The organism is Pseudarthrobacter raffinosi (assembly GCF_023913835.1).
Taxonomy (GTDB): Bacteria; Actinomycetota; Actinomycetes; order Actinomycetales; family Micrococcaceae; genus Arthrobacter; species Arthrobacter raffinosi.
In genome coordinates this window covers 1-57,671 of the sequence record NZ_JAMXBG010000023.1, presented here as the reverse complement: position 1 = coordinate 57,671, position 57,671 = coordinate 1, and the positions used below count along the sequence as shown (strand labels likewise).

45 protein-coding genes and 1 pseudogene (1 of these 46 running past the window's edge) are annotated in these 57,671 nt (G+C 63.6%); 29 read left to right on the top strand and 17 right to left on the bottom strand.

Features of this window, described 5'->3' with window-relative positions:
* The 3 genes from NG697_RS18330 to NG697_RS18320 all read right to left on the bottom strand — a co-directional run.
* Positions 1–807, bottom strand: partial view of a 3-hydroxyacyl-CoA dehydrogenase family protein gene (locus NG697_RS18330; RefSeq protein WP_252601906.1) — the 5' portion only. The gene continues 159 nt to the left of window position 1, outside the view; 807 of the gene's 966 nt are visible here — the first part of the coding sequence; the start codon lies at positions 805–807; its stop codon lies beyond the left edge, outside the window.
* A 187-nt stretch (positions 808–994) separates the two neighbouring features.
* On the bottom strand, positions 995–1,972 hold the full coding sequence (locus NG697_RS18325; RefSeq protein ID WP_252601903.1) for an NAD(P)H-quinone oxidoreductase: 978 nt from the start codon (positions 1,970–1,972) through the stop codon (positions 995–997).
* A gap of 81 nt (positions 1,973–2,053) precedes the next feature.
* Entirely contained in the window at positions 2,054–2,809 is a 756-nt protein-coding gene (locus NG697_RS18320) for an SDR family NAD(P)-dependent oxidoreductase (protein ID WP_252601901.1), read from the bottom strand.
* Positions 2,810–3,074: 265 nt separating this feature from the next.
* Between NG697_RS18320 and NG697_RS18315 the strand changes: the two genes are divergently transcribed.
* From NG697_RS18315 to NG697_RS18300, 4 genes are all read left to right on the top strand, one after another.
* Positions 3,075–4,064, top strand: a complete 990-nt coding sequence (locus NG697_RS18315; protein ID WP_252601898.1) for a tripartite tricarboxylate transporter substrate binding protein — start codon at positions 3,075–3,077, stop codon at positions 4,062–4,064.
* A gap of 25 nt (positions 4,065–4,089) precedes the next feature.
* Positions 4,090–4,608 (top strand): tripartite tricarboxylate transporter TctB family protein, encoded by a 519-nt coding sequence (locus NG697_RS18310; RefSeq protein ID WP_252601895.1) that lies wholly within the window; start codon positions 4,090–4,092, stop codon positions 4,606–4,608.
* A gap of 1 nt (position 4,609) precedes the next feature.
* Positions 4,610–6,136: a tripartite tricarboxylate transporter permease gene (locus NG697_RS18305; protein WP_252601892.1), complete on the top strand. Its 1,527-nt coding sequence runs from the start codon at positions 4,610–4,612 to the stop codon at positions 6,134–6,136.
* A 143-nt stretch (positions 6,137–6,279) separates the two neighbouring features.
* Complete coding sequence (locus tag NG697_RS18300; RefSeq protein ID WP_252614890.1) at positions 6,280–7,632, top strand: MmgE/PrpD family protein; 1,353 nt, start codon at positions 6,280–6,282, stop codon at positions 7,630–7,632.
* A gap of 13 nt (positions 7,633–7,645) precedes the next feature.
* On the opposite strand, the gene NG697_RS18295 is transcribed toward NG697_RS18300, so the two are convergent.
* The gene (locus NG697_RS18295) at positions 7,646–8,602 is read right to left on the bottom strand and encodes an NADP-dependent oxidoreductase (protein ID WP_252601886.1); all 957 of its coding nucleotides are present in this window, start codon (positions 8,600–8,602) and stop codon (positions 7,646–7,648) included.
* Positions 8,603–8,743: 141 nt separating this feature from the next.
* Here NG697_RS18295 and NG697_RS18290 point away from each other — a divergent pair, with 141 nt between their 5' ends.
* The 5 genes from NG697_RS18290 (at position 8,744) to NG697_RS18270 (ending at position 14,496) form a co-directional block, all read left to right on the top strand.
* Positions 8,744–9,598 carry an alpha/beta fold hydrolase gene (locus NG697_RS18290; protein WP_252601883.1) on the top strand — a complete coding sequence of 285 codons (855 nt, stop codon included), beginning with the start codon at positions 8,744–8,746 and terminating at the stop codon, positions 9,596–9,598.
* Positions 9,599–9,626: 28 nt separating this feature from the next.
* On the top strand, positions 9,627–11,183 hold the full coding sequence (locus NG697_RS18285) for a flavin-containing monooxygenase (RefSeq protein WP_252601880.1): 1,557 nt from the start codon (positions 9,627–9,629) through the stop codon (positions 11,181–11,183).
* Between the two features lie 2 nt (positions 11,184–11,185).
* A complete protein-coding gene (locus tag NG697_RS18280) occupies positions 11,186–12,274 on the top strand; it encodes an Ldh family oxidoreductase (protein ID WP_252601877.1) in 1,089 nt (362 codons plus the stop codon).
* Positions 12,275–12,322: 48 nt separating this feature from the next.
* A complete protein-coding gene (locus NG697_RS18275) occupies positions 12,323–13,006 on the top strand; it encodes a TetR/AcrR family transcriptional regulator (RefSeq protein WP_252601874.1) in 684 nt (227 codons plus the stop codon).
* A gap of 101 nt (positions 13,007–13,107) precedes the next feature.
* The gene (locus NG697_RS18270; RefSeq protein ID WP_308216203.1) at positions 13,108–14,496 is read left to right on the top strand and encodes an MFS transporter; all 1,389 of its coding nucleotides are present in this window, start codon (positions 13,108–13,110) and stop codon (positions 14,494–14,496) included.
* A 1,266-nt stretch (positions 14,497–15,762) separates the two neighbouring features.
* On the opposite strand, the gene NG697_RS18265 is transcribed toward NG697_RS18270, so the two are convergent.
* On the bottom strand, positions 15,763–16,668 hold the full coding sequence (locus tag NG697_RS18265; RefSeq protein WP_252601871.1) for a LysR family transcriptional regulator: 906 nt from the start codon (positions 16,666–16,668) through the stop codon (positions 15,763–15,765).
* A 137-nt stretch (positions 16,669–16,805) separates the two neighbouring features.
* Between NG697_RS18265 and NG697_RS18260 the strand changes: the two genes are divergently transcribed.
* The 8 genes from NG697_RS18260 (at position 16,806) to NG697_RS18225 (ending at position 28,434) form a co-directional block, all read left to right on the top strand.
* The gene (locus tag NG697_RS18260; RefSeq protein ID WP_252614880.1) at positions 16,806–17,966 is read left to right on the top strand and encodes an iron-containing alcohol dehydrogenase; all 1,161 of its coding nucleotides are present in this window, start codon (positions 16,806–16,808) and stop codon (positions 17,964–17,966) included.
* A gap of 121 nt (positions 17,967–18,087) precedes the next feature.
* Positions 18,088–19,599 (top strand): CoA-acylating methylmalonate-semialdehyde dehydrogenase, encoded by a 1,512-nt coding sequence (locus tag NG697_RS18255; RefSeq protein WP_252601864.1) that lies wholly within the window; start codon positions 18,088–18,090, stop codon positions 19,597–19,599.
* An 819-nt stretch (positions 19,600–20,418) separates the two neighbouring features.
* Positions 20,419–22,314, top strand: a complete 1,896-nt coding sequence (locus NG697_RS18250; RefSeq protein ID WP_252601861.1) for a helix-turn-helix domain-containing protein — start codon at positions 20,419–20,421, stop codon at positions 22,312–22,314.
* A 167-nt stretch (positions 22,315–22,481) separates the two neighbouring features.
* Entirely contained in the window at positions 22,482–23,732 is a 1,251-nt protein-coding gene (locus NG697_RS18245; RefSeq protein WP_252601858.1) for an iron-containing alcohol dehydrogenase, read from the top strand.
* Between the two features lie 19 nt (positions 23,733–23,751).
* Positions 23,752–25,227 carry an NAD-dependent succinate-semialdehyde dehydrogenase gene (locus NG697_RS18240; protein ID WP_252601854.1) on the top strand — a complete coding sequence of 492 codons (1,476 nt, stop codon included), beginning with the start codon at positions 23,752–23,754 and terminating at the stop codon, positions 25,225–25,227.
* Between the two features lie 39 nt (positions 25,228–25,266).
* Positions 25,267–26,640: an MFS transporter gene (locus NG697_RS18235; RefSeq protein ID WP_252601853.1), complete on the top strand. Its 1,374-nt coding sequence runs from the start codon at positions 25,267–25,269 to the stop codon at positions 26,638–26,640.
* Positions 26,641–26,851: 211 nt separating this feature from the next.
* A complete protein-coding gene (locus NG697_RS18230; RefSeq protein ID WP_252614879.1) occupies positions 26,852–27,436 on the top strand; it encodes a hypothetical protein in 585 nt (194 codons plus the stop codon).
* 434 nt (positions 27,437–27,870) lie between these two features.
* Complete coding sequence (locus NG697_RS18225; protein ID WP_252601849.1) at positions 27,871–28,434, top strand: dihydrofolate reductase family protein; 564 nt, start codon at positions 27,871–27,873, stop codon at positions 28,432–28,434.
* Between the two features lie 563 nt (positions 28,435–28,997).
* Here NG697_RS18225 and NG697_RS18220 read toward each other — a convergent pair.
* The 3 genes from NG697_RS18220 to NG697_RS18210 all read right to left on the bottom strand — a co-directional run bounded on the left by NG697_RS18220 (position 28,998) and on the right by NG697_RS18210 (position 31,676).
* Entirely contained in the window at positions 28,998–29,765 is a 768-nt protein-coding gene (locus NG697_RS18220; RefSeq protein ID WP_252614876.1) for a glucosamine-6-phosphate deaminase, read from the bottom strand.
* Positions 29,766–29,845: 80 nt separating this feature from the next.
* A complete protein-coding gene (locus NG697_RS18215) occupies positions 29,846–30,571 on the bottom strand; it encodes a FadR/GntR family transcriptional regulator (protein ID WP_374209949.1) in 726 nt (241 codons plus the stop codon).
* A 157-nt stretch (positions 30,572–30,728) separates the two neighbouring features.
* The gene (locus NG697_RS18210; RefSeq protein ID WP_256473070.1) at positions 30,729–31,676 is read right to left on the bottom strand and encodes an alpha/beta hydrolase; all 948 of its coding nucleotides are present in this window, start codon (positions 31,674–31,676) and stop codon (positions 30,729–30,731) included.
* A gap of 334 nt (positions 31,677–32,010) precedes the next feature.
* Between NG697_RS18210 and NG697_RS18205 the strand changes: the two genes are divergently transcribed.
* The 5 genes from NG697_RS18205 to NG697_RS18185 all read left to right on the top strand — a co-directional run bounded on the left by NG697_RS18205 (position 32,011) and on the right by NG697_RS18185 (position 34,935).
* Positions 32,011–32,742, top strand: coding sequence for a GAF and ANTAR domain-containing protein (locus tag NG697_RS18205; RefSeq protein WP_252601845.1), 732 nt, complete (start codon positions 32,011–32,013; stop codon positions 32,740–32,742).
* Positions 32,739–33,011 carry a hypothetical protein gene (locus NG697_RS18200; RefSeq protein WP_252614871.1) on the top strand — a complete coding sequence of 91 codons (273 nt, stop codon included), beginning with the start codon at positions 32,739–32,741 and terminating at the stop codon, positions 33,009–33,011. The genes NG697_RS18205 and NG697_RS18200 overlap by 4 nt, the downstream gene beginning before the upstream one ends.
* Positions 32,995–33,777: a GAF and ANTAR domain-containing protein gene (locus NG697_RS18195; RefSeq protein WP_252601840.1), complete on the top strand. Its 783-nt coding sequence runs from the start codon at positions 32,995–32,997 to the stop codon at positions 33,775–33,777. The genes NG697_RS18200 and NG697_RS18195 overlap by 17 nt, the downstream gene beginning before the upstream one ends.
* A 140-nt stretch (positions 33,778–33,917) precedes the next feature.
* On the top strand, positions 33,918–34,661 hold the full coding sequence (locus NG697_RS18190; RefSeq protein ID WP_252614870.1) for a GAF and ANTAR domain-containing protein: 744 nt from the start codon (positions 33,918–33,920) through the stop codon (positions 34,659–34,661).
* The gene (locus NG697_RS18185) at positions 34,648–34,935 is read left to right on the top strand and encodes a hypothetical protein (RefSeq protein ID WP_252601835.1); all 288 of its coding nucleotides are present in this window, start codon (positions 34,648–34,650) and stop codon (positions 34,933–34,935) included. Before NG697_RS18190 ends, NG697_RS18185 begins: the two co-directional genes overlap by 14 nt.
* Before the next feature lie 125 nt (positions 34,936–35,060).
* Here the strand turns inward: NG697_RS18185 and NG697_RS18180 are convergent, their stop codons facing one another.
* The 3 genes from NG697_RS18180 to NG697_RS18170 all read right to left on the bottom strand — a co-directional run bounded on the left by NG697_RS18180 (position 35,061) and on the right by NG697_RS18170 (position 38,669).
* Entirely contained in the window at positions 35,061–35,900 is an 840-nt protein-coding gene (locus NG697_RS18180; protein ID WP_252602912.1) for an IclR family transcriptional regulator, read from the bottom strand.
* 115 nt (positions 35,901–36,015) lie between these two features.
* On the bottom strand, positions 36,016–37,272 hold the full coding sequence (locus tag NG697_RS18175) for an aminopeptidase P family protein (protein WP_252602914.1): 1,257 nt from the start codon (positions 37,270–37,272) through the stop codon (positions 36,016–36,018).
* Between the two features lie 86 nt (positions 37,273–37,358).
* A complete protein-coding gene (locus tag NG697_RS18170; protein ID WP_252602918.1) occupies positions 37,359–38,669 on the bottom strand; it encodes an MFS transporter in 1,311 nt (436 codons plus the stop codon).
* A gap of 554 nt (positions 38,670–39,223) precedes the next feature.
* On the opposite strand from NG697_RS18170, the gene NG697_RS18165 reads away from it, so the two are divergent.
* The 4 genes from NG697_RS18165 to NG697_RS18150 all read left to right on the top strand — a co-directional run bounded on the left by NG697_RS18165 (position 39,224) and on the right by NG697_RS18150 (position 44,229).
* Entirely contained in the window at positions 39,224–40,330 is a 1,107-nt protein-coding gene (locus NG697_RS18165) for an S-(hydroxymethyl)mycothiol dehydrogenase (protein ID WP_252614868.1), read from the top strand.
* The gene (locus NG697_RS18160) at positions 40,327–40,944 is read left to right on the top strand and encodes an MBL fold metallo-hydrolase (protein WP_252614867.1); all 618 of its coding nucleotides are present in this window, start codon (positions 40,327–40,329) and stop codon (positions 40,942–40,944) included. The genes NG697_RS18165 and NG697_RS18160 overlap by 4 nt, the downstream gene beginning before the upstream one ends.
* A 46-nt stretch (positions 40,945–40,990) precedes the next feature.
* Positions 40,991–43,312, top strand: coding sequence for an FdhF/YdeP family oxidoreductase (locus NG697_RS18155; RefSeq protein WP_252602926.1), 2,322 nt, complete (start codon positions 40,991–40,993; stop codon positions 43,310–43,312).
* A gap of 92 nt (positions 43,313–43,404) precedes the next feature.
* Positions 43,405–44,229 carry a PhzF family phenazine biosynthesis protein gene (locus NG697_RS18150; RefSeq protein WP_252602928.1) on the top strand — a complete coding sequence of 275 codons (825 nt, stop codon included), beginning with the start codon at positions 43,405–43,407 and terminating at the stop codon, positions 44,227–44,229.
* Here the strand turns inward: NG697_RS18150 and NG697_RS18145 are convergent.
* The 6 genes and pseudogenes from NG697_RS18145 to NG697_RS18120 form a co-directional block, all read right to left on the bottom strand.
* Complete coding sequence (locus tag NG697_RS18145) at positions 44,226–45,947, bottom strand: alkaline phosphatase D family protein (RefSeq protein ID WP_252614866.1); 1,722 nt, start codon at positions 45,945–45,947, stop codon at positions 44,226–44,228. The two genes, NG697_RS18150 and NG697_RS18145, sit on opposite strands and share 4 nt — an antisense overlap.
* Before the next feature lie 297 nt (positions 45,948–46,244).
* Positions 46,245–47,353: pseudogene (locus NG697_RS18140) on the bottom strand (HNH endonuclease signature motif containing protein); the annotation flags it as partial.
* A gap of 107 nt (positions 47,354–47,460) precedes the next feature.
* The gene (locus NG697_RS18135; protein ID WP_252602932.1) at positions 47,461–49,968 is read right to left on the bottom strand and encodes a GcvT family protein; all 2,508 of its coding nucleotides are present in this window, start codon (positions 49,966–49,968) and stop codon (positions 47,461–47,463) included.
* Between the two features lie 36 nt (positions 49,969–50,004).
* Entirely contained in the window at positions 50,005–50,988 is a 984-nt protein-coding gene (gene purU, locus NG697_RS18130) for a formyltetrahydrofolate deformylase (protein ID WP_252609415.1), read from the bottom strand.
* Between the two features lie 9 nt (positions 50,989–50,997).
* Positions 50,998–52,887 carry a BCCT family transporter gene (locus NG697_RS18125; RefSeq protein ID WP_252614865.1) on the bottom strand — a complete coding sequence of 630 codons (1,890 nt, stop codon included), beginning with the start codon at positions 52,885–52,887 and terminating at the stop codon, positions 50,998–51,000.
* 35 nt (positions 52,888–52,922) lie between these two features.
* The gene (locus NG697_RS18120; RefSeq protein ID WP_252614864.1) at positions 52,923–53,273 is read right to left on the bottom strand and encodes a bifunctional 3-phenylpropionate/cinnamic acid dioxygenase ferredoxin subunit; all 351 of its coding nucleotides are present in this window, start codon (positions 53,271–53,273) and stop codon (positions 52,923–52,925) included.
* A 248-nt stretch (positions 53,274–53,521) separates the two neighbouring features.
* Between NG697_RS18120 and NG697_RS18115 the strand changes: the two genes are divergently transcribed.
* The 3 genes from NG697_RS18115 to NG697_RS18105 all read left to right on the top strand — a co-directional run bounded on the left by NG697_RS18115 (position 53,522) and on the right by NG697_RS18105 (position 57,537).
* Positions 53,522–54,751, top strand: coding sequence for an NAD(P)/FAD-dependent oxidoreductase (locus tag NG697_RS18115; RefSeq protein ID WP_252614887.1), 1,230 nt, complete (start codon positions 53,522–53,524; stop codon positions 54,749–54,751).
* An 83-nt stretch (positions 54,752–54,834) separates the two neighbouring features.
* A complete protein-coding gene (locus NG697_RS18110; protein ID WP_252602940.1) occupies positions 54,835–55,971 on the top strand; it encodes an aromatic ring-hydroxylating oxygenase subunit alpha in 1,137 nt (378 codons plus the stop codon).
* A gap of 171 nt (positions 55,972–56,142) precedes the next feature.
* Entirely contained in the window at positions 56,143–57,537 is a 1,395-nt protein-coding gene (locus NG697_RS18105) for an integrase core domain-containing protein (protein ID WP_445260452.1), read from the top strand.
* The last annotated feature ends 134 nt before the right edge of the window (positions 57,538–57,671 follow it).

The following is a 57,671-nucleotide window of genomic DNA, read 5'->3' as shown; positions in this document are numbered from 1 at the left end:
AAGCGCCTCCGGGGCGGAGAAGCGATCGCCGTACGCTCTTTCGAGGGTGCGGTACGCGGATTCGTAAACGTCGAGTCCGGCCATATCGCCGATGGCGAAGGGGCCGAAGAGGGCGAGGCGGAATCCGAATGTGTTGCTCACAACGGTGTCGATCTGTTCGGGTGTGGCGACGCCGTCGTCAACGATCCGGACTGCTTCCTTGTAGAGGGCGAACTGGAGCCGGTTGGCGACGAATCCTGGCGTGTCTGCCACCCGGGTCGGTGTCTTGCCCAGGCTACGAACGAGCTTCTCGGCGAAGTCAACGACATAGGGGGCGGTGTGCGGGCCGGGTATGAGTTCGACCCCCGGGATGAAGGGGGCAGGATTCATCCAGTGGACGCCGAGGAACCGCTCCGGACCGGCCACCGATAGGGCAAGTTCTTCGATGGGGATGGCGGAGGTGTTAGAGGCGATGACCGCTGTGGGCGGTGCGGCGGCCGAGATCCTGCGGAGGATACCGGCCTTCAATGCGGGTTCTTCAGGAACCGCTTCGGCGATGTAGTTCGCCGCGGCCACGGTTTCTTCTATGCTGTCCGCAGCGGCGAGGTTTCCTTCGATGACCTCGGAGGCCCCTTCCGGAAACAACCCGCGGGCCTCGAATCCCCGTGCCTGTTCAACGAGCCTGAAGCGTGCGCGTTCGGCCGTCTCGCCGTCGACGTCGCCCAACGCGACTTTGTAGCCGTGCATCGCCAGAACTTGGGCGATTCCCCCTCCCATGTAGCCCGAGCCGACAACGGCCGCGGTTGTGATGGTGTCGATGCTTGTCATGAAGATCCTCCTTGAAAGATGGTTCGGGGCAGTTCGGATGGACCGGACCGGTTTAGCGGATGATGGTGTAATCTCCGTCGATGGCCAGGGGTGGCCGGTGATCATGAAGGCGGGGCCAATGTTCACCTCGCCCGGCCGGGTCGCGGAGTTTGGGCGCCAGACCTGTTCCCGTGGCCGTTTGGTACCGCTAGACCGTAAGTAGCACTTTGCCGATGTGGGTGCCCGAATCGAAGTACCTGTGCGCGGCGGCCGCCTCAGCGAGGGGAAAGGTCCTGCTTATGGGCACCTCGATCATGCCTGCAGCGACCAGCGGCCAGACGTGCTCGGCCAGCGCCGCCATGATGGCAGTTTTCTCTTCCACCGGCCGCGGTCGCAGCAGCGTGCCGATCACACTGGCGCGCTTGGCCATCAATGACCGGATATCGAATTCGGTTCTCGCTCCGCCTTGCAGCCCAATGATGACCAGTCGGCCGGAAAAGTTTAGGGCGTCGATATTGCGGGACAGGTAGTCCGCGCCAACCACGTCCAGAATGACGTCGGCGCCCCGCCCGGCCGTAGCTGCCTTGATTTCGGCGACAAAGTCCTTTTCCTTGTAGTTGATCAGAATGTCCGCGCCCAGGGCCGCGGCCGCGGCCAGCTTTTCCTGCGATCCTGCCGTAACAGCAACATTGCCTCCGAGGGCCTTCACCAACTGGATGGCAGTCGTTCCTATGCCGCCTGCTCCACCGTGGATCAGAACCGTCTCCCCACGAACAAGCCGCGCCGACATAAAGAGGTTGGAATAGACGGTGGCCATTGTTTCCGGCAGGGCTGCGGCGCTCACGATGTGGAGGCCTGCGGGAGCCTTCAGCACCTGGCCTGCGGGAGCCACGACATGCTCCGCATAGCCGCCACCGGTGAGCAGTGCCACTACCCCATCGCCGACGGAAAACTGTGTAACACCCCTTCCCAGAGCCGAGACGGTGCCGGAGACTTCCAGGCCGAGAACATCGCTGGCACCGTCAGGCAGCTTGTAATTGCCTTCGCGTTGCAACGAATCGGCCCGGTTGAGTCCGGCGGCGGCCACATCGATGAGCACTTCGCCGGGCGCCGGGACGGGAATGGGGACCTCATCAAGACCAAGTACCTCCGGGCCCCCCGGTTTCCTTGCGCGCACTGCCTTCATTGAATCCTCCAGTAAGTTGCTGCTGCCAGGGTTTTACTCGGCAGGGCGTTGTTATTGCCGTTCGAACGTGGGCCGGGGAGATCAGATTCCCGCAATGCCCACCGTCTTGCCGCCGCACACATATAGTGTCTGCCCAGTGACGAAACCGGATCGATCGTCGAGAAAATGCGCCACACTGTTGGCGATGTCTTCGGGCTCCCCCATCCGTTGCACCGGGATGGAGTCGATGATCGCTCGCGTACCGGGCGCGTCCGGCGGATTTGCCGCTTCGAACATCGCAGTCCGGATTGGTCCCGGGCCAATTGCATTGACGGTTACGCCGTGCTGGCCCAGTTCCAATGCCCAGGTTCTGGTTAGCCCCAGCAACGCCGCCTTCGATGAGGCATACGCTGTTCTTCCCTCCTTACCCAATGCCGCACGGGAAGAGATGTTGACTACGCGCCCGAACCCGCGTTCCTTCATAGCGGGCAGGACTGCCTGCAGGCACTGTATGGCGGTGCGCACGTTGAGCGACCACATCAGGTCAAGGTCTTCCATGCTGACTGTTTCGATCGAAGCCACTCTTATCATGCCGACGTTGTTGACGAGTCGGTGGATCGGCCCGTCTGCCAAAGCCAGTTGCAGTGCGGCGGCGGTGGCCTCGCTGTCGGACAAGTCGGCTCTCAGGCCGGCGCCCACACGGTCGATCACGACGGGCTCGTAGCCCTCCTCAAGACAGCGGTCAACAATCGCCGCCCCGATTCCGGACGCTCCGCCAGTGACAAGTACACGTTCTTTCATAATTCCGTCCTGATTTCGATGATGAGCCCAAAACACGGTTCCCTCGGATTTCGACATCCTGAGAGTGTGGTCCGATTTAGAGATCCAGTTAAGCAGAGGGCAGTCGAGATGGCAATGGTGGGGCACCTGAGTCACGGCTTCCGCCACTTTTCGGTTAGGAGAGGAAGTTCGAGGTGACCAATTCGCACACACTACATATGCATGGATGTGACTTGACTTACATCCAATCCTTCCCCTAACCTCAGTGAAACGGAAGTTTTGATAGTGCACTTCTATTAGCTGTCGAGTAAGCAACGAAGCTCACACCACGACTGGAGACCTCATGAATAAGAAAATCGCCCGCACGGCTGGTGTACTTGCCAGCGTTGGAATTATGTCGGTTGCAGTCGTAGGCTGCGGCAACACTCCCGGGGCAGCCCAATCCGGTAGCGGGTATCCGAGCGAGACGGTTCGCTTCATCATTCCCTATGCCGCCGGAGGACCGACCGACGTTACTGCCCGCGCTCTTGCCCCGTGCCTGGGCAAGGAGCTTGGTCAGTCAGTGGTCGCCGAAAACGTGGCGGGCGGTTCGGGGGCGCTGGGAATGCAGAAGCTGATCACCTCGAAAGCCGACGGACACACAGTGGCGATTGTTTCGACGGGAATGACTGTCCTGACACCGCTTGTCAACGATCTTGATTATTCGAAAGACGACGTCACTCCGATCGGTGTCATTTCCCATGTACCCATGAATCTGGTGGTCGGGAAGGACTCTCCCTACAAGGACGCCAAGGCTTTCATCGACGCAGCCAAGGCCAATCCTGGCAAGCTCAACATCGGCGTATCCGGCTCGTCCACCCCCCAGGCAATAGAACTGCAGCGGCTCGAGGACCAGTACGGAGTAGACATCACGGTGGTGCCCTTCGATGGCAGCGCGGGAGCGACAACAGCTCTGTTGGGCGGCCACGCGGACGCGGCATTTATCAACGATGCTCCCGAAGTCTCCGCCCGGATCGAGGACGGTTCATTTAGGGCGCTTGCCGTGTCCTCTGAAAAGCGGCAGAAACACCTGCCGGACACGCCCACCCTCGTCGATCTTGGTTATCAGGACCTGACCCTGGCCGTCACCACGTACGCATTGGCTGGCCCTGCCGGCTTGCCGGAGGAGGCTACCTCCAAACTGGCCGGGAGCCTGGAGACGTGCCTCAAGGACGCGAAAGCGGTCGAGATCATCGGGGAACGCTTCGTCCCTGAGAAGTTCGATGACGCCGAAGCTCTCAAGGGGATCCTCGACGAGGGCGCAACCGTCTACAAGACCATTTTGAAGAAATAAGTCGCGGAAAGGAATGCACAGCATCATGACTTCCACAGCAGGGAGCAAGGCGACCCAGGAGGTCACGGTGTCTGCGAAGCCCGCCCGCTCGCAATGGCCCCGTGTAATTCCCATCATCTTGCTGTTGGTCGGTGTGGCCGCGATGGTTGGTGCATACCAGCTGTCACTGGGGCAGCTGAACAAGCCGGGAGCCGGCTTGTGGCCGTTCATCGTCGGAGTGTTTCTGACGGTAACCGCGGCCGTTCTCTTCTTTGTCCAGGACCCGTCGGAGTGCGAGCAGTGGAACCGCCGCGCCCTGGGAATTGCCGCGGGCTTGGCGAGCCTGGGAGCGTTCATCGTACTTTTCCAGATGATCGGTTTCCTCATCCCGGCGTTTCTGATGCTCACGCTGTGGCTGAAGACCTTTGGCGAGGAACCATGGCGGCTGGCGGTCCCGCTCGCCGTCGCGGGAGCGGTGGTCATGCACTTTCTGTTCGTAGTGGCACTGGGCGTTCCTTTCCCTAGGGACGTCGTCGTTACACTCTTCTCGGCTTTTGGAGTCTGATATGGACGCGTTGAACAACCTCGCCCTGGGGTTCTCGGTGGCATTTGACCCCATGAACCTACTGTATGTATTCATCGGCGTGGCATTGGGTACTGCAATCGGCGTCCTGCCCGGACTCGGGCCGACAGCCACGATCGCGCTGCTTCTGCCCGTGACGCTCACCCTTGACCCCACTGCTGCCGTCATCCTGCTGGCCGGTATCTATTACGGTTCCATGTACGGGGGAACAATAACGTCGGTGCTGCTGAGGTTGCCCGGTGAAGCCGCCTCCGTAGTGACAACCTTTGACGGTTATCAGATGGCCAGGCAAGGCCGTGCCGGACCGGCCCTTGGTATCTCCGCGATCGGCTCCTTCATCGGCGGGACCGTGTCCGTCATCGGCCTGGTTTTGCTTGCTCCCGTGCTGGCTGATGCGGCGCTTGCTTTCGGCCCTCCCGCTTTCGTGGCGCTCATGGTCCTGGGACTCTTCCTCGTAACCTCCTTGGGCACAGGATCCACGATCAAGGCGCTGTGCATGGCCGCGGTGGGGCTCCTGCTTTCAGCCATTGGCCAGGACTTGGTGACGGGCAAGCCTCGTTTCACCTTTGGTCAGACGTCGCTGCTCGACGGACTGGACTTTGTGGCCGTCGCCATGGGGCTGTTCGGTGTCGGTGAGATTCTGTACAACCTGGAGCAAACGGAGAAAGTACAGGCCTTCACCTCCAAAATCAAAAACATCTGGCCGTCCCGCAAGGACCTCAAGGACTCGTCAGGCGCCATTGCACGTGGTTCCGTGCTTGGCTTCTTCATCGGGATCCTCCCGGGCGGCGGCGGGGTACTTTCCTCCCTGGCGTCCTATGCCATGGAGAAACGCCGGGCCAAAGATCCCAGCAGATTCGGACATGGCGCTATCGAAGGCGTCGCCGGGCCCGAAACGGCCAATAATGCCTCCTCGACCTCGGCCTTCATCCCGCTGCTCGTGCTTGGAATCCCCTCAAATGTCGTTCTCGCGTTGCTGTTCGGGGCGTTGCTGGTCCACGGCATTACGCCCGGACCGCAGATGATGACGAACAACCCTGAGGTTTTCTGGGGGGTCATTGCGTCCATGTTCATCGGCAACCTGATGTTGCTTGCGCTGAACATTCCCCTGGTCGGGTTCTTCGTCCAGATGCTCCGGATCCGTGCCGGTATCCTCGTCACGTTTGCCTTGCTGGTTGTCATGGTCGGTGTCTTCTCGATCAGCAATGACGTGTTCGACATGTGGGTGGTGCTCGTGTTCGGCATTATCGGTTGGCTCATGAAAAAGACCGGCTTTGATCCGGGCCCTCTGGTGCTTGCCTTCGTTCTTGGACCGATCCTCGAGAGCTCCGTCCGGCAGTCGCTCCTGCTCTCCGGCGGCAGTTTCACCATCTTCGTGACCGACCCAATATCACTGACAATCTTCATTGCACTGGGCGCTGGAGTGATCCTCGGGTTTGTCGGCAAACGCCGGCGGCGACTGGCGGCACGGTTCGGTGCCAGCAAGCAGGAGAAGGTGGCCGCCGAATAGCGGACTGCATCGGGCCGGACGCCCCTCAGCTAGGATGCCATTTCATCAGGACAGAGAGTTGTGCCGTGACCGCTGAAGATAAATCATCCATCATCGCCGGTCTGGCGGCCCATCTGGACGGCCTGCGCTTCGAGCAACTGCCAGTGGCCGTTGTTGAACAGGCCAAGACCGTTCTCTGCCATAACCTCGTTGTTGCCCTCGGGGCGCGAAACCTCAGCGTTCCCGGGCAAGACCGGGTGGCCTGGCCGGATGGTGCGCCCCGCGCGGCGACAGCGACCCGGCTGACCGATGGCCTGCGCGGTCCGAATGAGGCGAGCGTATACACGAACTCATTGCTCATGGGCGCACGCGCCCAGCACGATGAACACCCCGGCTCAGTAAGTCATTTCGGCAGCTGCGTAATACCGCCGCTGTTGGCCGTGGCGGAGAACCGATCCTTGGACGGCCGCGCGTTCCTGGTGGCCATGATTGGCGGCTATCAGGTGGGCGCAGCCATCGGCCGGAGTTCGGTAAGTGCCACCACACGGCGGGGGTTCCGGCCCACGGGCCTGTATGGACCTTTCGCCGGGGCGGGCGCAGTCGCGAAGGCGTGCGGGGGAGGGCCGACGCAAATCGCCAATGCGCTTGCCATTGCGGCCAGTTCCTCAGCAGGCATCACGCAAATGTGGAAGCGCGGAACTGACGAATGGCGTTATCAGACAGCTGCCGCCGCCAGGAGCGGATTCAACGCCGCAATGCTGGCAGAGGAAGGAGCGGCGGGCGCACCCGATGCATTGGAAGGAACCGCGGGTTTCTACAGGGCGTTTGCGGATGAAGAGCGCACGGACCGGAACGCAATCCTGGGCGGCTTAGGGAAATGGGCGATCAGCGATGTCCTTCTCAAGCCGTACCCTGTGTGCGCGATCAACCAGGCTGCCGTTCAAAGAGTCCTTGAGCTCCGACAAAGCCACCGTTTCACGGCCGGGGACGTCGTCGAAATCGTCGTCTCCTTGGCCGATAGCGACAGGAGCTACCCGGGGGTCGATGCGCCGGGCCGGCCGTCCACACCTACGGCCGCCATGATGAGCATGCAGTTCTCCCTGGGGGTGGCGCTCGTCCACGGAGGCCTCGACGTCAGCCATCTGGCGGATCACGGAAATCCGGCCGTGCTGAAGGCTGCTGCAAAGGTTAAATTTGAGAGTAGGCCTGAACAAGCCCTGGATACGATGCCAGCCCAACCAGCGGATCATCGGGCGGCAGTGCAGATCCGCTTGCTTGACGGCCGCAGCATCAGTTCGGGCCCTGCCCGTGCGGTCGAGTACGACCGGGGTGGTGTTCTTGACCTGGCCCGCGATCTCCTGCCGGCGTCCGGACTTTCGTGGGAGGCCATGGAAGCCTTGACGAATTTTTTATTCACCATGGAGAATCGCGCCGACGCGGCACAGCTTTTGACACTGTGCAATCCTTCCCGGATGCGGGAAGGGGCGGCTGCCCCATTGCAGGGTTCGTTGTCGTAAATGCCCGCAAAGGCTACGGCGTCAGGACGATCTTGCCCGTCGTGCGTCCGGTCTCACCCATTTCGTGGGCGACCCGAGCGTCCGACAAAGGCAGGACGGCCGAGACGTGGGGGCGGAGCTCTCCCGATTCAACCAGCAGGGCCAGCGCCCTCAGCCCTTCGCGGTCGGGTTCGACAACCACCAAGGTGTACTGGACGCCAGCAGCGGAGGCCGCTGCTGCCGTGGGGCCGTGCCTGCGGGGAATCAGGGAAACGAGGATCCCGCCGGGGCGCAGAGCACCGATGGAGTGCTGTCCGGTTCCGGCGCCTATCGTATCAATAACAATGTCTACCTTGTCCAGGCTTTCGGCGACGTCGGTCTCGGTATAGTCCAGCACTTCATCGGCTCCCAGGCCGCGTACGAACTCGTGTTTGGATCGCCGGGCAGTGCCGATGACGTAGGCTCCCAAGGCCTTTGCAATCTGTACCGCCAGATGACCCACGCCGCCGGCAGCCGCGTGGATGAGCACGCGCTGGCCGGCCTGCACGCCGGCGGCATCAACCAGGGACTGCCACGCGGTAAGCCCGGCCAGGGGAAGCGCAGCCGCGTGGACATGATCCAGGCCGGTTGGTTTGTGGGCGAATTGCCGGGCCGGCCCGGCAACGTACTCAGCGTAGGCACCTGCCTGTTGAGGGAATAGAGGCATTCCGAAGACTTCATCACCAGGATGGAAGAGAACTGAACCTTCGGCCACTTCCTCAACAACACCGGAGACATCGAACCCCAGGATTGGCGGGTTCTTCCACAGCTTCCTGCCGCCGGTAGCGCGGCTCTTCCAATCAGTGGGATTCACCCCGATTGCTTTGACCCGCACCAGCACTTCGCCAGGCTGTGGCGAGGGCCTGTCCACTTCGATTTCGCGGAGAACTTCGGGCGGCCCCCAGACAGCGGGGCTAACCGCTCGCATCCGCAGCTGGTTTTCTACGCTCATGAAATAACTCCCTCGGCAGAACCTAAATTGGGTTGTGAGCGGCACCACAACCATGGTACTAATGATAGTACACTTCATTGTGAGTGCTCTATCAAAAGTTTAGATAGTTCCGTTCCGCGACGCGTGGTGAAAGGAAGCAGCGTGAGTTTTTATCCGGGCATAACCGAGGGCACCGTCAGAGCTGACGGCGTCGAGGTCAAGTATTACGACTCCGGCGATAAGCCCGGAGGCGGGGCGCCTATTGTCCTACTCCACGGGACAGGAGGAAGCGCGGAAAACAACTTCGCCGCCCTGCTGCCCATGTTGTCCTTCCGGCACCGCGTGATCGCCCTCGACTTCGTCGACGAAATTCCGGAGGGATCCGGCCCGCTGGCCTTGGACCACTTTGTCGGTCAGACGTCAGCAGTTATCAACAAACTTTCGCCGGGCAGGCCGGTGACCCTGGTGGGCTATTCTCTGGGGGCTGTCGTCGCCGCTGTGGTGGCAGCTGAACAGCCCGAACTGGTCCGGAACCTTGTTCTGGTCGCGGGGTGGATGAAAACGGACGAGCAGCAGAAGCTGCGGAACTCCGTCTGGCAGCAGCTTCACGATTCGGACTCCGGGGCATTGCCCGAGTTCATGCTCCTCACCGCTTTCAGCTCCCGGTTCGTGGCCACGCGCCCGCCGGCCGAGCTCCAAAAGCTCATTGCGGGCATTAAGGCCGGCCCCAGCCGGGCGCGCAAGATGCGCCTCAACAGATCCGTGGACATATCCGCCAAACTGTCAGCCGTCCGGGCACGGACGCTGGTCATCGGATGCTCCGATGATCAGATGGCGCCTATTCGACACAGTCACGCGCTGTTCGGCGCGATTGATGACTCGCGTTTTGTTGAAATTTCCAGTGGGCACGCAGTGGTCCATGAGCGGCCTGCTGAACTTTTCACCCGGATCGACGATTTCGTCCAGGGACATGCTTCCGATGATGCCGGGGCCGTGCTGGCTCCCGTCCACGCTTGAGTCAGAATCACAGAAACGAGGACTACCGATGAAAACGACTGACACCGCAGTATCGGCCGAAGCCGGCCGAAGCCACGAAAATGATCCGTTGAACAGCGTCGATGTGATCATCGTCGGCACCGGTTTCTCCGGTCTTGGCATGGGCATCCAACTGATTCGTGAAAACAACCCGTCATTCGTCATGCTGGAGCGCGCAGAGGACGTCGGCGGGACCTGGCGTGACAACACGTATCCGGGCGCGGCGTGTGACATTCAGTCGCATCTGTATTCGTACTCCTTTCGCCCTAACCCGGACTGGTCGAGGGTCTACGCCACCCAGCCCGAGATTCTTCAGTATCTGCAGGCTGCCGCCCGCGAAGAAGGACTCATCCCGCATATCCGTTTTGGGGCTGAAGTGCTTGACGCCCGCTGGGACGAGACCCAGGAACGCTGGATCGTCTCCACACCGAGGGGAACCTTCGCCGGCAAGTCCTTGGTCACGGCGTCCGGCCACCTCTCGGATCCAAAGTTCCCCGACATCAAGGGAATCGACAGTTTCACAGGCGAGATCTTCCACTCGGCGCAGTGGGACCACAGTGTCGAGCTGGAGGGCAAACGCATCGGAGTGGTTGGTTCGGGCGCGTCCGCGATCCAGATCGTTCCGGAAATCGCGGAAACTGCCACTCACCTGACAGTCTTTCAGCGCTCCGCTCCTTACGTCATACCCCGCTTGGACTACTTCTATACCGACGCCGAGCGCGGAATGTTCCGCAAGTTTCCCCACACGGCACAGGCGATTAGGGATGAGCTTTTCTGGGGCAACGAGGCACGGTTCCCCCAGCGCCGGGGCGTCCCCGCCTTCATCGACCAGATCACCGAAGTCGCCGACAACCACCGCAAAACCCAAGTTACCGTCCCGGATCTGTATGAAAAGCTCACCCCGGACTACGCGATCGGCTGCAAGCGGATCCTGATTTCCAACGATTACTACCCCGCCCTGGGCCGATCCAACGTCACCCTGGAAACGGACGGGATCAGCCACATCGAAGGGAACGCCGTCATCACCCGGACCGGTGAACGCCACGAGCTGGACGTCCTCATCCTGAGCACTGGATTCGAGGCAAGCGACCTTCCCATTTCCCACCGGATATACGGCAAATCCGGTGGCTTGCTCGCAGACCATTGGAGCAACGGCGGACAGGCCTACGCGTGCACCACAGTCAGCGGATTTCCAAATCTCTTTGTGATGCTTGGACCGAATACCGGCCTGGGCGCAGGATCGATCATCTACATGGCCGAAACCCAGATCTCCTACATAGCGGGGGCCATAAAGTACATGCAGCAGAACTCCGTCTCTTCCCTCGAGATAACCGCCGAGGCTGAGGAAGAGTACGTGAAAACCATTGATGAACGCGCCCAAGGCACCGTCTGGCTCTCAGGAGGCTGCGAAAGCTGGTACGTTGACCCCCGGAATGGCCGGCTGACCACGCTTTGGCCGGATTTCATGAGCCAGTTCCGGAAGGAAAACGGGACCTTCAAGGATGCCGGTTATATTGTGAAGACCCATTCGAACCAAGACGAGCCGATGTTCGCCGGCGGACGATGACCATGTCAGCAGACTTGGTTTCCGTTGAGGAATCCTGGCTTCGGTCGATGGTCGAGTGCATCTTCGGCTCGCTGGGCTACTCTCCGGCCTCGGCGGCAAGCGTCACCGATTCGCTGGTGGAGGCGGACCTCCGCGGTGTTCGGTCCCACGGCACGATGCGTGTGCCTATGTACGTTGAGCGCATCCGGGCCGGCTCAGTCTCTCAGCATGAGCGGGCAGAGGTGGTGCGGGAGCAGGGTGCGGTTTGTGTGCTGGATGCCCGCCACGCCCTCGGTTCGCTGACGTCTGACCAGGCGATGGCGCTGGCCATGGAGAAAGCTGGGACGTTCGGCGTGGGCGCGGTATCAGTCAGACACGGCTTTCACTTCGGTGCCGCGTCCCGGTATGTGCTGCAGGCGGCGAACGCCGGCTACGTCGGCATAGCTGCTGCAAACACGCGTCCGCTCATGGCCGCCATCGGCGGAGCTGAAGCCGTCGTGGGCAACAATCCGCTGGCCATCGGCGCGCCGAGCGCCGACGGACTCCACCTTGTTCTTGACATGGCCCTCTCAGAAGCGGCGTTTGGCAAAATCAAATCAGCCGAGCAGAACGGGACCCGCATCCCGGAATCCTGGGCGACGGCGCCGGACGGATCCTCGACGACGGATCCCGCCGAAGCGATCCGCGGACTCTTGCTTCCCATGGGCGGCCCCAAGGGCTTTGGCCTGGCCATGATGGTGGACGTTCTCACCGGAATACTCTCCGGTGGTGCTTGGGGTGATGGGGTTCAGGGACTGTATACGGGGCCCGAAAAACCCAACGACTGTTCCCACTTCTTTCTGGCCCTGAATATCGGGGCCTTCACGGACCCGGACGAATTCCGCCATCAGGTGGCCGCCATGGCTGATCGGGTGCGCACCTCGCGCCGCGCACCGGGTGTCAACGCCGTGTTCACTCCCGGCGAGCCTGAATGGAACGCCCGCGAATCGGCCGGAGATGGCAAGGTCTTCATCGACGCATCCGTCGCCGAAGAACTCGTAAACCTGGAGCGGTCTCTCGGTGGCCCTGCCTCCAACGTCCCCGAGTCGATGGCCTCCCCGGGCGGCTTCTGATTTACTGGGTTGAATGTTTCGGATCAGACTCTCAAAGGGGCAGCACTCGTGAGCCAAAAGCAGGTAACAGCGGTGATTGGCAAGAAGCAGCAGCTGAGCCTTCGGGAACGGTCCAAACTGGGCAAGGCCGAGCGGATCAGGGCCGCTGCCGAGCAGCTCCTCAGCGAGCGAAGCATCGAAAAAATTACCACGCGGGAGGTCGCAGAGCTCGCAGGAATTGGTGAAGCAACGCTGTTCCGCTACATCGGAAGCAAACGCGAACTCCTGATGATGGTGTACGGAGATCAGATGGACGCCATACTGACCAAGATCGAGAGGGAGGATGCCGTGCTGGCATCCTCCGGATCCCTTAAGCGTGATGACGGACAGGCGTACTGCGATCGTATCTACAGCATCTACCGTGCCCGCTGCGAGTTCTACCGGCGTAACCCGGATAACGCCGCGCTCTACATGCGGGAAGGTTTCCAGGTCGGCAGCGTGACCGGAGCGCGGAACATCGCCCAGGGCGACCGGTCGATCCGCATGGTCGGAGCTATCCTTGCCGAGGGCCAAAGCCAGGGTGCCCTGATCGCGACCGTTGATCCCTACCTCGTCGCCCAAAACTGCCACGGTATTTTTATCCATGAAATTGACCGCACACCGGTCCGAGGCTTTACGCCGCAGACGATTTGGGACAGGACAGGCGCTCGGTTGTCGGTGCAGTTGTCTCCGCTGATGATTCGTACAGCCTGAGCTCTGGCGGGATCTCTGACAGCAATGACGAGCCCTGACTTTCGCCCGCGCCAATCTCGGTCTTTGCAGCGGTCCAAGCCGCCGCCTTGTCGGGTTGGGCCGTGAGCAGGCAAGTGGGCATATGGCGCCTTACGAAACCTCTGCGGCTGCTGGCCGACCAGCCCACGAGGCTTGCATATTGGGGGTTGCTGGGGTCCTCTACGCTGGCCACACTGTCCAGCAACATACTTAACGCGCCCCTGGGGATCATCAGGGCGGAACTTTCTTCGACAGTCGCTGAAATAGTCCTGATGGTCAGCGCCTTCACTGTGGTCCTGACCGTCGCAGTCCCGGTGGCGGGATGGTGCTGCGACCGTTTCGGAAACCGGCGGATGCTGCTGTGGGCCTTCGGGCTGATGGTGGCCGCAGACGTCGTGGGTTTCATGGCAGACACAGTAGGCATGCTGGTTTCGGTGCGTGCGGTACAGGGACTGGCCACAAGTTTCATTGCCTCCGGTGTACAGAAATCGCTCATCGTACTCTGGCCTTCCTTGCGCAGACGCTCACTTGCCTTGTGGGCTTCGGCATTGGGTATCGGTCAGGTTTTGGGACCTCTGGCCGGCGGGGCCATAAGTCAGACGCTGGGCTGGCGGGCTGTGTTCATTGTGCATTCGCTGCTGTGCGCGTTAATGTTTTGCCTCCTCCTAGCGGCTTTGCCGTCAGTAATCGACCGCATGGTCCCGACGAATATTGCTGGCCTCTTTCTGCTGGGCGCCGGAGCCACAGGAGTCGTCGTCGGCTTTACGCTGCTGGCACAGCGGACGCTGCCAGCTCCGGCGATATTCAGCGGACTCCTGGGCAGCGTCCTGCTCGTGGGCTTCGTTTGGGTAGCCAGGCAACATCCTGATGGGCTTATCGACCCCCGCCATCTGATCGATCGCCGCTTTGCCGGAAGTGCAGCAGGAGCGGCTGCGGCGATGTTTGCGATGGGATCTTTCCTCGTAGCCACACCCTTATTTCTGTCGGCGCACCTTGACACCCGACCGGACGTCATCGGCGTCGTTCTCTGTTGCCTTGCGATTGCCATGAGCCTGGGCGGTCCAATGGCAGGTCTTCTGTGCCGTAGATTATCGATCAATGGGACGATAAGGCTCGGTTTGCTGGCTAACATGGTCGCTGCTATCGGCATGGGAGTGGTGTATCTCCTGCCGACGCCGGGGGCGATCATTGTGACCGCGACTCTTCTGCTCACCCTTGCCGGCTTTGGAATATCAGTCGTCCAAAGCTTGTCGGCCGAGACGCTGGCAGCGTCGCCTCCCGGAAGATCCGGCCTGGGGATCGGAATTCACAACATGATCAAGTTCTCGGGCATGGCGGTTGCCTATGCCTGGATAGCGGCTTTTCCCCCCGGGGACAACCCGCTGCTTTCTTTCGCGGGTGTTGCATTTGCGGTCGCCGCGGCGTTCGTATTTGTGTGGTCGACCGGGCGACGTTCCGCTACCAGCCCTTGATCTCTTTCGTGGGCCAGAAGGCCACCCAAGATGACCTACATTTCAGTGTCAGGAGCCAAGTGGGCAAACCGGGACCCAACCTGGGACTTTTCTGCTAGAGCCGTCCGGAAATCCCGGGGCGCCCGGTAGGCAAAAATGCAGCGGCCGCGGTGACGGTCAGTTAATGACTCGCAGCCGGACGCGGGACGTTGTCAGTCCACATCAACACCGACCGGATCATCAGCAGCGGCCCGTACCGTCACCCCCACAACCCAAAGCACGAGGCAACACAAAAACAGTCCAGATACACGCCGCGCAGCGACATCTTCAGCGACGAGGAAGGAATTGAGTAAGCGCAGAATTTCCCTTCCAAGGGACTGCTGGGGCGCAATCCTTGTAGCAACTGTCGGAGCTATTAGCGCAAGGCCCCGGGTGCACCGCCCCTTGGATTGACTCGACTCCCGTCAGGACGGAGCGCCGGGACCACAGCCCCCATCACCCAGAAATGAGGGTGTGGCACTTGCAATCACAGGTATGGACATTTCTGTCCAAGGCGCAGCTGCCAGCCTCGAGAACAGGCCGGGCATCTCGACGGGTGGAGGCCGGCGCTTGTTGCGGCGGATCATTCTTGCTGATTGTAGGCGTTGGTTTGAGATGGCATCGTAGACCGAAGGCGGGCGATGACACCCACCATACAAAGGGGACCAGTCGCATGGCCCGGGCAGGACGCCACTGAGGGTCATGGCGGCAGTTGCAGCGGCAGCCCTGATTCTTCCTGGAGGGGCTGGGGAGTGTAGTGCCCGGCTTCACCTAGCTCGTTAGCGTAAACGGCGGCGGCGTTCAGTGGACCGGGACAGCAATCAGCCAGCGTTCAGCGCCGGCCCACGCTACGTCCCGTTCATTTCAACGGCGGAGAATCTGGCGACGAATGACCTGTCACAGTAAGGCTGGGCTCCACGAGTCCGGGTACGACGTAACTGTCCGGGACAGGGTCACCGGAGTGACGCAGTAGGTCAGCTTCAAGGAGCTGGCGCGGGATTCAGGCGGACAGCGGTTGCCCAATGTCACCAGCGGCGTGGACGAGGCCGGCGGCGGGGTCAGCCCGGGTATCGGCATGGACAGCCGCCACGTGGCTGGTCGATCCGCTCGTGAGCCCGGTCTGGGTTTCGTGAACGAGCACATCCGCCGCAAGTTCGTATCGTCGGGCACCCGATCCTCGGCGAAGTGTTTGCTGCCAGCGCAGCGGCCGAAGAGGGCGGAGCTTCGGGCGGACGGTTCCATGAATCGCTAGTGCGGAATGGAAGAAGTTACCTCAAGATATGGATGGGCGAGGACCAGCTCCATGAGTTCCTGATGGGCCGCCCGGATCCTGGCCAACCGCTGCAGCTCACGAGGAACAGCCAGCCAGTACTTCCTCCGAATAGCTACCGATTTATCCAGGATATGGACGAGCCGGCTATCAGGCTCAGCAATGAAAAAGGGAAGGACTGCAACACCCAGCCCCGCAACTGCGGCCATCCATTGCCCCGTGATGTTGTTCGTTTGGATGGCCGGCCGGACTCCAGGGAGTGCTGCGTCCAGAAATCGCAGCGCAGGAATGTCCAGAAGCGAATCCACGTAGCCGATGACGGAGTGCTTGAGGAGCTCATCCACGTTAGATATGGGCCCGTGTCGTTGAAGGTACTGTGCGCTTGCATACAGGCCGAGCGGATACTCTGCAAGTTCGAAAGACTCAACCCCCCGGATCGTCGGCCGTGCCAGCGAGATGCCGACATCAAATTCCTTTGAGGCCAACAGGTTGAGGCGGGTGGCCGTGACTATTTCCACTTTGAGGTCGGGATACCGTGCTCGTAGATTACCCAGTCCCGGGCTGAGTACGAAAGCTCCGAACCCATCAGGGGCGGCAATCCGCAAGGTGCCGGATAGCCGCCCTGCCGAGGACCCGAGTTCCTCGGCGGCGGCCAGCAGGGATGATTCCACAGCCTCGGCATGGATAGCCAGGCGTTCCCCGGCTTCCGTGAGCTCCCACCCTCCCGGGACGCGCACGAACAATCTCGCGCCACTGGCCTTTTCAAGTTGGGTGATGCGGCGACCCACCGTCGTGTGGTCAACGCCCAGTCCACGTGCCGCTGCCACCAGCTTGCCCGTACGGGATACCTCCAAGAAGAAGCGTAAGTCGTCAGCAGAGATCATCTGATTATCGTATCGTGCAGAAATGCACACCAATGGGCACTTTTGGTCATTGTTTGGGCATCCGTACCATGAGAGCGTGGAAGCAATTCCAATACATACCGCCCTATGCGAGGGGCGTGTTCAAACAAAGGTGTTTCATGGTTGCCAGCATTGCACTTCCCCGCCTAATGCGAGTAGGCGGGGAAGCCATCCACGAGGCGGGCTCCTTAGTCAGCGACCTCGGAGGGCGCCGCCCGCTTGTAGTCACCGACGCCTATATGGTTGCTTCCGGCGTGGTTGGCAGTTTGACCGAAACTCTGCGGAAGTCCGGGCTGAGTGTCGCCGTATTCTCAGGAACGGTTCCTGATCCCACCACCGATTCCCTGAGCGACGGTGTGAGAGCGGTTCACGAACACGAGGCTGACATCATCATCGGTCTCGGCGGCGGTAGCGCAATCGATACAGCCAAAGCTCTTGGAATCCTAAGCCGGCAAGGCGGCGAGATGCGGGACTACAAGGCACCGAGGAACAACATTGGCCCTGCGCTTCCCGTTGTCGCAATTCCCACCACAGCAGGAAGTGGTTCCGAAGCCACGCAGTTTACGATCATCAGCGACTCCGAGACCAACGAAAAGATGCTGTGCGTCGGCGCAGCATTCCTGCCTGTGGCTGCTGTCATTGACCACACGCTTACCCTGTCCATGCCACCCCGGCTCACTGCTGATACAGGCATCGATGCGCTGACCCACGCCATTGAAGCCTTTGTCAGCAAGAAGGCCAGTCCTTTCTCAGACGCATTCGCGCTGTCAGCTATCAAGACCATCGGGATGAACCTCCGAAAGGTCTACGAAGATGGCTCGAACCAGGCAGCCCGGGAGGCCATGATGCTGGCCGCCACCCAGGCAGGTATCGCCTTTTCCAACTCCAGCGTCGCGTTGGTTCACGGCATGAGCAGGCCCATAGGTGCTCACTTCCATGTGGCACACGGGCTGGCGAATGCGATGCTATTTCCAGCTGTAACCGAATTCTCAGTAACTGCCGCGGAGTCACGATATGCCGAATGCGCGCGTGCTCTAGGCGTAGCCTCCGCAGCAGCAACCGACCGAGAAGCTTCGGTAGCGCTCGTGGCCGAACTGCATGCGATCAATGCCGACCTAGACGTTCCCACCCCAGAGGTCTTCGGCATCGACCGGCATGCTTGGGAATCCAAACTTCCGCTCATGGCCGAACAGGCGCTGTCCTCCGGTTCACCCGCCAACAATCCCGTCATTCCCGATGCACAGCAAATCCAAGACATTTACGCCAGCATCTACGCCTAGCCAATCCCAATACATCCTCCTCTCGCTCCCGCTGCGGGGCGGCAAGAGACAGCTCTCTAATCAGATATTGCATGTGCGGCCGCATGAACGCCCGATGCTCAAGCCAGGAAGAACAAAACCGATGAACACGACGACCGTCACCTCCACCATCAACCACTTCATCAGCGGAACCGAGGCTGCAGGTACAGGCACCGCCACCAAGCCCGTCTACAACCCGGCCACCGGCCAGGTCAGCGCCGAGCTGCGGCTGGCCAACCGCGAGGATCTCGACGCAACCGTCGCCGCGGCCAAGGCCGCGGCACTCACGTGGGGCGACATCTCGCTGGCCAAGCGCACCGCCGTGCTGTTCAAGTTCCGCGAGCTCGTCGCTTCCCACGTGGACGAACTCGCCGAGCTGATCACGGCCGAGCACGGCAAGGTCCTCTCTGACGCCAAGGGCGAGATCGGCCGCGGCCTGGAGGTCATCGAGTTTGCCTGCGGCATCCCGCAGCTGCTCAAGGGAGAGTACTCGGATCAGGTCTCCACCGGCATCGACGTGTTCTCGTTCCGCGAGCCGATCGGTGTGGTTGCCGGCATCACCCCGTTCAACTTCCCCGTCATGGTGCCGCTGTGGATGGCCCCGATGGCGATCGCCACCGGCAACGCCTTCATCCTTAAGCCTTCCCACCGGGTCCCTTCAGCAGCGATGCTGCTGGCCAGGCTCTGGAAGCAGGCAGGCCTGCCCGACGGCGTGTTCCAGGTCCTGCACGGGGACCGGGAGGTCGTCTCCGGTCTCCTGACCCACCCGGACGTGGACGGCATCTCCTTCGTCGGTTCCACCCCTGTCGCCAAGCACATCATGGAGACCGCCACCGCGCACGGCAAGCGCGTCCAGGCCCTGGGTGGCGCGAAGAACCACGCCATCGTGATGCCCGACGCGGACCTCGACAACGCCGCCGACCACCTCGCCGCCGCCGCCTTCGGTTCCGCCGGGCAGCGCTGCATGGCCATCTCCGTCGCCGTCGCGGTCGGGAACGCCGCCGACCTGCTGGTCAAGAAGGTCCAAGAGCGCGCCCTGGACGTCAAGGTCAAGAACGGCACGGAGCCCGACGCCGACATGGGCCCTGTCATCAGCACTGACTCCCGGGACTTCATCGTCCGGACCATTACCGAAGCAGAAGCCGCCGGCGCCGCCATGGTGGTGGACGGCCGCGACCTGGTGGTCCCCGGCCATGAGGAAGGCTTCTGGGTTGGTCCCACCGTGCTGGATCACGTCAAGACCGAGATGTCCGCCTACACCGAGGAAATCTTCGGCCCCGTCCTCGTGGTGGTCCGCGTGGCGGACCTGGAGGAGGGCATCAAGCTGATCAACGCCAACCCGTACGGCAACGGCACCGCGATCTTTACTTCCTCCGGCGCCGCGGCGCGGAAGTTCCAGCGCTCCGTCGATGTGGGCATGATCGGCATCAACGTGCCGCTGCCCGTGCCGGTGGCCTACTACTCCTTCGGCGGGTGGAAGGCCTCGCTGTTCGGCGACAAGCACATCTACGGCCCGGAAGGCGTTTCCTTCTACACCCGCGGCAAGGTCATCACTTCGCGCTGGCCCGAAGCAAGCCACGCCTCCGGCGCTTCCTACAACTTCCCCTCCAACTAGGCGCGCGCCCCAAGTACAGGGTTCAGCCAGATGAAGCAAACGATGAGTAATACTCCCTCTGCTGACCCAGTATGAGCCGCGGGGTTTGTACCGCATTCGAACTCCTCAGGATCATCCAGTACTTAGATGTTCGGGCTTGAGACAGCAGGGGCCCAATACACCTGCGTCACCGGCCCCTACACCGCCTGACCGGCAGGTGTTCAGGACCACGTTCCTGCCCTGTCCGGCAGCAATGTCCCCGATCACGCTGCCCGGTTCCGTGTTGCCTACGTCCTCCTGCCTGAGCACCGACGGCACGCGGGTCTTGCATCGACGAGGCGGGAACGATGCCCTCGTGCCCGCAGGCGCAGATGCTGGGTGGTCTGCCGGCGACGGCTTGGTCGAGTCGGGCCCGCATCCATTTCGGGTCCCCACAGCCCTGTCGAAGGCGTGCTCTCCCAGGCCCGACGCCGCCCCTTTCCCGCTGGCATAAATTGCCAGGCGGCCGCGGAGCCTGTTGCACTTGCGCTCCCCCGCTATTCCTTGCATGCCTGCTGGGAGTCCTGGCCGGCTTCCGCAAAGCTGCGCGGCTCAGCGTGGAAGTGGACGAGATCGTCGAGGACAAGATCCTGCATCCCACGCTTCCCCGGGACATTTCCCTAGAGAGTGGCTGGACGAGCGCGCTGCAGCGTCCGCAGCTCTGTCCGGCCGTTATTGCGCGGTGACCGACTCTGGCAGCGTGGCCCACGGACTAGCATTAGGTTCATGGGTGCCAATGACAGTTCTGCCGTTCACAGCGGTGGAAGCCCGTCAGGCGGTACCAAGGGTGCCGGCCAACTCATGGCTATGCTTGACCATGGTGTTTCCGCGGGTGATCTGGAGACCACGCTGTCCGCCTGGCTGGAAGCCGGGGCCATTGACCAGTCCACTGCGGCGGCGGCACGCCGGTTGAACGCCCAGTTGTGGGAGGCGAGTCGCCGGGAGGGCCTGCTGCGGGTCCTTTACGATACGGCCACCGACCTGACCGGCATACGCGACGTCGAGGCAGTACTCAAGGCCATCGTCCGGCGCACCCGGTCATTGATCGGCAGCGACATCGCCTACTTGAGCCTGAACGACTATGGCAGCGGTGAGTCCTACGTCCGGGTGACCGACGGCGCAACGACCGCTCTCTTCCGCAACATCCGCATGCCCCTCGGCGTAGGCGTGCTCGGCGCCGTGGCGACCGGCGAGGCACCCTCCCAGAGCGCCGACTACTTAATGGACGAGTCTAAATCCCATCTGGAGTCCAGCGACACTGCTGTGGCAGCCGAGGGCGTCCGGGCGATCATGGGTGTCCCCCTTCGCGCAGAAGGGAAAGTAATCGGCGCGCTCCTGGTCGCCGACAGGCATGCGCACGAGTTCAGCAGTGACGACGTGGCCTTGATGGAATCCATTGGTACGCACGCAGCCGTCGCGCTGGAGAACGCCCGCTACTTCAGTGAAATGGCCAGCGCCCTCACCCGACTGGACCAAGCACAGCGGCAGAACCTGGCCCACGTACGGGCCCTGGAGGAGCTCTCAACCCTGGACCGGCGGCTCATGGAAACCCTGGCCTCAACCGGCAGCCTTCCCTACCTGCTCAACCTGCTGGCCGAGTCCCTGGACACTCCTGTCTTTTTGGTCTCTCCCATGGGCGAGCCGCTGGCGGGGCTCGCATCGGACGGTGACTTCGGTAGCCTCCCGGCCCTGAGCGCCGCTGAGGAGTCTGCGGCCAGGAGGGCGGCCGTACAGTTCGAGGTCAAGGACAAGAAATACACCGTCATGTCCGCCGTAGCGGGCGACCAGCACCTCGCCTCCCTCATCGTCGCGGAGCAACTCAGCCCGGCCCGGCTCGCGGTCCTGGAACGCAGCGCCCTGGTGCTCAGTGTGTCGCTGCTGTTAGAACGCACATTCCAGGACGCCCAATACCGGCTGCAGCTGGAACTCATCGATGACCTGCTCAGCCCCCGCTCTGAACACGCGGCAGCGCTTACCCGCAGGGCCGGGCAGTTCGGTCTGGCAAACCACCTCCAGCTCGTGGTGCGCGTGGTGGGGGTCAGCGACGACCAGCGCCAACGGGCACTCTCCGTGCTGAGGCATCGACCCGACGGGGTCCCGGGAATCATCGCCCTGCACGAATCACACTTGTGCATCATTGAACCCTTCGAACGACGCGACAGCCGCCCGAATGAAGCCAGCGGTGCCGCACACACCGGCCAGTCCATCATTGACGAGCTGAAACGACGCCGCATCACGGCCAGCGTCGGGACATCAGAACCAGTGACCGGCTTTGCCCGGCTGTCCGCGGCCCACACCGAAGCCCACGCCGTCCTCCGTGCGCTGCAGGCCCTCTCGCGCAACGGCGAGGCAGCGGACCGGGCCGCCCTGGGTACCGCAGGAATGTTACTCGGAGCGATGGACAGCCCCTTCGCTGGACAGCTGCTCACTGCACAGCTGGGGCCACTTCTGAGCTACGACGAGCGGCGGGGAACGCAGTTGGTCCTCACAGCGTGGACGTTCCAGGAAAACGGTGGCGCCATCCAGGAAGCGGCCGACTCCCTCCACATCCACCCCAATACCCTTAGGCAACGGCTGGACCGGATAGACGCCCTGATCGGTGCCCCGTGGCGCCGGGGAAGCCGTTCCCTTGACGTCCAAGTGGCGCTGCGCTTATGGCGGATGAAGACAGCCGGCGTCAGCTCCGGCGGTTCCTGACCAGCGGGCCTGCTTTCCGCCGAACCAAAGCATATGGCACCGGACCACATGTACAGTGGCTTTATATGGCACGGAATCACATGGTGAGTGTCACGTGGTTCTGGAATGCTGAGATCTGCGGCGCCTTTCGGGCAGCCCGCTCATCCCATCTCTAGGAGTCATTCACAATGTCGTGTGCGCATGCAGCGGGTATCCGTCCCGCAACCTTCGGCGTCCTGCGGCTGCCGCGGAGTGTCGTCGTCGGCGCCCAGCAGCGTTTCGCCGTCGCCGATATCGCAGCCGAATTCGGGACCAACGTCCTCGTCTGCACCGATCCGCGGCTGGCCGTCTCAGAGGAACTTCAGGCCCTGGTCCGGAGCCTGGAGAACCGGGACCTGACCGTACGGGTATACGGGGATACCCAGGCAGAGCTTCCGACGCCGGGGATCCTGGCCTGCGTTGAGGAGCTCAAGGGCCAGGAGATCGATGTCATCATCGGTTTCGGCGGCGGCAGCTGCATGGACATGGCGAAGGTCGTGTCCGTGCTGCTCACGCACGGCGGCAAGCCTAGCGACTACTACGGCGAATTCGCCGTTCCCGGCCCCACCAAGCCGGTCATCGCTCTGCCCACCACAGCGGGCACGGGTTCGGAAGCGACGGCAATCGCCGTCGTCTCCGATCCTGAGCTGGGCATGAAGATGGGCATCTCGAGCCCCCACATCATCCCGTTCGCCGCCGTGTGCGATCCCGAACTCACCTACTCCTGCCCCCCGTCCCTGACGGCCGCCACCGGTGCGGATGCCTTCGTGCACCTGGTCGAGTCCTTCACTGCCATCACCCGGGAACCCACTTCCACGCTGGCCACGGAACGGGTCTTCGTCGGCAAGAACATCCTGACGGACTCGATTGCTTTGAACGGCATCGGGCTGGTGGGCCGCAGCCTGGTGACCGCCTACAAGGACCCGGAAAACACCGAGGCCCGTGCCGGGATGATGCTCGCGGCACTCTACGGCGGTGTCGTCCTGAGCAATGCCGGAACCGCCGCGGCACACGCCATCCAGTACCCGGTAGGCGCACTTACCCACACCCCCCACGGTGTGGGAGTCGGCCTCCTGCTGCCCTACGTCGTCCGCTACAACTTCGAGGCGATCCAGCCGCAGCTGGCGCAGATCGCTGAAGCCCTGGGGCGCGATATCAGCGGACTGGACCCGCGCGCCGCCGCCGTCGCAGGCGTCGATGCAATCGACGAGGTCATCGCCGCCATCGAGCTGCCTCCGACGCTGAAGGACCTTGGCGTGCAGGAAAGCGACCTCGCCCAGATCGCCAAGCTGTCGCTGAACTCCAAGCGGCTCATCGACAACAACCCCGTGCGGCTTGATCTCGACGCCGTAACCTCCATCGTTCACGCCGCCTACGCCGGCGACCGCACCATCCGCTGATCAGGGATAAGGACCACTGATGACACTTCTTTCAACCCATGAACCGCTCGACGTCGACGGGCTGACGGTGCCCCGCCAGCTGCTGATCGCCGGGAACTGGCAGTACGCCAGCGGCGGTAACACCGTCGAGGTGATCAACCCCTCCGACGCTTCCGTCATCACCGGCATCGCCGACGCCGACGTCGAGGACGGCCTCGCCGCCGTCGACGCCGCGGCAGCAGCCTTCCCGGAGTGGGCCGCGACGCCGCCGCGCCGCCGCGCCGAAATCCTGCGCCGCTGCTTCGAACTGATGACCGAGCGCAGCGAGCAACTCGCCCACCTCATCTCCCTCGAAAACGGCAAGGCCCTGACCGACGCCCGCGGAGAAGTGGCGTACGCCGCCGAATTCTTCCGCTGGTACTCCGAAGAAGCGGTCCGGATCATCGGAGATGTGTCCGTCTCGCCGTCGGGCTCCAACCGGATCCTTGTCCAGCACCCGCCCATCGGCGTCTGCGTGCTGATCACCCCTTGGAACTTCCCGGCGGCCATGGCCACCCGGAAGCTGGCGCCGGCGCTGGCCGCTGGCTGCACCGCCGTGCTGAAGCCCGCCACGCTCACGCCGCTGACCGCCCTGGCGATCGCCCAACTGATGATCGATGCGGGAACCCCGGCGGGCGTGGTCAACGTCATCACCACGAGCAAGACAAGCGAGGTCATGACCCCGATCCTTGCGGACCCCCGGGTTCGCAAGCTGTCGTTCACCGGTTCCACCAGCGTCGGACGCCACCTGCTGCGCCAGGCGGCCGACAACGTGCTCAAGTGCTCTATGGAACTCGGCGGCAACGCCCCGTTTCTGGTCTTCGATGACGCGGACCTCGATTTGGCCCTCGAAGGTGCCATGATCGCCAAGATGCGCAACGGCGGCCAGGCCTGCACCGCAGCCAATCGGATCTACGTCCAGCGCGGTATCCACGACGAGTTCGCCCGCCGGCTGGCCGAACGAATGGGCGCAATGCGCGTGGGCCCGGGCACCGACGCAGACACCGAGGTCGGGCCGCTCGTCGATGAGGCGAGCGTCCGCAAAGTCGACTCGCTGGTCCGCGACGCGGTCAGCCAGGGAGCCAGGCTCCTCGTCGGCGGCAAGGCCATCGACGGCGCCGGATACTACTACCCGCCCACTGTCGTAACTAACGTGCCGCTACAGGCACGCATGGTCAGCGAGGAAATCTTCGGCCCGGTGGCCTCGGTCATCCCCTTCGACACCGAAGACGAAGTCATCGCCGCCGCCAACGACTCCGAGTACGGCCTCGCAGCCTACGTTTTCACTGAGGACCTTCGCCGCGGACTCAGGGTCTCTGAACGCATCGAAAGCGGCATGGTGGCCCTCAATAGGGGACTCGTCTCCGACCCCGCAGCACCCTTCGGCGGAGTCAAGCAGAGCGGCCTCGGCCGCGAAGGTGCCCATCAGGGCCTGCTGGACTTCACCGAAACCAAATACATCGCCCTCGACTGGTAGCCAGCCGCTCCCTTCGTTTCCATCCGAAAGAAAAGACCAATGACGATCTCCAATACCAAAGCCAAAACGAAAGCACCCTGGCGCGTACCGCTCGCCAGCTTCGCGGGCACCACCATCGAGTGGTATGACTACTACATCTTCGGTCTGCTCGCCGCGACAGGCGTCTTCAGCCGGCTGTATTTCCCCGAACAGGACCCGGCGACCGGTCTCCTCCTGGCCTTTGTCACCTATGCCGTCGGCTTCGCCGCACGTCCCTTCGGCGGCATGTTCGCCGGCCACTTCGGCGACAAAATCGGCCGCAAGCCCATGCTGGTGCTGTCGCTGCTCATCATGGGCTTCGCCACGCTGGCCATGGGGCTGCTTCCCACCTACGCACAGATCGGAGTCTGGGCTCCCATCCTGCTGACGGTGCTGCGCTTGCTTCAGGGCTTCGGCGCCGGAGCCGAATGGGCCGGTGCGGCCGTCATTTCCATCGAGCACGCCCCTCCCGGACGCAGCGGATTCTTCGGAAGCTTCACGCAGATGGGCGTCCCGGCAGGCATGCTGCTCGCTAACTCGAGCGTCCTGATCGTCAAGGCCTCCGTGCCCGCAGAAGTATTCGATGCCTGGGCCTGGCGAGTGCCGTTCCTGCTCAGCGTGGTCCTGATCGTCATCGGCCTGATCGTTCGCGCCAAGCTCGAGGACTCAGACGACTTCAAAGAACTTGTTGCGACAAAGCAGACCTCGAAGAAGCCGCTGGGCGAAGCCATGAAGAAGGAATCCAAGGGCATCTGGCTCGTTGTCGGCATGCGGTTGGCAGAAAACTCCGCGTTCTACCTGTACACGACGTTCTCCGTGGTCTACATCATGAAGACGTTCGGTGCCGAACGGGCCAACCAGGGCACGATGTCCGTTCTGATTGCCTCGGCCATCGGCGTCTTTGCCGTCCCGCTGTGGGCGATCCTCTCGGACAAGATCGGGCGCAAGCCGCTGTACCTGTTCGGTTCCATCGGCGGACTCCTGTTCTTCCCGCTCTACTTCGTCATGACGGACAGTGGCAGCGCACTGCTGGCAACACTCGCCATCATCATCGGGCTCGCGGTCTTCCACAACTCGATGTACGGACCCCAGGCCGCCTTCTTTGCGGAACTGTTTTCCACAAAGCTGCGCTACAGTGGCGCGTCCATGGGCTACCAGTTCGGCTCGGTTCTCGCTGGCGGCATCGCGCCGTTGGTCGCCGTGGCGCTACTCACCGCCGGAAACGGCGAACCCGGCTGGGTGATCCTCTACTTCAGCGTGATCGGCGTCATCACGGTTGTGGCGACACTCCTCGCACCGGAAACACTCGAGAAGTTGGACCGGCGCATCGCCGCTGCCCAGGAGCTGGACGAGAAAAACGCAGGGATTGCCCAGGAGCGCGTCAGCGCTAACTGATACTCCCTTAAGTAAGGCGGGCGTCGTCCGGGTCAAAGGTAGACCTGGACGGCGCCCTTCTTGCTGCGCCTGAGGTGGTCTGCCCGCGGTTATCGTCGGAGCCGGCTGCGAGAGTCGCCAGATGTTGCGAACACTGTACTCCGCACGTTCTCTATGTTCCACTACGGGTAATCGAGGTCAAGCCTTCGATATTGCTTGAGAGGCAGGGCCTGTGATCGAATCGGCATCTTTCGTCATCAATGCATCGGGCCATGCCGTGGACTTCGTCGTGGCGCCCTTTCCGCCGGCAGACCCTGTAGCTGCCCTGCAGGCGGCGATGAGCGGCGAGGGGCAGGAAACTCCGCTGATGGTTCCGTTGGTTTCCACCGGAGTGCATTCAGGGCCCATTGCCTTGACGGTGGAGGTCCTCGGGGCAAGACCTGAGGGCACCGCGCCAGGATGGGAAGACATCCACGAGGTGTCCCTGATGCTCCCGGAGGGCCGAGCGTACTTCAACCCACCCACAGGCTGGGAGATGAAGGATGTCGGGACCATTACGGGCAATGAAAAGGGCAGCTACCGCGCCCGCCTTCATGCGACGGGCCGGGACACAGCCTTCGACTTGGTCGTGGAATCACCCGTCGAACGGCACCTGATCCAGCTCTGGAAGGAACCACCTTCCCCGGTGTCTGTCTTGTCCTCCGAATCAGAGCGAGGCAAAACCCTGCCACGCTTCATCAAAATATGGCAGGGACCGCCCACAGCCAAGGCCCACGCCGAACCACGACTGATAACCAGGGAGACCCCTTCCGACTAGCGGATCCACCCAGCCGAAGCCCAACCGCGCTTCGCGCCGCTCTACTTGGCGTCTCAATTCCTTGGAATGGCACAGCCCAGGCGGGACACCCCACTGATCGGGATCGTCAGTTTCGGAAGTCGTCTGCACCAACTCTGGGTGTGGGGCTCGGGTTCCGTTGGGGGAACCTTCACCGGACAGCTCAGTTGAAACGAGGACCGAAGGCTATGGCATCCAGATCATTGGCAGACACGATGGCGCCATGAGGGACAGGATGCTGCTGATCATGTGCGGGACGACAGAGTTCCATGACGCCCTCAACTACTACAAGAAGCACTGCCAATGAACGTCATCATCGTTATCTTCGGCGTACTCCTAGCCTCGGCCGCACCGATGAGTTTCCCGCGCCGCGCCGGTCTATGCTATGGAGACCGACTGACGGAAGGCATGGCGTGATGCGGAAACTGATCTACGGCATGAACCTGACACTGGATGGCTACGTCGCCGCGCCCGGCGACGACCTCGGGTGGAGCGGGCCGAGCGACGAGCTGTTTCAGTGGTGGCTCGATCAGGAGCGGGCGATCGGCCTGTTGCTGTATGGGCGCAAGCTGTGGGAGGCCATGAGTTCCCACTGGCCGACCGGCGACCAGCAGCCCAATGCCACCCCGGCGCAGATCCAGTTCGCGCGGAACTGGCGGGACACGCCGAAGGTGGTGTTCTCCTCGACGATCGACAAGGTCGACTGGAACGCCCGCTTGGTCACCGGCGACGCGGTCGCGGAGATCACCCGGCTCAAGGCTGAGGACGGCGAGCCGATGAGGGTCGGTGGTGCAACGCTCGCCGGGGCGGCCATGCGGGCCGGGCTGATCGACGAGTACACGATCGTGACCCATCCGGTCCTGGTGGGCGGCGGCACGCCGTTCTTCACCGCGCTGGATAGCTGGGTGAACCTGAACCTGGTGGAGACGCGGACGTTTCCCGGCGGGGTGGTCCTGACCAGGTACGAGACGAGGCGCTGAGCGCGATTCCTCCGCGCGGTCGGGGAAGTACATCCACCACCAGCGGCCCCACGTCGGTGGCCAGCAGATAGTCCGGAATGCGCTTGTGCACAGCCCCGGCGACCTCAACCTTCCACAGAAACGGTTGCGCCACAACATGGCGCACCGACACATCTTGAAGTCCGCGAACAGCAAACGCGCCAACTCCCGCCGGGACTCGTAGATCAACAGATTCCGCACCGTAGCGCGGCGCCGATGTTGAACCCTCGAACGACACCGGATTGTGCGACCCACGCGAGGAAACCTGCCTGTCCGCACACTAGCTCCGCCGCCGCGAGCAGCACCACAGTGATCCCTTTCGATGACGTGGCCGCCACGCTGAAGCACCAGCAGGCAGCTCTGCCCGTAAGCCGGTCCTTCACCGGCCCAAGCGCCACCCAAGATCTTCCGGATCACGATCGCCGCGTTTCCGGGGCCTGTCGATTGCCGTAAGACCCGCCCGCAAGAATGCCCGGCGAAGGGGCCCTATACGGCACACTCCTGAGACATCAGATCCGCAGTACGAATGGCAGACAGCCCGCGGCCTAGACGCTGGCGGCCGCCCCGGACACGCGCACGGCGACCTGCCCGCTCCCCTGCGCCAGCTGCGAGGCTGCGGCTTCGTCAGCCACCACCGTCACGTGCGGGTGCAGCTGCAGGACCGACCCCGGGCAGTCAGCAGTGACGGGCCCGTTGAGGGCGGCGGCCAGGATGCCGGCTTTGTCCGCGCCGTTGACCACCAGCAGGAGGTGGCGGGCTTCCAGGATGGTGCCCAGGCCCTGCGTGATGCAGCGGAGCGGCACTTCTTCCGGCGTGCTGAAGTAGCGGGCGTTCGCCTCGCGGGTGCGTTCCGTGAGGACTTCCACGCGGGTCCGGGAGTCCAGGGCGGAGCCGGGCTCGTTGAAGGCCAGGTGGCCGTTGTGGCCGATGCCGAGGATCTGCACATCGATGCCGCCAACTCCGGCAATGGCGGCGTCGTAGACAGCGGCTGCGGCCTCGGGGCCCGCGGCGCTTCCGTCCGGCACGGCAACGTTGGCAGGATCCAGATGCAGCCGCTCAGTCACTTCGCGCCGGACAACTTCGGCGTAGCTTTCGGGGTGTCCGGCGGGCAGGCCCACGTACTCGTCGAGGGCGAAGGCCCGGACGGAGGACATGTCCAGCCGATGGTTGGCGAGCGCCGCGTAGATGGGCAGCGGCGATCCGCCCGTGGCCACACCCAGGACGGCGTCGGGCTTGCTGCGGATAACGGCAGCGAGGATCCCGGCGGCGACGGAACCGGTAGCTGAGGCGGTAGGCACAACGAAAATTTCCACGGCAAAGGCACTCTCTACGAAAAGGGCAGGGCTAAATCCGCCCGGGCGCAGGCGGCGAAGGAAAGGCGGAGGGAAACAGGCTAGGCGGCCGCGACATCCTTGAGTTTCAGGCGGATGCCGTCAAAGTGGCGTTGCAGGCGTTCGGACGCAAGAGCCTTGTCCTTGTTGGCCACGGCCTCGAAGATGTCCCAGTGGTCCTGCGTCTGCTGCTCAAGGTTGACCGGGCCGGTACCGATGGCCAGGTGGATCTTGCGGTAAACCTGCCAGAACACATCCATGAGGTTGATCAGCAGCTCATTGCTCAGGGGGGCGTACAGGCGGCGGTGGAATTCGGCGTCGTGCTCATGCAGCGGCTCCCCCTTCTTGGCCGCGTCCTCCATGGCTTCCATGATGGAGCGCAGGTCAGCCACGTGCTCGTCGGTGAGCAGGTCAATGGCCGGTCCGATCAGCCCGGACTCGAGGGCCTGGCGCACATCGATGAGCTCCATGGCTTCCTCGCCCTTGTGGCGGAGGGACAGCCGGCCGCGGAACGTCAGGCCGGACACCAGGGCGCTGAAGTTGTTGGGTGCAACGAACATGCCAAAGCCATGCCGAATCTCAATGACGCCCAGTGCCTGGAGTACTTTCAGGGACTCGCGGACGGTGTTGCGGCCCACGCCGAGCTCGGCGGAGAGCTCACTTTCGGTGGGCAGCGCGTCACCGACGTCCAGGCCGCGGTCCAGAATGAGGTCCATGATCCGCGTCTGCAGGGCATGCGAACGGAGCTGCGCACTGAAACGGGCGGGCGATACTTCTTGCGATGCGATGGCCACGTGGGTCTCCTCCTTGCCGCGCTTAGGGGTCGCGACTTGTCCTACATCTAAAGGGTACGGGAGATGGGACGTCCAATGTCTAGATATTGGGAACGTATTTTTTGAGCAGTTCCAACCCTCAGGGACCGAATCTAACCCAGGAGCGCCGAATCTAACCCAAAAGGGACCGAACAAGCTCGCGGCACGCCCGGTAACCAGGCGTTTTGGGGTCGATCAGGGCGTAATGGTCCCCGGGAACCCTGACCAGCCGGGTCTCCATGTTTGCCGTGGTTCCGGAGTTAACATAGGACTCGGACTGACCCAAGGGAACCGTGGTGTCCTCCGATCCATGGACAGCGATGACCGGCACGGCCAGCGGAAGGGCGGTCATGGGGTCGGCGTACCTGTAGCGGTGCGGATATTTCGACGACGACCCGCCCAGGAGGTTGCTCACCGCACCGTTGCTGAGGTTCAGCTTCTCCGCCTCGGCCAGGTTGAGCAAGCCGGACTGGCTGACCACGCCGGTGAGGTGCACCGCGGAGGCATCTGAGGTGCGGGGCACCTGGCGGTCAGCATCCGGCATTCCCAGCTGGGTAAGCTTCCCCCGGCCGGCAGCCCAGGCGGCCAGATGCCCGCCGGCTGAATGGCCCAGCGCCACCACCGGACCCAGGTTCAGGGCATGCTTGGCCGCGAGGTCGCCCAGCTTGTCGATACCGGTCAGCACGTCAGTGAAGGTGTTTGGCCAGCCGCCCCCGTTTCCGGCCCGGCGGTATTCAAGGTTCCAGGCGGCCATGCCATGGGCGGCCAGGTCCTTGGCGATGGGCTCCCCCAGCTCTGCGCCATACTGCGAGCGCCAGTAGCCGCCATGGATCACCACCACCACGCCGCGGTGCTCGGCGCCGGCCGGCAGCTCCGGCAGGAAAAGCTCGCCCCATTGGCTGGCGTCCTCGCCGTACTGGTACTTGTGCCGCTTCACTGCATCCCCCTTGGCACCGCCACCGGCGGTACCGTCCCGCCCGGCGCCGGGCGAACACGCGGCGCCGAGAATTCCAACGGCCGCCGCGGCAGCCGCACCAACCAGCGTGCGAAAGACAAACGTCCGACGCCGCAGATCAGCCATGTGCCGAGCCTACAGCGTGGTGCCTCCCGGCAAAGTCGCCGAGCAGGAAACCGGTAGATTTGTGCCCGTGAATTCCATCCTCGGGATGACCTGGAGGGACTACCGGGACGCAACAGCCGCCGTCGTGCGTTTCCTGCGGGCGCTCCGTGGCGCTCCCGGGTACTAATACGTCGCCGGACCACCGGCGGCCGCCCGGGAAGGGCGTAGTGTCGGTAGTAGGAGATTTCGGGGGTGGCATATAGGTCCGGGGTTGAATATACGGGCCGCGCGCGAAGAGAGCGCACAGCCGCCAGCCGGGTCGTGTGACCCCGGCGATGCTTGGAATTGAGGCCGCATGGCCGAGAATGATGCTCTGCCGACGGCGGAGCAATTGCAGGACCTACTCCTTGAAAGTCCGGGCTTCACCGAATTCCTCTTGGGACTGACAGCGATTTCCGCGTCCTTGCTGGGCGGGGAGACGCCCCTGCTGTGTGCCATCACGGTGGAACGGGAGACCGGGCCCGTGACGGTAGCCAGCAGCACGGAGACCGCCCGGAGCCTGGACGAACGCCAGTACGCACTCGACAACGGTCCCTGCCTGACGGCGCTGCGGGAGCAGCGCACAGTCCTTATCCGTGATCTTCAGGCGGACGAGAGCTGGGCCTGGTATGCCGGGGCGGTCGCAGACGAAGGCATCCGGACAATCCTGGCCGTCCCCATCCCCACCGACAACGGTTCCCGCTCCGCCCTGAACTGCTACTCAACCCAGCTGAATACGTTTGCCCCGGACACGGTGACCGCCATCGAGGAGCACGCTGCATCGCTGTCCCGGATCCTGCGCTTGGCAATCCGCGTGCACCCTTCGGACCCCTACCCGGAGCATTTGAGGTCGGCGCTGCGGTCCCGGGCCGTTGTGGACTCGGCCGTGGCCCTGATCATGGTGCAGAACCGCTGCAGCCATGAAACCGCCGTCAAGCTCCTGCACCTTGCCTCCCGCAGCAGCAACCGCCGGCTGCATGACATTGCCGGGGACATCCTGCACCACGCCTCAGATATCCCCGTCATCACCGGAGGCGGGGAGAAATGATGGACGACGGCGGATTGGGCACCCCCCAGCCTGCCTTCGAGGCGGACCAGCGCAAGTTTGCAGCCGTCCAGTTCCAGAGCGGGAACATCAGCCTCCCGGCGCTATGGACCTACTATTACGGGATCGGCGGAAACGTCGATCAGCTCGGGGTGGACGCCTATCTGCACGAGCTGGTGGAATTGGCCCCGCTGCAGATGGATCTCATCCAGACCGCCATCAAGGAGATCACGGCGGACGGACCGGGAAGTGCACATGTCTCAGGACTTTGATATCCGAGAACCCCAATCCGGCAAAGTTGGACGTGCCGGCGCGGGCCTGCACGAGTTTGTGCTCCACCTGCAGGACCTCGTCCTGGCAAGCTCCGACGTCCGTGAATTCCTGGCCGCCACCGCCGCGATTTTTGCCACGCAGCTGTCACAGCCCGGGAACCACTTGTCCTGCGGGATCACGGTGGTCCGGCAAAAGCGGCCCGTCGCTGTGGCCAGCAGCGATACACTCGCCCGGAACCTGGACGAACTGCAAAACAGCATCGGCCATGGACCTTGCCTGACAGCCCTCCGGACAAAATCCATGGTCCATGTCCCGGATCTGGACGCCGATGTCCGGTGGCCGAAATATAACCAGGAAGCCCGCAAGACGGGCATCGGCTCCATCCTGGCGGTCCCAATGCATCTGCAGGCTCCTTCGCAGGCTGTGGTAAACCTCTACTCCCCCAACACGGATGGCTTCCCGCATCACGGGATGGATGCGGCTGTTGGCCTGACGGGCATCGCCGCCAAGGCGCTGGACCTCGCCCTGAACATCGCACAGCTGCGCGACGCCCGTGACGACCTCGCCGCCGCCCTGAAGTCCCGCACCGTCATTGACACGGCCATTGGGGTCATCATGGCGCAGAGCCGGTGCAGCCGCGATGCGGCATTCCAGATATTGGTCAATGCGTCCAGTCACCGCAATATGAAGCTAAAGGAGGTGGCCGCCGGCATCATTTCTGGAATTGCCGGCGAACGGGTGTTTCCCACCACTTACGATGAATAGCCACAAAGCCGGTATTCGTGCAGGTCCGGGTCCGCAGCCCACCGCGCACGTTAGGCTTTACCTGAAGCGCTGAACGGTCACAAACAGGCTCATCCGGCACGCCGGAGGCCGGTCACGCAGAATGGCCGGAGGCAAAAAGCATGATCAAGAAGTATCCCCTGGATGAACTATCCACTGCCTTGGGCAGGATTATGGGGCTGCTCCTCACGGAAGAAAAAGTGGACCACGCCGTCCAGCATCTCTCCCGCGCCGTCAGGGATTCCATCCCGGGGACTCTTGGGGCAGGTGTCTCAATGCTTGATCCCCATGCCCGCCCGGTCAGCTCCGGATCTACCGACAGCGTGGTGGAACGCGCCGACGCCCTTCAGTATGAACTGGTCCAGGGGCCCTGCCTGACAGCCTGGGCCACCCAAGAGAGCATCCTCATCCATGACGTTGCAACTGAAGCCCGCTGGCCAAACTGGAGCGCCGCCGTCGTTGACTTGCCAATCCGCTCAGTGATCAGCACCCCGCTGATTGCCGACGGGCAGGCCATAGGTGCAATGAAGATTTACGCCGCCTCCCCCGGCGCCTTTGAAGATGCCACCGCTGCCCTCATGGAGCTTTTTGCCTCCCCCGCGGCCACCCTTCTGTCGCATATCCAGACTGCCGAAACTCCGGAACGCATCAGTGACAGCCTTCAATCGGCTCTCTACAGCAGGGACCTGATTAACCGGGCCTGCGGAATCCTCATGGAGCGCCACACCATCACCGAGGACTCCGCCCTGCAGCAGCTGATGCGGCAGGCCCGCGCGACGCGCAGCACGCTTATGGAAGTCAGCGCCATTGTCCTGGCCGGGGTGGCCTCCGACCCGCGCAGAGGCAGTAGTGATGGGCTTCGATAGCAGCGAATGGGAGCAACGCCGCAGGCTCCAAGCAGCACTGGCAGCAGCACAAGTCAGCACGGGTGACCTGTGGCTTTACTACTTCGGCATCGGCGGTTCGGTCGGTGAGTATGAAGTGGAGGCCTACCTGCAGGGGCTTCTCTCGCTCCCCGAACTGCAACGGGACCTCCTGGCCATGGCGGCAAACGAACTGTTCAATGACCACGCCGGCCCCCGCGCGCCCTATTCGGACGAGCTTGGGTCTGGGGATCCATCCCGCCCCGAGGATCCCTAGCGGGCCAAACGCTCTCTCACTTAATGCCACTTTTCGCCGAACGCTCTCTCACTTGATGCCACTTTTCGCCGAACGCTCTCTCGCTTTCTTGAGGCAAGTGAGAGAGCGTTGGTGATTTTCCTGCGTTAAGTGAGAGAGCGTTTGATGGTGCCGGGTGCCTTGCCGCCCAGCCGTGCGGTGACTTTGTCCGCCGCTGCCCTGCAGGATTCGCCGAGGCTCTGCAGGCGCTCCTTGGAGACCCGGAACCGCGGGGCCGGGATGAGGACTGCTGCCACAAGGTCGCCGCGGTGATCGTAGACGGGGGCGGCGACGCCGACTTCATCCAAGGAGGACTCGCCGTAGTTGATAGCCCACCCGCGGCGGGAGTCGTCCTTAAGGCGGAGCAGATAGTCCTCAAGGGAGGCCTCGTCCAGCCCGGGGTAGGTAATTGCTCCGCTGCGCAGGAGGGCACGCACCCTCTCCTCCGGTTGGATTCCAAGGAACACCTGAACCGAGGAACTCAACGCGTCGCTGTAGCGGGCCCCCAGCGGCGCAGTGTGCTTGATCTGGTGGCGGCTGGCAATCTGCTCCACGCAGATCGACTCGTTGCCCTCCCACATCATCAAGGCACTGGTTTCGCCCGTCAGTTCCGTGAGTTCGCGCAGGACGGGATAGGCGACACGCCGCTCCTCCAGTTCGGCCAGCAACGGACCGGCGACGGCGATCAGGCCCAGTCCGAGCCGGAAACGGCGCGTGTCCGCATCGCGTTCCACGAGGTTTTCCTGTTCGAAGGTTGCCAGGATCCTTGACACGGTGCTCTTGTGCAGGCCCACCCGGTTGGCGATCTCCGTCACGCCAAGCAACGGCTCGTCGGCCGTGAATGATCGAAGGACGGCGATGGCGTTGACGATGACAGAGGCGCCCTTGGTATCGCCCTTGCCGTTGGTGTCGCTGCCGTTGGTGTCAATAGAATCCGGTGTGGTCATGATGCTCACTATCATTGCGCATAGTCAGCGGAAAGCGGCGCCGCGTCAGACACGGCGCCGCTCCCCGGGGCCGTGGTTGAGCTTGTCAGGGTTTCGGCAGGCTCAACCACCGGGGTTAAGCTCCGATGATGTTGTACTCGGGGCCGAACGGGAACTTGGTGATGTTCTCGGCGCCGCCTTCGCCCACCACCAGGATGTCGTGCTCGCGGTAGCCGCCGGCGCCCGGCTGGCCATCCAGGACCGTAATCATGGGCTCCATGGAAACCACCATGCCCGGCTCCAGCACGGTGTCGATGTCCTCGCGGAGCTCCAGCCCGGCTTCGCGGCCGTAGTAGTGGCTGAGGACACCGAAGGAGTGTCCGTAGCCGAACGTCCGGTTGGCGAGGAGCCCGTGGCCCACGTAGATCTCGTTGAGCTCCGCGGCGATGTCCTTGCACACGGCGCCGGGTTTGATCAGCTCAAGTCCGCGCTTGTGGACCTCCACGTTGATGTTCCACAGTTCCAGGGAGCGGGCATCGGGTTCGCCGTAGAACAGCGTGCGCTCCAGTGCCGTGTAGTACCCGCTGGTCATGGGGAAACAGTTCAGGGACAGGATGTCGTGTTCCTGGACCTTGCGGGTTGTGGCCCAGTTGTGGGCGCCGTCCGTGTTGATGCCGGACTGGAACCAGACCCAGGTGTCCCGGATTTCGGAGTTGGGGAACGTCCTGGCGATCTCGTGGACCATCGCCTCGGTGCCGATCAGGGCGACCTCGTACTCCGTGATGCCGGCCGTGATGGCGTTGCGGATGGCCTCGCCGCCGAGGTCGCCGATCCGGGCACCGTGCTTGATGACCTCGATTTCCTCCGCTGACTTGATCATCCTCTGGCGCATCGCTGCCTGCGCCACGTCCACGAGCGTCGCGCCGGAGAAGGCGGCCTGGATCTTGTTGCGGTTGTCCAGCGGCAGCGAGTCGTCCTCGACGCCGAGGCGGCGCGGGTTGATGCCGCGGGTCCGCAGGACTTCCTGGATGGCGAAGATGTAGTTGTCCCGGCGCCAGTCCGTGTAGACCAGGTTGTCGCCGTAGCTGCGGCGCCAGGGCATGCCGGCGTCGATGTTGGCTGTGACGGTGACGGTGTCATCCTTGGTGACCACCATGCCGTAGGAGCGGCCGAAGGTGGTGAACAGGAAGTCGGAGTAGTACTTGATGGAGTGGTAGCTGGTGAGGACGACGGCGTCCAGGTCCTTCTCGGCCATGATCCGGCGAAGACCGGCAATGCGCCGCTCGAATTCGGCGTCGGAGAAGGTCAGGGAGACCTTCTGGCCGTTGTTGAGGACCTTCAGACGCTCCAGTTCGGCGACGGAGGTGGCGTTTTCAGATGCTGTGGTGGTCATTGTGGTGGTGCCTTTCTGCGATGCATTTACGTGACGTATTTGGGTGATGCATTTACTTGAGGGGAGAAGCTGTTGAAAGAGGTGGGCTATTCGTGGCGCAGCGGTTCTTTGCACGTTTCCCTGGACAGTGAAACGGCGATCAGCGAGATGACAGCCGCAGCGACGAGGTACCAGGCGGGGGCCAGATCGCTTGCGGTGGCGGCGATCAGGAGCGTGGCCATGAACGGGGCGGTACCGCCGAACAGCGCGTTGGAGAGGTTGAAGCTGACCGCGAAGCCGCTGTAGCGGACGCGGGTGGGGAACATTTCGGCCAGGAAGCTGGGAAGTGTTCCGTCATTGAGGGTGAGCATCGCGCCCAGCAGGATCTGGACCAGGACGATGACCAGGAAATTCCCGGTTCCCAGCAGCGCGAAGGCGGGAACGGTCAGCACAATGAATGCGATGGATGCACTGATAAGCACCTTCTTGCGTCCGTAACGGTCCGAAAGCATCCCGGTCAGGAAGATAAAGCCGATGTACGTAACCAGTGCGATGGTCGTCGCAAGGAACGATTCGGTTTCGCCAAGGCCCAGTTCCGAGGACAGATAGGTGGGCATGTAGCTGAGGATGACGTAGAACCCGACGGCGTTGAGCAGCACGGCTCCGACGGCCTGCAGCAGCTGCCGCCAGTGGTTCCGGAACAGGCTGGACACGGGTGCCTTGATTGCCTGGTCCTCCGTTGCCAGCTCGCGGAACACCGGGGTGTCTTCGAGCTTGGTCCGGATGTAGCGGCCGATCAGTCCCATCGGGGCTGCGAGCAGGAACGGCAGGCGCCAACCCCAGCTTTGCATGGCATCGGAACTCAGAAGGACTGTCAACAGGCCTGCAATCAGGGAGCCGAGGAGCAGTCCGGCCGCGGTACTGGCGGGAACAACCGCGGCGTATAGGCCGCGCTTGTTGGCGGGAGCGTACTCGACCAGGAAGGCCGACGCTCCAGCATATTCACCAGAAGCGGAGAAGCCCTGCGCTACCCGGATGACCAGAAGCAGGATGGGAGCCCAGATGCCGATCGTGGCATAGCCCGGAATGAGGGCTATGCAGAAGGTTGCTCCTGACATGATCAAGATCGAGAGGGACAGCGCTGTCCGCCGGCCCACCCTGTCACCGATGTGGCCCCAGACGAACCCGCCGAGCGGGCGCACCAGGAATGAAATCGCAAACAGGGCGAAGGTCAGCAGAAGCCCGGTTTGGGGATCTGATTCAGGGAAAAAGACTGTCGCGATCGTTACGGCAAGATAGCCGTAAACGGCGTAATCGAACCACTCTACGAAGTTGCCGATGAAGCTGGCCGCAATGACTCTGCGGCGTGTTTCTTTGCTGACCACGTTGTCAGCCGGTTCAAAATTCTGGCCGCTCATTGTGCTGCGGCCGGCCCGGGGCCCGTCATGTACACCATGTGGTTGAGGGCCGGGGCTTCCCGCACGAGCGGGAGAGGAAGTTTCGTTACTCATGTATCCACCAAGTTGTTTGGGGTTGCAATCAGCGCAACGCTGTTGCAACAGACTAAGCGTGATGAGCAACACAGTCAATGGTTATTTTGTGGCTCGGCACATGGATCCCGGAAAGGTCAGCGTCTGACTTCCCGGCAGCGCGCAGCAGGAGAGAACATTGCGGTCTGTTGCATAGGATGAAATCATGTTGCGACAGTGGCGTGAGTCCAACACCCCAACTTGGACTGTGGACGAACGCAGCACACGAGGGATCTATTGACACCCTCCGTGGCGGCTGACATATTTCGAGTACGCGCTATGTGCACCGTGTTGTGTAATACGCAATAACGTCAGGTCGGCAACCAGCGGTTGGGGGCTCTCGGAGCTGCGGCATGAGAACCCTTTGAACCAGACGGGCCGGCTGGATTGCCCGGAGCGCCGTCGCCCAGGAGTCCCTGGACTCAGGAAAGGAACACCAGCTAATGGTTCACAGAGTCAAGGCGGTCATCGCCAAGGAAAAGAATGCCCCGGTATCGGTGGAGACCATCCTGGTCCCGGACCCCGGTCCGGGGGAGGCGCTGGTGGACATCCTCACGTGCGGGGTCTGCCACACCGACCTGCACTACAAGCAGGGCGGAATCACCGACGATTTCCCCATCCTTCTGGGCCACGAGGCCACCGGTGTGGTCAGCGCCGTGGGTCCGGGCGTCACAGAGGTGTCTCCCGGCGACCGCGTGATCCTGAACTGGCGCGCTGTCTGCGGTGAGTGCAGGGCATGTGCCAAGGGCCAGCCGCAGTACTGCTTCGACACGCACAACGCCACGCAGAAGATGACGCTCGAGGACGGCACGGAGCTCTCCCCGGCGCTGGGCATCGGCGCCTTCGCGGAAAAGACCCTGGTAGCCGCCGGGCAGTGCACCAAGATTGACGACGACACCGATGCCGCCGCCGTCGGCCTGCTCGGCTGCGGCGTGATGGCAGGCATCGGCGCGGCCATCAACACCGGCGAGGTCAAGCGCGGCGAGTCCGTGGCGGTGATCGGCTGCGGCGGGGTAGGCATCTCCGCGATCGCGGGTGCCAAGCTGGCCGGCGCCACCACCATCATCGCCGTGGACATCGACGCCAACAAGGTGGCCATGGCCACCTCCCTCGGGGCCACCCACGGCGTGGACTCCAGCACCGAAGACCCCATCGAGGCCATCCGGGCCCTCACGAACGGCAACGGAGCGGACGTGGTGATTGACGCCGTCGGCCGTCCTGAAACGTACAAGCAGGCGTTCTACTCCCGCGACCTCGCCGGCCGGGTGGTGCTGGTGGGCGTCCCGACGCCGGGCATGTTGCTTGAGCTGCCCCTCCTGGACGTCTTTGGCCGGGGCGGGTCGCTGAAGTCCTCCTGGTATGGCGACTGCCTGCCCTCCCGTGATTTCCCGATGCTGGTGGCGCACTACAAACAGGGCAACCTGGACCTGGACGCCTTCGTCACCGAGCGCATCACCATTGACCAGGTGGAGGAAGCCTTCGCCAAGATGCACGAGGGCAAAGTCCTGCGCTCGGTGGTTGAAATTCAGTCCCTGAAGGAGCTCTCATGAAAGTCACCATCGAAAACCTGGTCACCTCGGGCACTTTTGCGCTCGACGGCGGCACCTGGGACGTGGACAACAACGTCTGGATCGTGGGCAACGACGATGAATGCGTGATCATCGACTGCCCGCACGACGCCGCCGCAATCATCAGCCAGGTCCGGGGCCGGAAGGTCCTGGCCATCCTGCTGACCCACGCGCACAACGACCACATCGGCGCCGCGCGTGCCGTGGCCGAGGCCGTGCAAGCGCCCATCTACCTGCACCCGGGCGACCTGGTGCTCTGGGAGCAGGTCTACCCGGACCAGCAGCCAGACCACAGCATCAGTGACGGCGAGGTGTTCGCGGTGGGCGGCGCCAGCCTGAAGGCCATCCACACGCCCGGCCACTCCCCCGGCTCCACGTGTTTCCTGCTGGAGCGCGAAGGGACGATCTTCACGGGAGATACGTTGTTCAACGGCGGTCCGGGCGCCACTGGCAGGTCCTTCAGCGACTACCCCACGATCCTCGCCTCCATCCGGGAACGCCTGCTCATCCTTCCGCCCGGGACTGTGGTCCGCACCGGCCATGGCGACAACACCACCATCGGGGCCGAACAGGAGACCCTGGCGCAGCTGGCCTAGTGAGACCAGCCCAGTAACACCCATGTGATCCAGTGAAAGCAGTCCAATGAAGGTCGGTTCAGTGAAGTTCGGCAAGCAGCCCGCCCCCGTTGAGGACATCAACGAGGACAACCTCGAAGTCCACAAGCCCAAAACGGAAGCGGCCGGAGTCAAGGCCGTCATGGTTGCCCTCGAACGCGCGGTGGCCCAGGCCGGGGTGACCCGGACGGCGCAGTCCCTGCTGCGGCTGAACCAGCAGGGCGGGTTCGACTGCCCCGGCTGTGCGTGGCCGGAATCGGCCACGAAGCGCAAAGCGGCCGAGTTCTGCGAGAACGGTGCCAAGGCGGTGGCTGAGGAGAACACCCTCCGCACGGTCGGTGCCGAGTTCTGGGCCACGCACTCCATCGCCGAACTCTCGGGGAAAACGGAGTACTGGCTCGGCAATCAGGGCCGGCTGAGCGAACCGGTGGTGATCCGCGAAGGGGAGACCCACTATTCGCCGATCTCCTGGGCCGAAGCGTTCGAACTGGTAGGCGAACACATTCGGGCCTCCACCCCGGACCGGTGCGTCTTCTACACCTCCGGCCGCACCGCGAACGAGACGGCGTTTATGTATCAGCTGTTCGCGCGGGCCCTGGGCACCAACAACCTGCCCGACTGTTCGAACATGTGCCACGAGTCCTCCGGCTCGGCGCTGAACCCGACCATCGGCATCGGCAAGGGCACCGTGTCCCTGGAGGACATCCACGACTCCGAGCTCATCTTCGTCGTGGGGCAGAACCCCGGCACCAACCACCCCCGGATGCTCTCAGCCCTGAAGGAATGCAAGGACAAGGGCGGCAAGGTGGTGGCCGTCAACCCGCTGCCGGAAGCCGGGCTGTTCAACTTCAAGGACCCTCAGACCGTCTCCGGCGTCGTCGGCGGCGGAACGCCGCTGGCCGATGAGTACCTGCAGATCAAGGTCGGCGGAGACCTGGCCCTGTTCCAGGCACTGGGCCACCTGCTCCTGGCGGCGGAGGAACGCAACCCGGGCACCGTCGTCGATCGTTCCTTTGTTGACGCGCAAACCGACGGGTTCGACGCCTACCGAGACGCCCGTGAGGAGCTGGACTGGGCCGAAACCGAAAAGGCCACCGGCCTGCCCCGGGAACAGATCGAAACCGTGGCCGGGATGCTGATCCGGTCCAAGGCCACGATCTTCTGCTGGGCCCTCGGCGTCACGCAGCAGCCGCACTCGGTGGACACCATCAAGGAAATGGTCAACGTCCTGCTCCTGCAGGGCAACTTCGGCAAGCCCGGCGCCGGGGCCTGCCCGGTCCGCGGGCACTCGAACGTCCAGGGCGACCGGACCATGGGCATCTGGGAAAAACCCAAGGACTGGCTCCTGGACGCCCTCGACACCGAGTTCGGGATCAACTCGCCCCGCCCCCACGGCTATGACGCCGTCGAAACCATGGAAGCCTTCGACCGCAACGACGTCGACGTCTTCGTCTCCATGGGCGGAAACTTCTCACTCGCCGGCTCCGACACGCAGGCGCTGGAAGCCGGTATGCAGCGGATCGGCCTGACCGTACACGTCTCCACCAAGCCGAACAGGTCCCACGTGGTCCACGGGCGCACGTCGCTGATCCTGCCCACCCTCGGCCGGACCGATAAGGACGACAAGCACCCCAAGGGCGCCCAGTTCCTGTCCGTGGAGGACTCCATGTCCGTGGTCCACTCCACCCAGGGCAGGCTGGCGCCCGTCTCCGAGCACCTGCTCGCCGAACCGGTAATCGTCGCGCGGATGGCCGAGGCGACCTTCGGGCCGGACCACCTCGTGGACTGGAAGGCCATGGCCGGGGACTACGACGTGGTCCGGGACCACATCTCCCGCGTCCTGCCCGGGTTCGAGGACTTCAACACCCGGGTCAGGACCAAAAACGGCTTTGTACTGCCCAACCCGCCACGGGACACCCGCTCGTTCAAGACCGACATCGGCCGGGGCCGCTTCACGGTCAGCCCGCTCGAATACCTCACCCCGCCCGACGGGCACCTGGTCCTCCAGACCATCCGCAGCCACGACCAGTACAACACCACCTTCTACGGCCTCGACGACCGGTACCGGGGGATTTCGGGCGGCCGCCGTGTGATCCTGGTCCACCCCGAAGACCTGGCAGAACTCGGCTTCCAGGACCGGGACCTCGTGGACGTCGTCAGCACCTTCCGCGGCCACGACCGGCAGGCGGACAAGTTCCGCCTGGTCGCCTACCCCACAGCCAAGGGCTGCGCCGCCGCATACTTCCCCGAAGCCAACGCCCTGGTCCACAAGGAAAACGTCGCCAGGGAATCCAACACCCCCGGCTTCAAGGCAATGTTCGTCCGCTTCGTGCCGCACGCCGGCGGCTGAGCCCGGGCCTGCTTGCCCAGGCCTGGGCAAGCAGGCCACTTCTTCAAACTGGCTCTAACTTTGCAGTCCAGTTTGCCGCTACGGTGAAAGGCATGCATATACCCCTGATCCAGATCGACGCCTTCGCCACCAAGCCCTTCGAGGGGAATCCAGCAGCCGTAATGCCTTTGGAGGGCTGGCTGGTTGACGGTGTCCTCCAGCAGTTGGCCGAGGAGAACAACCTCTCCGAGACGGCCTTTATCGTTGCCGCGATCCCGTACGAAGCCACGCCCTTCGACTCCTCGCAGCCCGCCTACCACCTCCGCTGGTTCACGCCGGCCATTGAAGTGGACCTCTGCGGGCACGCGACCCTGGCCACGGCGTCGTACCTCTTCACGGACGTTCACCCGGACGCCAAGCGGCTGCAATTCTGGAGCCGCAGCGGCTGGCTGTTTGTAGAGCGCGACGGTGACGGCTTCATCCTGGACTTCCCTTCCGAGGTCCCTGAACCCGTGGCCGTCGACCCCTCCGTATCAGAAGCCCTCGGGGTCCCGGCTCTCGAGGCCTTCCTGGCAACCGACCTCATCCATGTCGTCAAGGATGCCGAGACCGTGCGCACGCTGACCCCCGACTTTGTGGCGCTTGCGAAGCTGCCGGTGCGGGGCGTCGTCGTCACGGCGGAGGGTTATGGAACCGGCCACGACTTCGTCTCCCGGTTCTTCGGTGCCCGGGCAGGCATTGCCGAGGACCCGGTGACCGGCTCGGCGCACTCCCAGCTGGCACCGCTCTGGGCCGGCAGGCTGGGCAGCACGGTCCTGTCCGCCCGCCAACTTTCGGCGCGCGGCGGGACCGTGCTCTGCCGTGTGGAAGGTGAGCGCACCCTGCTCTCCGGCACGTGCGTGCGGTACCTCGAAGGCAGGGTGTGGCTGGCGGCCTAGCTTCGTGCCGCCCGGCGGCGGTTGAGCCTATCAAAACCCCGCCCACTAAATCGGCTCCTGCTTTCCCTCCGGGACGCCACGGTGAAGGATGCCACAGTCTCGAGCCGTGGGTGCAATTCGTCGCCGTCTTCCACGACGCCTGTCTGCCACCACAGTTTCAGCCCTTCCGGGACAATCTCCAGGCTGGCCAGGTTGTTGTTGAACCAGGGTCCCTCGACGCGTGTCCAACGGAACGGCGGGTCCGGCACACGCGCCGAGCGGGCCACCAGGCCCCCAATCGGCGCAGCCAGGCCGTAGGCCATGGCGGCCCCGAAGTATCTCATCAGCCGGGGAAGAGGGTTCCGGATCGGGGAACAGACTGCCTGCATGATCCGGCTGCCCGAGGAGCGTTTCACCTCCGCGACGTAGGAGAAGTGCACGTCCCCGGACAGGAACGTGACTGTCTCCGGTGACGGGCCGCGCTTGCCATCCGCGACCTCGGCGGTCATGACGGCCACCTCCTGGAAGCTTTTTTGGAAGGCGCCCCAGTGTTCCAGGTCCACCGCCTGGCGCAGCTTCTCGCCGACCCGGGCGGCGCACTTCCCCCACGCGCCTTCCGAAACGGCCTCATTCCACGACTCGACGTGGTGCAGGCCCATCGGCAGCAGGAAAGGCAGCGACGTTGCCACCAGCACGTGGCGGAATCCGCCGCGCATCCGGCCGTCGAGCCAGGCCATCTCCTCATCATCAAGCAGGGCGCGGGCTTCCGGCACCAGGTTCCTGGCGGCTCGGGAGTCAACCACTATCAGCCGTGTGTCCCCGAAATCCCGGCAGAAGCTCCACCTGTAGGATTCCGGGTCCCGGTCTGCGCGTTCAGCGAAGCTGTCCAGTTCCGCGCTGAGGTCGAGCTCAGCCTCGCTCCGGTGCCGGGCGATCCGCTGCCAGATGGCATCGGTAAGCCGGTCCTGCGGCGACAGGTTGCCCAGGTGCTGGTAGACCCAGTAGGAGGACAGCCCCGAAACTATCCGCTCATGCCACCACGAGGTGGCTTCCATGCTCCTCTTCCAGCTCAGTGAAGCGTTCCAGTCGTCGCGGATGTCGTGGTCGTCGAAGATCATGGCGCTGGGCAGGGTGGACAGCAGCCATCTGTTCGCCGGGTCGGACCACGCGAGATTGTAGAGGTGCGCATACTCCTCGTAGTCCTTGAGCTCCTCACCAGGCGGTGCACTGATGTCGCGGCGGGCGCGGATGAACTGCTGCATCTGTTCGCTGGTCAGGTCGGCGTACACCTGGTCTCCGAGGAAGGCCACCAGGTCCGGCCACGGCAGGTCGCCGCCGGAGGCCATCGCCAGTGCGTAGGCGCGGAGCGAGTCGACGCCGTGCGTCCGGTTGCCGGACTCGTCGTGCGGGACACTGGTGCGGCAGGACCCGTAGGCCATGCGCAGCGGCTTGCCGGGCTTCAGCGTCGCGATCACCGGCGGCGGAAACCCGGTGCCCGGCTCAGGCCAGACCTGCACGCCGCCGATTTCCAAGGTGTAGGGAAGCACTGATCCTGGCTCAATTCCGTCCGCCTCCACCAGCGCGTAATGGTGGCCGTGCACCGCGAAAGTACGCGCCGCCCAGCTCTGCTGTCCGGCCCGGACGGTGACGCGGGAATCGCTCCGGGTCTCCACCCAGATGCTCGCCGAGGTCTCATCCACATACCGCATCATGGGACCAAGCACCAGGGAAGTCGTCATCACTAAGTTGTACCCGTTCCGGCCCGCGGCAACCATGGCTACGGCCAAAGAGCCGAGGAAACACCAGCGGCCTGCCTCCACGTTCGTTCAAGTGCTCAGCCGAGTCGAGGCGGGAACACACTGCTTTCGGGCACTCGTCAGACGGCGGCGTGGAGGAAACGCTCCAAGCCTTTCTCTCCCAGGGAGAGTGCATTGTGGACAAAGTCGGGGTGACCGCGGCCTTCACGCGATGCTAGGCGCCCGTCTGATGTCAGCACCGAGTTCAGCTCCGGTTTGGGTTCCGGTTTTTGTTCACCGGGGCCAGTGAGGTGGTTCCCAGTCCTGGTGTTCGCTCTTGTAGTGCCGGCCGGAGGGTGAAATCCAGCGGGGTGGCTCGTTTTTGGCTGCTGGGGTGGGTCTCCAGGCGCTGGTGTGTCTGAGCCGGTGGTGTCGGGGACATGACTGGCCCAAATTCGATACGCCGGTGGTTCCGCCCTGATGCCAGGCCACGACGTGGTCCGCTTCGTTGTCCAGGGACTGGTTGGAACATCCCGGGAAGGGCACCGGCCGTCCAGCATCCGCAGCCACCGCCGCATCGCTTTGCTGGGCCGGCAACTCTTGCGGCCGATCTCCAGCGAGGACCCGTCCCGCGGGTCAACCAGGACCCGGTAGAACGAGTCTGCTCCGTTGGCGACGAGGTCCCCAGCCATGGACGGTGGGATCGGGCCGTACCCGTCGAGCATGGCTGGTTCATCGGTGGCGCCGAGCAGGGAGAACACCAGCACCGTCACCAAGACCTCGGCCCGGGGCGTGGGGACTTTCCCGGGGTTCCCCGCGTCCCCACCGTGGCCAAGACTACGGCCGCCGCCGAGGAGTGCGGTGGCGAAGGTGTCGGAGCGGAGCTGGGTGAGGTTGCGGTTCTCGTCGGGGCCCTGCAGACCACGCGCGAGGGCGGTGGTGCGGTTCCAGATCGCTGCCGCCTGGTCGGCAGGCAAATACGCCGCGAGCCAGGCCATGCCGTCCTTGTCCGGCGTGTATTACACCCGCCGGTCCAGGACGCCTTTGGCGTGGCGCTTCTCGATGCTCTCCGTGTGGTGGCGTTCGCGCCAGATGCGGGCTTTGTGGCGGAACCGGGAGGCGGGCATTTCCCCGGCAGGGCAGCCACGGGTGGTGAGCTCGTGGGACTCGGACAGCAACACACTCGCCGCGCGCGGCCCGATTGTCAGGACGCACGCGATCTCGGCTGCCACCGATGCCTCCTGCGCCTGCGCTGACGCGGCGGGAGGTGCCATCGAGTGAATATTGTCCGTGTACTTCGCCGCAGCCTGGGCCTTCAACGCGGCAAACCGCGGCTCCGACCCGGCGGTCCAGGCAAGAATGTCCAGGCAAATATCCGCAAATGCCTTCGCCACCGCTCCGCTTCCCATGCATCAATCCTCGTGGGAGGGTCTGACATTCAAGCGACATGGTTGAGCCTGCCGGGTTTCGACAAGCTCAACCACCGAGCCCAGGCGGCAACCCCCGGGGTTTTTGCTCAGCCGCGCAGGCGCTCCATGCCGGGATCGAACAGCGGCTCGGCCGTGACGGTCGCGGCGATGCGCTTCCCGAAGTACTCAACCTCCACCGAGTCCCCAACAGAGACCGACGCCGGCAGCCAGGCGTACGCGATCGGCTTGCGCACCGAATAGCCGTACGCAGCGCTGGTGACGTACCCGGCAGGCTCGCCGTTGACGTACACGGGTTCCTTGCCCAGCACAACGGACGTGCCGTCGTCGACCGTCAGGCACCGCAGCGCCCGCGTGGCGGGCTGCTCTTTGCGTGCGGCCAGCGCCTCCCAACCCACGAAGCCCGTCTTGTCCTTGGCGATCGAGAAGCCCAGGCCGGACTCGTAGGGCTGGTGCTGCGACGTCATGTCCGCGCCCCACAGCCGGTAGCCCTTCTCGAGCCGCATGCTGTTGAACGCGCCGCGCCCGGCCGCGACGATGCCGTGCTCCTGCCCTGCCTCAAACAGAAGGTCCCACAGCTTCAGCCCGTACTCGGCAGTGGTGTACAGCTCCCAGCCAAGCTCACCGACATAGGAGAGCCGCATGGCCGTGACGGGGATGCCGCCCACGGAAATTTCCTTGGTCCGGAAGTACTTCAGGCCGTCGTTGCTGAGGTCGTCCGCGCTGATTTTCCCGATCACCTCGCGGGCCAGCGGTCCCCACAGCCCGATGCAGCACGTGCTGCCGGTGATGTCGGAGACGTGGACCCACTGGGCCGGATCCGCGGCTGACTGCCTCCTGGCTTCGACGCGCAGGTAGTCGAAGTCCACGTTGCTGTTTACACCCAGCTGGAACTGTTCCTCCGCGAGCCGGGCCACCGTCACGTCGCTGCGGATGCCGCCGTCGTCCGCCAGCAGCAGGCAGTACGTAACCGCACCCGGCTTCTTGGCGATATTGCCGGTGCTCAGGCGGTGCAGCAGCGCCTGGGCGCCCGGCCCGTTGACTTCCAGCCGCTTCAGCGGCGTCATGTCGTAAAGCCCGACGGCGGTGCGCGTCCTCCATGCTTCGGCCGCGGAGATGGGGGAATGGAACATCGCCGCCCACTCGTCCCGCTCCGGCGCCTGCCATTCCGCCGGCAGCTCCTCGAGCAGGCCGCGGTTGGCCTCGAACCAGTGCGGACGCTCCCAGCCGGCGGACTCCAGGAAGAACGCCCCGAGTTCCTTCTGCCGCGCGTTGAACGGGCTGACGCGCAGGTCCCGCGGAGATTCCTTGGGCTGCAGCGGGTGCAGGATGTCGTAGATTTCCACGAAGTTCTGCTGCGACGTTTCGCTGACGTACTGGTCGGACGTCTGGACCTTCTCGAAACGGTTGAGCTCGCAGCCGTGCAGGTCCGTGCGGGACTGGCCCTCGATCAGCAGCTCGGCCATCGCCCTGGCCACGCCGGCCGAGTGCGTAACCCAGACCGCCTCGGCAACAAAGAAGCCCCCGACGTCGGGCGACTCGCCCATGAGCGGTCCGCCGTCCGGGGTGAAGGAGAAAATGCCGTTAAAGCCGTCATTGATCTGGGTTGCGTGCAGGGCCGGCAGCAGGTCCTGGCAGTCCTCCCAGACGGGTGCGAAGTCTTCCAGCGTAAAGTCCAGGCGGGAAGGCATACGGTGATCGGACATCTCCTCCGCGCCAACGCGGGGCAGCTGGTCCATGTCCACGGGCATCGGCTTGTGTGCGTAGCTGCCGATGCCGATCCGGCTACCGTGCTCACGGAAGTACAGGTCGCGGTCCTGGTAACGCAGGATGGGCTTGCTGGCCCCGTTGGGAAGATCGTTGAGGCCGCGCAGCTCGTTCAGCGGCGTGGTCTTGACGTACTGGTGCGCCAGCGGCAGCAGCGGGACCTTCAGTCCCACCAGCTTGCCGAGTTCGCGGCCCCAGAAGCCGGCGCAGGACACCACGATGTCCGCCGGGATCACGCCGTCGGCTGTTTCGACGCCGGTGACTTTGCCGCCTGCCTGTTCGATCCCGGTCACGGCGGTGGAGCCGAGGAATGTCACGCCTGCCTGCCGTGCGCGGCTGATCAGCAGCTGGACCGCGCGGGCCGCGAGGGCCAGGCCGTCGCTCGGGACGTAAAGGCCGCCCAGGACGCGGCGCCCGTCGGCAAGTGCGCCGGTGTTCAGCAGCGGGTAGTGCTTCTCGCACTCGTCGGGGTCGATGATCCGGCCTTCGATACCCCAGGAGGTGGCGTAGCCGAGCTTGCGTTTGAGGTCCTGGAGCCGGGCCTCGGTGGTGGCAAGCTCAAGCCCGCCCACCTGGTTGAAGCAGGGCACTCCGTCGGCGCTGAGGGAGAGCAGCTTGTCCACCGTATAGCTGGCGAATTCCGTCATGGTCTTGGACGGGTTGGTCTGGAAGACGAGGCCGGGGGCGTGCGAGGTGGAACCGCCGGCCAGCTCCAGCGGCCCCTGTTCCACAACGGTGATGTTGGTCCAGCCGCGGGTGGCGAGTTCGTCCGCGAGGTTGGTGCCGACGATGCCGGCGCCGATGATGACAACGCGTGGTGATGCGCTCATAAGTGGTTCTCCTGTTTGGCTTGGAGGGTGTTCGCGTTAGCGGAATACGACGGTGCGGGTGTTGTTGAGCAGGACTCGGTGCTGGCAATGCCACTTCACGGCGCGGGACAGGGCCTGCGTTTCGGCGTCCCTACCCACGGTCACCAGGGCTTCGGCATCCAGGCTGTGGTCCACCCGGAAGACCTCCTGCTCGATGATGGGGCCCTCGTCGAGGTCGGGCGTCACGTAGTGCGCCGTTGCCCCGACGAGCTTCACGCCGCGGTCGTAGGCCTGGTGATACGGCTTGGCACCCTTGAAGCCGGGCAGGAACGAATGGTGGATGTTGATGGCCCGGCCGCGCAGGCTGGTGCACAGGTCGTTGGACAGCACCTGCATGTAGCGGGCCAGGACCACCAGGTCCGCGTTGTACTCGGCCACGAGTTCCAGCAGCCGGGCCTCCGCTTCAGGTTTAGTGCCCGCCGTCACCGGGACATGGATGAACGTCAGCCCAGCCGATTCGGCCATGGCGCGCAGGTCCTCGTGGTTGGAAACCACGACGGCGATCTCCGCACCCAGGCTGCCCGCCTGCCAGCGGAAAATCAGGTCGTTCAGGCAGTGCCCGAACTTCGAGACCATCACCAGCAGCCGCTGCGGCCTGCCGTCGTGGATGCTGAAATCCATCCCGAATTCGTGGGCCGTCGGCGCGAACTCTGCGGTGAGGCTCTCCGCGGTGCTGGGGTTCCGCTGGTCGAGCCCGCCCAAACAAGGATCCGGGCGGGCCCGGTCGCCGGCGCCGGAGCCGCCGGTGAAGGCCGTGCGCAGGTACAGATTGCCGCTGACGTGGTCGTCGAACTGCTGGTGCTCCACGATGTCGAAGCCGCGGTCTGCCAGGAAGGCCGTCACGGCCCGGACGATGCCGGGCTGTTCGGGGCAGGACAGGGTGAGGACAAATTCGGCGCGACGGGTTTTGGCGGCGGCCGTCGCGGCACCCGCAACGGCCGTGACGCTGCGCGGAGGGCGGCTTTCAATGATGGTGGTCACGAAGTTCTCCTAAAGTGCCGGTGTGGGCTTGGTGGCGTCGCCAGGACATGGGCTGTCGGCTGAACAGCGACCGCCGCACTCATGCCTGGTCACCAGGTCGAACTGGACTCCCCCATGCTGGTCTACGCCCTCGCGGATGGCACGTTCTACCACTGAGTCCGCCAGCCGGCGCCTGAGGGACATTGGGTCCCGGCGCAGGTCCTTGACGAGGGCGAAGCACAGCAGCAGCATGACCAGAACGAACGGCAGCGCCGCCACAATGGTGATGCGTTGTAGACCGGACAGTGCTTCCGAGGGCTCGTCGCCGCCGGCCAGCAGCATGACCGCCGCCACGGCACCGGTGAGGAGGCCCCAGAAAATCACGAGGCCTCGTTTCGGATCGGAGGACCCATTGGAGCTCAGTGACCCCATGATGATCGACGCCGAGTCGGCTCCGGTGATGAAGAAAATGGCCACCAGGACCATGGCCAGGATAATGACCGCCGTGGTCAGCCAGGCAGGCATGGACATGTTCTTTACCAGGTCGAAGAGGGCGCCGTCGAAGGATATGGAAGGCGTTCCGTTAGCCATGGACACCAGGCCGGGCGTGCCCGCCTTGTCCGCTTCCTGCTGGACATGGAAGGCGGTTCCGCCAAAGATTCCGAACCAGATGACGCTGACGATGCTGGGGACCAGCAGGACGCCGGTAACGAACTGGCGGATCGTTCGACCCCGGCTGATCCGGGCGATGAACATGCCGACAAAAGGCGTCCAGGATACCCACCAAGCCCAGTAGAAGATGGTCCAGCCGGACATCCACTTGCGCAACGCCTCGTCACCGACGGCCTCCGTGCGGGAGGACATTTCGGCCAGATCTCTGGCGTAGTCTCCTACTGCGGCGGGGATGAGGTTGAGGATGAACAGGGTTGGCCCGGCGATGAAGACGATGAGCGCCAGGATCACGGCCAGGACCATGTTGATGTTGGACAGCCACTGGATGCCGCGGCTGATGCCGGAGACAGCCGAGGCAACGAAACAGGCCGTCAGGATGGCGACGATAGCCACCAGGACGGGGGTGCCGATTTCGCCGATCCAGCCGTTCGATGTCAGGCCGCTGCCGATCTGCAGTGCACCTAGGCCGAGGGAAGCGGCCGTGCCGAAGAGCGTGGCAAAGATCGCGAGGATGTTGATGAACTTCCCCACAGGCCCTTCCACAGTCCTGATGCCGAACAGCGAAGTAAACGCTGCGGAGATCAGCTGCCTGCGGCCCAGACGGTAGGTGCCGTAGGCCATGGCGATGCCCACGACGGCGTACATGGCCCACGGGTGCAGTGTCCAGTGGAAGATCGAGGTGGCCATGGCCGTCTGGATGGCGGCCGGTGTCCTGCCGTCCACGGTTCCGGGGGGCGGAGAGATGTAGTGGTAGAGCGGTTCGGCCACGCCGTAGAACATGAGGCCGATGCCCATGCCCGCGGCAAACATCATGGAGACCCATGAGACCGTCCTGAACTCAGGCTTTTCCCCGTCCTTGCCCAGCGGGATGTTGCCCCATTTTCCGAGCGCCAGCCAGAGGACAAAGACCACAAACAACGAGGCCAGGACCATAAAGAGCCAGCCGGTGTACTCCATGACCCAGTCGAGGGCGAGTGTCGAGGTGGCGGACAGGCTGTCCCTGCCGAGGAAACCCCAGGCCACAAACGCCAGGGCGAGGGCACCGGTGATGCCGAAGGTGGCCTTGTCGAGGGTGAGCTTACGGTTCCGCCGTTCCGCTACAGCCTGTTCGGACCGGGTCTGGCGCAGTTCCTGAATTATTTGTTCGGTGTCCTCGGCCTCCGCGAGCTGATGGTGGCCGGTTATCGGAAGGGAGTCTGTATCAACGCGGATTTCGTTGACCGCGCGGGTGTCGCTGTTCAAAGCCATGAGCACGTCCTTTTGTTCGGATGCATGGGCTGGTGCTAGACGTGGCCGTCCACTGTCAGGCCTGGGGGAAGGTTGGGGACCTCCGCGGATTCGGTGACCATGATGTCGCCGTCGATCACTGTTACTTCGTGGGAGCGCACCGGCAGCTTGGCCGGCGGCGCGTCGACGCTTCCCGTGCGCAGGTTGAACCTGGAGGCGTGCAGCGGGCATTCCACCCAGCAGTCCTCCACCCAGCCGTCCGCCAGCGAGGCGTCCTGGTGGGTGCACGTGTCGTCGATGGCAAAGAGCTCGCCTTCCTCGGTGTGGAAGACGGCGATGGGCGGCGACGTATTGAGCCGCAGCGCTTCCCCGGGAGCCAGTTCACTGAGCGGGCATGCCTTGTGCATGGGTGGACCTCTTGTTTCTTCGGGGACCCTTGTGTCTGCCGCGATGGCCGCTAAGTTCCGTAGTGAACAACAGCAATCGCCATAAGCAACAGAGTGGGGTAGCTCACAGCACTTGTCAAGGGTTTTTCCTTCTGTTGCGGCCTCCCGACTTCCTGGCTTTCCACCCTTGACAGTGACCGTGGCATAGATCACGCTGTTGCATATAGCGATTGTTGTTGCGTAAGAAGCAATTGAAAGAGGCCGTATTGATGCAGACGCTTGCGATTATCGGAGCCTCCCTGGCGGGTCTTTCCGCCGCCCGGGCGGCCCGCGCCCAAGGCTTTACCGGACGGCTGGTCATCATCGGCGATGAGCCCCACCGGCCGTACGACCGCCCGCCGCTGTCCAAGGACTTCCTGCTCGGCGCGATCTCGGCAGAGGACCTCTTCCTGGAGACCGACGCCGACGAGCTGGCGGCCGAGTGGGTGCTGGGTGCCGAGGCCGTTTCCCTGGATGCGTCGTCCCGGACCATCCACCTTAAGGACGGCCGCACCATACAGTCGGACGGCATCGTGATCGCGACGGGCGCCAGGGCGCGGCGACTGCCCACGCTGGCCGGTCTCAGCAATGTCTTTACGCTCCGCACGCTCGCGGACGCACAGAGCCTTGCCCCCGAGCTGGTGCCCGGAAGCAGGATGGCCGTGATCGGTGCCGGCTTCATCGGCGCCGAAGTTGCCGCAGCCGCCGCGTCGCGGGGCATGGAAGTGACCATGATCGACACCAAGCCCGTGCCGTTCGCCGCGCAGCTCGGAACCGAGATGGGCGGCGTGGTTGCCGGCCTGCACGCCGTCAACGGAGTGGAGCTCATTTCCTCTGCCGTGATCGAGGACTTCTACAGCGGCGAAGGCAACGTCACCGGAATCCGACTGGCCGGAGGACGCTACGTGGCCGCCGACGTCGTCGTGGTTGGCATTGGAGCCGAGCCCAACACCGGCTGGCTGGAGGGCTCCGGCCTGGAGCTGCGCGGCGGCGTGCTGTGCGACGCCATGGGACGGACCGGCATGCCGGGAATCGTGGCCGTGGGCGACTGCGCCGCCTGGTTCGACCAGGCAACGGGCACGCACCGCCGGATTGAACACTGGACCGGCGCCCTGGAGCGTGCCGCCATCGCCGTCGAAGCACTCCTGGATGCCGACGCCGCGCCCCGCCCGGCCAAGCCGCACTATTTCTGGTCCGACCAGTACGGCGTGAAGCTGCAGTTCGCCGGCCGTTCCGCCGGCTACGACCGGGTGGAGATCGAAGTGGGCGACGTCAACGCGCACTGCTGCCTCGCCGTCTACTACCGCGATGATGTCGCTGTGGCGGTCCTCGGCATGAACCAGCCGCGGCTGTTTACCAAGTGGCGGCGCAGCCTCGCGGCACCTGCCGCGGCACCCGGCGTGGCAGCACCCGTCCGGCTGGACGTTCCCGGACTCGTGGGGGCCGCCGTCGTGTCCTGAAAACCCTGCTCCGCCGCTACAAACCTGAAACCCCGCGTTATGGCCTGTGTTGTTAGTTGATCTTTGTTCGTTAGGAGGACAAATTGTCTGTTGAGGTAAGTGCCCCGAGTCTGATCCCCACCCTTCCCGGCCACACGTATGTGGATGAGGGCGTGTTCCGCGCAGAGCAGGAGCGGATCTTCGAGCAGATGTGGTTCTGTGCCATCCGCTCGGCCGACCTGGACAAGCCGGGCGCCTGGCGGACCGTCCAGATCGGGCGGGAAAGCGTGCTGATCAGCCGCACCCGCAAGGGCGGGATCCGCGCCTTCTACAACATCTGCCGGCACCGCGGCGTCAAGCTGTGCATGGAGGAGCAGGGTGAAGCGGCGCGCTCATTCCAGTGCCCGTACCACGCCTGGACCTACGATTTCGAGGGCAAGCTCATCGCGGCGCCCAACCTGACCAAGATGCCGGATATCGACCGCGACGAGTACGGCCTGGTGAAGGTCCACATCCGCGAATACCTGGGCTACGTCTGGGTGTGCCTGGCGGACGAGCCGCCGTCTTTCGAAGTGGACGTAATGGGCGCCATCGAGGAGCGGCTCGGCGACCTGAAGGCGATCGAGGGCTATGATGTGGCCAACCTCAGCCTGGGCCGCCGCATCCGCTACGACGTGAAGGCGAACTGGAAGCTCATCATTGAGAACTTCATGGAGTGCTACCACTGCGCCACCATCCACCCGGAACTGACGGAGGTCCTGCCGGAGTTCGCGGACGGCCTGGCTGCGCAGTACTTCGTGGGGCACGGCGCGGAGTTCGGTGAGGACGTCAAGGGCTTCACCATCGATGGCTCCGAGGGGCTCGACCTGATTCCGGGAATCGAGGAGGGCCAGGACCGACGCTACTACGCCATCACCATCAAGCCCACGGTGTTTGTGAACCTGGTCCCGGACCACGTGATCATCCACCGCATGTTCCCCATGGCCGCGGACCACACCATCGTGGAATGCGACTGGCTGTACCTGCCCAGTGTCGTGGAGAGCGGCAAGGACGTCAGCGCCTCGGTGGAACTGTTCCACCGTGTCAACCAGCAGGACTTCGACGCCTGCGAGCGCTGCCAGCCGGCCATGGGCTCGAAGGTCTACGCCAAGGGCGGCGTCCTGGTGCCGAGCGAGCACCACATCGGAGCGTTCCACGACTGGGTACAGGGGAAGGTTGGGGACGTCGTCCCGCGCGCCTAAGCGAAGCGCCGGGTTGCGGCCCTTCGCCGTCGCTTAGCGCGGAGTACCGCAGCCCGGCTAGATGAGTAATTCCGATTGTCTGCGGCGGTGTGGAGGCTTTTAAAGTCAGGCGGAGAGTGTTAAACCTGTTATGTCGCAGGACATCGGTGACAGTTCGACCTCAGCNCCCGTATCCGCCTCGCGATCGCCCAGTGGCCCGATGACGCACCGCGAGGTGCCGTCACCACGTTCTGCGCCGAGCACGGCATCGCTCGCAAGACGTTCTATGCGATCCTGGCCAGGGCGCGGGATGAAGGACAGGCCGCTGTCTTGGAGCCCCGCTCACGCCGCCCCAAGACCTCACCGACCCGGCTGTCCGAGGACCTCAAGCAAGACACGCTGAAGGTGCGTGCCGCCCTGGAATCCTCCGGGCTGGATCACGGGCCGATCAGCGTGCACGACAAAATGATTGCCCTGGGCATGCACGCACCCTCGCCCGCTTCGCTGGCACGGATCTTTCGCGAGAAGAACGTGGCCCGGTCCGAACCGGCGAAGAAGCCCCGGGCCTCGTACCGCCGGTTCGTCTACCCGGCCCCGAACGCCTGCTGGCAACTGGATGCCACGGAATACGTGCTCACCGGTGGGCGTAAGTGCGTGATCTTCCAGCTGCAGGATGATCATTCACGCCTCGCTGTCGCTTCCCACGTGGCCTCCGGTGAAACGAGCGAGGCGGCCCTGGCAGTCGTGAAGAAGGGCATCGCCTCCCATGGGGTACCTCAAAGGCTCTTGACGGATAACGGTGCGGCCCTGAATCCCTCGCGTCGTGGAGTCGAAGGCCAGTTGGTCACCTATGTGACCTCGCTCGGGGTCAAGGCGATCACCGGAAAACCGTACAAGCCGACCACGCAGGGAAAGAACGAACGCTTCCATCAGACCCTGTTTCGGTGGCTGGATAAGCAACCCCTTGCCGCGACATATCAAGGATTGCAGGAGATGGTTGACCGGTTTGATTTGATCTACAACACCCAGCGCCCGCATCAGGGGCTACCCGGGCGCACCACACCCCAGCAAGCATGGGACGCCACGGCTATCGCCGAAGCGCCCAGGCCGGAACCAATCCCGGTTCTTCTTGAAGCCAACGCACCCGTACCCGTGCCAGTGGTTCTGAGCATTGCCGAACCGGTGGTGGATACCGGAATAGCACCGGACCACAGCACCACGACCGGCCTGGAGACAGAAACCGATCTCGAGACCAGCGCGTTCGAGAAAATCACCGGCAGCATTTCCCACCCGGCAGTCACCGGCAGTCAGAAGCTCCGGGTCTATTCCAACGGCGTCGTCAATATTGACAGAACCCTGTTCTCCCTGACCAAGCGGATGAGCGGACGAATCATCGTTGCTGCCTGGGACCAGGAGGGTGTCATGTTCGCCAACACCGAGGGCGAGGTCATCGCAGAATACGCGTGGCCACCAGAAGGCACCGGATACGTCGGGATCAGCAGGTCCCTCACCCGCTTTCGCAGCGCGCGTCTTTCGGAAGGAACTGTCACCGATGTGCTGAGACATCAACTGTCACCAGTGTCCTGAGGCAGAACTGTCACCGATGTCTTGAGAGATCACAGGAGAGTGTTAAACCCGGTATGTGAACCCCGAACTAAACACTCTCCTGACCACACTCTATGTCCTTCTCACCGACCGTGTCCTGCCTGATCTTGGCGTGT

Coding starts and splice junctions, on each gene's coding strand:
- NG697_RS18165 (WP_252614868.1), top strand. CDS start 39,224: ATGGTTCACAGAGTCAAGGCGGTCATCGCCAAGGAAAAGAATGCCCCG.
- NG697_RS18280 (WP_252601877.1), top strand. CDS start 11,186: ATGTCAGCAGACTTGGTTTCCGTTGAGGAATCCTGGCTTCGGTCGATG.
- NG697_RS18225 (WP_252601849.1), top strand. CDS start 27,871: ATGCGGAAACTGATCTACGGCATGAACCTGACACTGGATGGCTACGTC.
- NG697_RS18190 (WP_252614870.1), top strand. CDS start 33,918: ATGATCAAGAAGTATCCCCTGGATGAACTATCCACTGCCTTGGGCAGG.
- NG697_RS18145 (WP_252614866.1), bottom strand. CDS start 45,947: ATGACGACTTCCCTGGTGCTTGGTCCCATGATGCGGTATGTGGATGAG.
- NG697_RS18325 (WP_252601903.1), bottom strand. CDS start 1,972: ATGAAGGCAGTGCGCGCAAGGAAACCGGGGGGCCCGGAGGTACTTGGT.
- NG697_RS18295 (WP_252601886.1), bottom strand. CDS start 8,602: ATGAGCGTAGAAAACCAGCTGCGGATGCGAGCGGTTAGCCCCGCTGTC.
- NG697_RS18235 (WP_252601853.1), top strand. CDS start 25,267: ATGACGATCTCCAATACCAAAGCCAAAACGAAAGCACCCTGGCGCGTA.
- NG697_RS18135 (WP_252602932.1), bottom strand. CDS start 49,968: ATGAGCGCATCACCACGCGTTGTCATCATCGGCGCCGGCATCGTCGGC.
- NG697_RS18255 (WP_252601864.1), top strand. CDS start 18,088: ATGAACACGACGACCGTCACCTCCACCATCAACCACTTCATCAGCGGA.
- NG697_RS18120 (WP_252614864.1), bottom strand. CDS start 53,273: ATGCACAAGGCATGCCCGCTCAGTGAACTGGCTCCCGGGGAAGCGCTG.
- NG697_RS18265 (WP_252601871.1), bottom strand. CDS start 16,668: ATGATCTCTGCTGACGACTTACGCTTCTTCTTGGAGGTATCCCGTACG.
- NG697_RS18250 (WP_252601861.1), top strand. CDS start 20,419: ATGGCTATGCTTGACCATGGTGTTTCCGCGGGTGATCTGGAGACCACG.
- NG697_RS18170 (WP_252602918.1), bottom strand. CDS start 38,669: ATGAGCGGCCAGAATTTTGAACCGGCTGACAACGTGGTCAGCAAAGAA.
- NG697_RS18125 (WP_252614865.1), bottom strand. CDS start 52,887: ATGGCTTTGAACAGCGACACCCGCGCGGTCAACGAAATCCGCGTTGAT.
- NG697_RS18185 (WP_252601835.1), top strand. CDS start 34,648: ATGGGCTTCGATAGCAGCGAATGGGAGCAACGCCGCAGGCTCCAAGCA.
- NG697_RS18115 (WP_252614887.1), top strand. CDS start 53,522: ATGCAGACGCTTGCGATTATCGGAGCCTCCCTGGCGGGTCTTTCCGCC.
- NG697_RS18180 (WP_252602912.1), bottom strand. CDS start 35,900: ATGACCACACCGGATTCTATTGACACCAACGGCAGCGACACCAACGGC.
- NG697_RS18155 (WP_252602926.1), top strand. CDS start 40,991: ATGAAGGTCGGTTCAGTGAAGTTCGGCAAGCAGCCCGCCCCCGTTGAG.
- NG697_RS18310 (WP_252601895.1), top strand. CDS start 4,090: ATGACTTCCACAGCAGGGAGCAAGGCGACCCAGGAGGTCACGGTGTCT.
- NG697_RS18150 (WP_252602928.1), top strand. CDS start 43,405: ATGCATATACCCCTGATCCAGATCGACGCCTTCGCCACCAAGCCCTTC.
- NG697_RS18210 (WP_256473070.1), bottom strand. CDS start 31,676: ATGGCTGATCTGCGGCGTCGGACGTTTGTCTTTCGCACGCTGGTTGGT.
- NG697_RS18175 (WP_252602914.1), bottom strand. CDS start 37,272: ATGACCACCACAGCATCTGAAAACGCCACCTCCGTCGCCGAACTGGAG.
- NG697_RS18200 (WP_252614871.1), top strand. CDS start 32,739: ATGATGGACGACGGCGGATTGGGCACCCCCCAGCCTGCCTTCGAGGCG.
- NG697_RS18245 (WP_252601858.1), top strand. CDS start 22,482: ATGTCGTGTGCGCATGCAGCGGGTATCCGTCCCGCAACCTTCGGCGTC.
- NG697_RS18285 (WP_252601880.1), top strand. CDS start 9,627: ATGAAAACGACTGACACCGCAGTATCGGCCGAAGCCGGCCGAAGCCAC.
- NG697_RS18305 (WP_252601892.1), top strand. CDS start 4,610: ATGGACGCGTTGAACAACCTCGCCCTGGGGTTCTCGGTGGCATTTGAC.
- NG697_RS18160 (WP_252614867.1), top strand. CDS start 40,327: ATGAAAGTCACCATCGAAAACCTGGTCACCTCGGGCACTTTTGCGCTC.
- NG697_RS18315 (WP_252601898.1), top strand. CDS start 3,075: ATGAATAAGAAAATCGCCCGCACGGCTGGTGTACTTGCCAGCGTTGGA.
- NG697_RS18240 (WP_252601854.1), top strand. CDS start 23,752: ATGACACTTCTTTCAACCCATGAACCGCTCGACGTCGACGGGCTGACG.
- NG697_RS18195 (WP_252601840.1), top strand. CDS start 32,995: ATGTCTCAGGACTTTGATATCCGAGAACCCCAATCCGGCAAAGTTGGA.
- NG697_RS18320 (WP_252601901.1), bottom strand. CDS start 2,809: ATGTCGAAATCCGAGGGAACCGTGTTTTGGGCTCATCATCGAAATCAG.
- NG697_RS18260 (WP_252614880.1), top strand. CDS start 16,806: ATGGTTGCCAGCATTGCACTTCCCCGCCTAATGCGAGTAGGCGGGGAA.
- NG697_RS18205 (WP_252601845.1), top strand. CDS start 32,011: ATGGCCGAGAATGATGCTCTGCCGACGGCGGAGCAATTGCAGGACCTA.